This window comes from Arthrobacter sp. 8AJ (assembly GCF_902506025.1).
In the GTDB taxonomy this organism is placed as follows: Bacteria; Actinomycetota; Actinomycetes; order Actinomycetales; family Micrococcaceae; genus Arthrobacter.
The window spans coordinates 340,054-397,047 of sequence record NZ_LR733289.1 but is presented as its reverse complement, the minus strand read 5'-3'; the positions used below and the strand labels follow the sequence as shown (position 1 = coordinate 397,047).

Annotated in this window: 50 protein-coding genes and 1 rRNA gene (2 of these 51 cut by a window edge); 33 read left to right on the top strand and 18 right to left on the bottom strand. The window is 66.9% G+C overall.

Annotated features, from left to right (window positions below):
* Positions 1-718 carry the 5' portion of an FAD-dependent tricarballylate dehydrogenase TcuA gene (gene tcuA / locus BACI349Y_RS01855; protein WP_159629941.1) on the bottom strand. The gene continues 746 nt to the left of window position 1, outside the view, so only the first 718 of its 1,464 coding nucleotides appear in the window; it begins with the start codon at positions 716-718; the stop codon falls past the left edge of the window.
* 120 nt (positions 719-838) lie between these two features.
* Positions 839-1,507 (bottom strand): GntR family transcriptional regulator, encoded by a 669-nt coding sequence (locus BACI349Y_RS01850; RefSeq protein ID WP_236560687.1) that lies wholly within the window; start codon positions 1,505-1,507, stop codon positions 839-841.
* Positions 1,508-1,826: 319 nt separating this feature from the next.
* On the opposite strand from BACI349Y_RS01850, the gene BACI349Y_RS01845 reads away from it, so the two are divergent.
* The 5 genes from BACI349Y_RS01845 (at position 1,827) to BACI349Y_RS01825 (ending at position 8,029) form a co-directional block, all read left to right on the top strand.
* Positions 1,827-2,918, top strand: a complete 1,092-nt coding sequence (locus tag BACI349Y_RS01845; protein ID WP_159629939.1) for a PrpF domain-containing protein — start codon at positions 1,827-1,829, stop codon at positions 2,916-2,918.
* A 39-nt stretch (positions 2,919-2,957) separates the two neighbouring features.
* A complete protein-coding gene (locus BACI349Y_RS01840; RefSeq protein WP_109045441.1) occupies positions 2,958-4,055 on the top strand; it encodes an ABC transporter ATP-binding protein in 1,098 nt (365 codons plus the stop codon).
* Entirely contained in the window at positions 4,052-5,836 is a 1,785-nt protein-coding gene (locus BACI349Y_RS01835; protein WP_159629937.1) for an ABC transporter permease, read from the top strand. The genes BACI349Y_RS01840 and BACI349Y_RS01835 overlap by 4 nt, the downstream gene beginning before the upstream one ends.
* A gap of 32 nt (positions 5,837-5,868) precedes the next feature.
* On the top strand, positions 5,869-6,987 hold the full coding sequence (locus BACI349Y_RS01830; protein WP_159629935.1) for an ABC transporter substrate-binding protein: 1,119 nt from the start codon (positions 5,869-5,871) through the stop codon (positions 6,985-6,987).
* 79 nt (positions 6,988-7,066) lie between these two features.
* A complete protein-coding gene (locus BACI349Y_RS01825; RefSeq protein ID WP_159629933.1) occupies positions 7,067-8,029 on the top strand; it encodes a serine hydrolase domain-containing protein in 963 nt (320 codons plus the stop codon).
* Between the two features lie 41 nt (positions 8,030-8,070).
* Here the strand turns inward: BACI349Y_RS01825 and BACI349Y_RS01820 are convergent, their stop codons facing one another.
* Positions 8,071-8,976 (bottom strand): LysR family transcriptional regulator, encoded by a 906-nt coding sequence (locus BACI349Y_RS01820; protein ID WP_159629931.1) that lies wholly within the window; start codon positions 8,974-8,976, stop codon positions 8,071-8,073.
* A gap of 128 nt (positions 8,977-9,104) precedes the next feature.
* On the opposite strand from BACI349Y_RS01820, the gene BACI349Y_RS01815 reads away from it, so the two are divergent.
* Positions 9,105-10,247, top strand: a complete 1,143-nt coding sequence (locus tag BACI349Y_RS01815; protein ID WP_159629929.1) for a PrpF domain-containing protein — start codon at positions 9,105-9,107, stop codon at positions 10,245-10,247.
* 56 nt (positions 10,248-10,303) lie between these two features.
* Positions 10,304-11,614, top strand: a complete 1,311-nt coding sequence (gene dctA / locus BACI349Y_RS01810; protein WP_159629927.1) for a C4-dicarboxylate transporter DctA — start codon at positions 10,304-10,306, stop codon at positions 11,612-11,614.
* Between the two features lie 398 nt (positions 11,615-12,012).
* Here dctA and BACI349Y_RS01805 read toward each other — a convergent pair whose 3' ends face one another.
* Genes BACI349Y_RS01805 through BACI349Y_RS01780 form a run of 6 tightly spaced genes read right to left on the bottom strand, consistent with a single transcriptional unit; the run spans position 12,013 to position 18,208 of the window.
* A complete protein-coding gene (locus tag BACI349Y_RS01805; protein ID WP_159629925.1) occupies positions 12,013-13,386 on the bottom strand; it encodes an NtaA/DmoA family FMN-dependent monooxygenase in 1,374 nt (457 codons plus the stop codon).
* Positions 13,387-13,396: 10 nt separating this feature from the next.
* A complete protein-coding gene (locus BACI349Y_RS01800; protein ID WP_159629923.1) occupies positions 13,397-14,455 on the bottom strand; it encodes an LLM class flavin-dependent oxidoreductase in 1,059 nt (352 codons plus the stop codon).
* A complete protein-coding gene (locus tag BACI349Y_RS01795) occupies positions 14,452-15,288 on the bottom strand; it encodes a DUF1684 domain-containing protein (RefSeq protein WP_159629921.1) in 837 nt (278 codons plus the stop codon). Before BACI349Y_RS01795 ends, BACI349Y_RS01800 begins: the two co-directional genes overlap by 4 nt.
* The gene (locus tag BACI349Y_RS01790) at positions 15,285-16,346 is read right to left on the bottom strand and encodes a transporter substrate-binding domain-containing protein (RefSeq protein ID WP_159629919.1); all 1,062 of its coding nucleotides are present in this window, start codon (positions 16,344-16,346) and stop codon (positions 15,285-15,287) included. Before BACI349Y_RS01790 ends, BACI349Y_RS01795 begins: the two co-directional genes overlap by 4 nt.
* Before the next feature lie 9 nt (positions 16,347-16,355).
* Positions 16,356-17,180, bottom strand: a complete 825-nt coding sequence (locus tag BACI349Y_RS01785) for an amino acid ABC transporter ATP-binding protein (RefSeq protein ID WP_159629917.1) — start codon at positions 17,178-17,180, stop codon at positions 16,356-16,358.
* Positions 17,180-18,208: an amino acid ABC transporter permease gene (locus BACI349Y_RS01780; RefSeq protein WP_159629915.1), complete on the bottom strand. Its 1,029-nt coding sequence runs from the start codon at positions 18,206-18,208 to the stop codon at positions 17,180-17,182. Before BACI349Y_RS01780 ends, BACI349Y_RS01785 begins: the two co-directional genes overlap by 1 nt.
* Before the next feature lie 280 nt (positions 18,209-18,488).
* On the opposite strand from BACI349Y_RS01780, the gene BACI349Y_RS01775 reads away from it, so the two are divergent.
* The 4 genes from BACI349Y_RS01775 (at position 18,489) to BACI349Y_RS01760 (ending at position 23,997) form a co-directional block, all read left to right on the top strand.
* Positions 18,489-20,450 (top strand): FAD/NAD(P)-binding protein, encoded by a 1,962-nt coding sequence (locus BACI349Y_RS01775; RefSeq protein ID WP_159629913.1) that lies wholly within the window; start codon positions 18,489-18,491, stop codon positions 20,448-20,450.
* A 4-nt stretch (positions 20,451-20,454) separates the two neighbouring features.
* Positions 20,455-21,006, top strand: coding sequence for a GNAT family N-acetyltransferase (locus BACI349Y_RS01770; protein WP_159629911.1), 552 nt, complete (start codon positions 20,455-20,457; stop codon positions 21,004-21,006).
* 48 nt (positions 21,007-21,054) lie between these two features.
* Positions 21,055-22,851, top strand: coding sequence for a helicase HerA-like domain-containing protein (locus tag BACI349Y_RS01765; RefSeq protein WP_159629909.1), 1,797 nt, complete (start codon positions 21,055-21,057; stop codon positions 22,849-22,851).
* Between the two features lie 153 nt (positions 22,852-23,004).
* Positions 23,005-23,997 carry a hypothetical protein gene (locus tag BACI349Y_RS01760; RefSeq protein WP_201302372.1) on the top strand — a complete coding sequence of 331 codons (993 nt, stop codon included), beginning with the start codon at positions 23,005-23,007 and terminating at the stop codon, positions 23,995-23,997.
* Positions 23,998-24,128: 131 nt separating this feature from the next.
* Here the strand turns inward: BACI349Y_RS01760 and BACI349Y_RS01755 are convergent, their stop codons facing one another.
* From BACI349Y_RS01755 to rrf, 5 genes are all read right to left on the bottom strand, one after another.
* Entirely contained in the window at positions 24,129-24,947 is an 819-nt protein-coding gene (locus tag BACI349Y_RS01755) for an endonuclease domain-containing protein (RefSeq protein ID WP_159629907.1), read from the bottom strand.
* Positions 24,948-25,166: 219 nt separating this feature from the next.
* On the bottom strand, positions 25,167-27,254 hold the full coding sequence (locus BACI349Y_RS01750) for an NHL domain-containing thioredoxin family protein (protein WP_159629905.1): 2,088 nt from the start codon (positions 27,252-27,254) through the stop codon (positions 25,167-25,169).
* The gene (locus tag BACI349Y_RS01745) at positions 27,254-29,416 is read right to left on the bottom strand and encodes a cytochrome c oxidase assembly protein (RefSeq protein WP_159629903.1); all 2,163 of its coding nucleotides are present in this window, start codon (positions 29,414-29,416) and stop codon (positions 27,254-27,256) included. The genes BACI349Y_RS01750 and BACI349Y_RS01745 overlap by 1 nt, the downstream gene beginning before the upstream one ends.
* Before the next feature lie 115 nt (positions 29,417-29,531).
* Positions 29,532-29,816 carry an HU family DNA-binding protein gene (locus BACI349Y_RS01740; RefSeq protein WP_011693739.1) on the bottom strand — a complete coding sequence of 95 codons (285 nt, stop codon included), beginning with the start codon at positions 29,814-29,816 and terminating at the stop codon, positions 29,532-29,534.
* Positions 29,817-30,170: 354 nt separating this feature from the next.
* Positions 30,171-30,287 (bottom strand): 5S ribosomal RNA (gene rrf, locus BACI349Y_RS01735).
* A 709-nt stretch (positions 30,288-30,996) separates the two neighbouring features.
* Here rrf and BACI349Y_RS01730 point away from each other — a divergent pair.
* The 7 genes from BACI349Y_RS01730 to bcp all read left to right on the top strand — a co-directional run bounded on the left by BACI349Y_RS01730 (position 30,997) and on the right by bcp (position 38,417).
* Positions 30,997-31,797: a hydroxypyruvate isomerase family protein gene (locus BACI349Y_RS01730; RefSeq protein ID WP_159629901.1), complete on the top strand. Its 801-nt coding sequence runs from the start codon at positions 30,997-30,999 to the stop codon at positions 31,795-31,797.
* Between the two features lie 33 nt (positions 31,798-31,830).
* Entirely contained in the window at positions 31,831-32,709 is an 879-nt protein-coding gene (locus BACI349Y_RS01725; RefSeq protein ID WP_159629899.1) for a 2-hydroxy-3-oxopropionate reductase, read from the top strand.
* A gap of 131 nt (positions 32,710-32,840) precedes the next feature.
* Complete coding sequence (gene gcl, locus BACI349Y_RS01720; protein ID WP_159629897.1) at positions 32,841-34,631, top strand: glyoxylate carboligase; 1,791 nt, start codon at positions 32,841-32,843, stop codon at positions 34,629-34,631.
* A gap of 2 nt (positions 34,632-34,633) precedes the next feature.
* Positions 34,634-35,830 carry a glycerate kinase gene (locus BACI349Y_RS01715; protein ID WP_159629895.1) on the top strand — a complete coding sequence of 399 codons (1,197 nt, stop codon included), beginning with the start codon at positions 34,634-34,636 and terminating at the stop codon, positions 35,828-35,830.
* Positions 35,823-37,166: an allantoinase AllB gene (gene allB / locus BACI349Y_RS01710; protein WP_159629893.1), complete on the top strand. Its 1,344-nt coding sequence runs from the start codon at positions 35,823-35,825 to the stop codon at positions 37,164-37,166. Before BACI349Y_RS01715 ends, allB begins: the two co-directional genes overlap by 8 nt.
* Positions 37,167-37,175: 9 nt before the next feature.
* Positions 37,176-37,856 carry a winged helix-turn-helix domain-containing protein gene (locus tag BACI349Y_RS01705; protein ID WP_159629891.1) on the top strand — a complete coding sequence of 227 codons (681 nt, stop codon included), beginning with the start codon at positions 37,176-37,178 and terminating at the stop codon, positions 37,854-37,856.
* A gap of 81 nt (positions 37,857-37,937) precedes the next feature.
* Positions 37,938-38,417 (top strand): thioredoxin-dependent thiol peroxidase, encoded by a 480-nt coding sequence (gene bcp / locus BACI349Y_RS01700; RefSeq protein WP_159629889.1) that lies wholly within the window; start codon positions 37,938-37,940, stop codon positions 38,415-38,417.
* Between the two features lie 64 nt (positions 38,418-38,481).
* On the opposite strand, the gene BACI349Y_RS01695 is transcribed toward bcp, so the two are convergent.
* A complete protein-coding gene (locus tag BACI349Y_RS01695) occupies positions 38,482-39,870 on the bottom strand; it encodes an MFS transporter (protein ID WP_159629887.1) in 1,389 nt (462 codons plus the stop codon).
* A 95-nt stretch (positions 39,871-39,965) separates the two neighbouring features.
* Between BACI349Y_RS01695 and BACI349Y_RS01690 the strand changes: the two genes are divergently transcribed.
* A complete protein-coding gene (locus tag BACI349Y_RS01690) occupies positions 39,966-40,358 on the top strand; it encodes a hypothetical protein (RefSeq protein WP_159629885.1) in 393 nt (130 codons plus the stop codon).
* 9 nt (positions 40,359-40,367) lie between these two features.
* On the top strand, positions 40,368-40,940 hold the full coding sequence (locus BACI349Y_RS01685; protein WP_159629883.1) for a GNAT family N-acetyltransferase: 573 nt from the start codon (positions 40,368-40,370) through the stop codon (positions 40,938-40,940).
* A gap of 173 nt (positions 40,941-41,113) precedes the next feature.
* Here BACI349Y_RS01685 and BACI349Y_RS01680 read toward each other — a convergent pair whose 3' ends face one another.
* Positions 41,114-41,395, bottom strand: coding sequence for a hypothetical protein (locus BACI349Y_RS01680; protein ID WP_224023239.1), 282 nt, complete (start codon positions 41,393-41,395; stop codon positions 41,114-41,116).
* A gap of 247 nt (positions 41,396-41,642) precedes the next feature.
* Here BACI349Y_RS01680 and BACI349Y_RS01675 point away from each other — a divergent pair, with 247 nt between their 5' ends.
* The 8 genes from BACI349Y_RS01675 to BACI349Y_RS01640 all read left to right on the top strand — a co-directional run bounded on the left by BACI349Y_RS01675 (position 41,643) and on the right by BACI349Y_RS01640 (position 49,602).
* Positions 41,643-42,755, top strand: coding sequence for a PP2C family protein-serine/threonine phosphatase (locus BACI349Y_RS01675; protein WP_159629879.1), 1,113 nt, complete (start codon positions 41,643-41,645; stop codon positions 42,753-42,755).
* Positions 42,752-44,710, top strand: a complete 1,959-nt coding sequence (locus BACI349Y_RS01670; protein ID WP_159629877.1) for a glycosyltransferase family 2 protein — start codon at positions 42,752-42,754, stop codon at positions 44,708-44,710. Before BACI349Y_RS01675 ends, BACI349Y_RS01670 begins: the two co-directional genes overlap by 4 nt.
* Positions 44,710-45,042, top strand: coding sequence for an STAS domain-containing protein (locus BACI349Y_RS01665; protein WP_159629875.1), 333 nt, complete (start codon positions 44,710-44,712; stop codon positions 45,040-45,042). Before BACI349Y_RS01670 ends, BACI349Y_RS01665 begins: the two co-directional genes overlap by 1 nt.
* Positions 45,035-45,460, top strand: coding sequence for an ATP-binding protein (locus BACI349Y_RS01660; RefSeq protein WP_159629873.1), 426 nt, complete (start codon positions 45,035-45,037; stop codon positions 45,458-45,460). The genes BACI349Y_RS01665 and BACI349Y_RS01660 overlap by 8 nt, the downstream gene beginning before the upstream one ends.
* A gap of 167 nt (positions 45,461-45,627) precedes the next feature.
* Positions 45,628-46,125 carry a 2-oxo-4-hydroxy-4-carboxy-5-ureidoimidazoline decarboxylase gene (uraD, locus tag BACI349Y_RS01655; protein ID WP_159629872.1) on the top strand — a complete coding sequence of 166 codons (498 nt, stop codon included), beginning with the start codon at positions 45,628-45,630 and terminating at the stop codon, positions 46,123-46,125.
* Positions 46,122-46,460: a hydroxyisourate hydrolase gene (uraH, locus tag BACI349Y_RS01650; RefSeq protein WP_159629870.1), complete on the top strand. Its 339-nt coding sequence runs from the start codon at positions 46,122-46,124 to the stop codon at positions 46,458-46,460. The genes uraD and uraH overlap by 4 nt, the downstream gene beginning before the upstream one ends.
* Positions 46,461-46,541: 81 nt before the next feature.
* Entirely contained in the window at positions 46,542-47,351 is an 810-nt protein-coding gene (locus BACI349Y_RS01645; protein WP_159629868.1) for an IclR family transcriptional regulator, read from the top strand.
* A 316-nt stretch (positions 47,352-47,667) separates the two neighbouring features.
* Positions 47,668-49,602, top strand: a complete 1,935-nt coding sequence (locus BACI349Y_RS01640) for a BCCT family transporter (RefSeq protein WP_159629866.1) — start codon at positions 47,668-47,670, stop codon at positions 49,600-49,602.
* 95 nt (positions 49,603-49,697) lie between these two features.
* On the opposite strand, the gene BACI349Y_RS01635 is transcribed toward BACI349Y_RS01640, so the two are convergent.
* Together BACI349Y_RS01635 and BACI349Y_RS01630 are read right to left on the bottom strand one after the other, a co-directional pair.
* Positions 49,698-49,979, bottom strand: coding sequence for a hypothetical protein (locus BACI349Y_RS01635; RefSeq protein ID WP_159629864.1), 282 nt, complete (start codon positions 49,977-49,979; stop codon positions 49,698-49,700).
* 128 nt (positions 49,980-50,107) lie between these two features.
* Positions 50,108-50,788, bottom strand: coding sequence for a GntR family transcriptional regulator (locus BACI349Y_RS01630; protein WP_159629862.1), 681 nt, complete (start codon positions 50,786-50,788; stop codon positions 50,108-50,110).
* A 121-nt stretch (positions 50,789-50,909) separates the two neighbouring features.
* Here BACI349Y_RS01630 and purU point away from each other — a divergent pair, with 121 nt between their 5' ends.
* The 5 genes from purU to BACI349Y_RS01605 form a co-directional block, all read left to right on the top strand.
* The gene (gene purU / locus BACI349Y_RS01625) at positions 50,910-51,815 is read left to right on the top strand and encodes a formyltetrahydrofolate deformylase (protein WP_159629860.1); all 906 of its coding nucleotides are present in this window, start codon (positions 50,910-50,912) and stop codon (positions 51,813-51,815) included.
* Positions 51,816-51,864: 49 nt separating this feature from the next.
* Positions 51,865-54,357, top strand: coding sequence for a GcvT family protein (locus BACI349Y_RS01620; RefSeq protein WP_159629859.1), 2,493 nt, complete (start codon positions 51,865-51,867; stop codon positions 54,355-54,357).
* Between the two features lie 4 nt (positions 54,358-54,361).
* Positions 54,362-54,988, top strand: a complete 627-nt coding sequence (locus BACI349Y_RS01615) for a cyclodeaminase/cyclohydrolase family protein (protein ID WP_159629857.1) — start codon at positions 54,362-54,364, stop codon at positions 54,986-54,988.
* Positions 54,985-55,890, top strand: coding sequence for a bifunctional 5,10-methylenetetrahydrofolate dehydrogenase/5,10-methenyltetrahydrofolate cyclohydrolase (locus BACI349Y_RS01610; RefSeq protein WP_159629855.1), 906 nt, complete (start codon positions 54,985-54,987; stop codon positions 55,888-55,890). The genes BACI349Y_RS01615 and BACI349Y_RS01610 overlap by 4 nt, the downstream gene beginning before the upstream one ends.
* Before the next feature lie 156 nt (positions 55,891-56,046).
* A protein-coding gene (locus tag BACI349Y_RS01605; RefSeq protein ID WP_159629853.1) for a molybdopterin molybdotransferase MoeA crosses the window boundary here: on the top strand, positions 56,047-56,994 show its 5' portion. Its footprint extends 393 nt past the window's final position; only the first 948 of its 1,341 coding nucleotides appear in the window; its start codon is at positions 56,047-56,049; its stop codon lies beyond the right edge, outside the window.

The following is a 56,994-nucleotide window of genomic DNA, read 5'->3' as shown; positions in this document are numbered from 1 at the left end:
TGTTGCCCGGCGTGCCGCGCACCTTCGCGTTCTGCCAGCCCTCACCCAGGTGCTGGCGGCGCAGTTCCGGTGAGGCTTCAAAACCTCCCGAGGCGAGGATGACCGACTCGGCCCGGAGCTCACCTTCCCCGGATGGGGTGCGGTACCGGACGCCGCGCACGCGGCCGTCCTCCTGGATGAGGCCGGTGGCTGCGCAGTCATAGATGACCTCCACGCCCATGCGCTCCGCGGCGGCCCGGTGGTCGGCCATGAGCCCCTTGCCGCCACCCACGTTGCCCACGTGCAGGCCGCCCCAGAACAGATACCCGCCATCCTCGGTCCGGTACGCCTGGCGCTCGTACATCAGGCGGTATTTGAGTCCCATGCCCTGAAGCCAGCGCAGGGTCGGGTTGCTTTCGCTGACCAGGACCGCGGACAGATCGGGGTCGTTGCGCCCTTCAGAGACCTTGGACAGATCGGCGAGGTATTCGGCGGCGGTGTAGGCGGGGACTTCGCTGGCGGCGTGCCGCTCATCAGGTTCCACGAATTCGATCAGCTCCTGGAGCCCGTCATGGGAGATGCGCGTGGCACCGGCGGTGTAGAAGCTGTTGCCGCCCGATGCGGCTTCCCGTGCCTTTTCCAGCAGGACCACTTTGCGTCCACGCTCGGCGGCTGCAAGTGCTGCCGCGAATCCGGCGTTGCCGCCGCCCACTACCAAAACGTCGCTCTTGATCATCATCAATCTCCTCAGCTCCATCGCTGTACACGATTGTATACATAAGTATGCCGTCGCATGCAATAGCGTCTTGATGCAGGCTTTAGGGGTTCGGCGGGAGAGGTTTAATGCCGGAGCGTGCGGCTATCCCAGGCGCGGGCTGCTGATTTCCTGGGCGTCGATGTACATCTGGATGCGGATGTTCTTGGCCTCGTCCATGTGGGCGCTGGCGATGCGGCCGGCCTCCTCCGCGTTCCGCGCGCGGATGGCCACCAGCAGCTCCTCGTGCTCCTTCAGCACGCGGTCCCAGCGCTCCTTGGTGGAGAGCGTGGTGCCGGGGTAGCGGATGAAGTGGACCAGGATCCTGTCGAGCAGGTCAAGGAGGGCTGCACTGTGGCTGGCGGCCCAGATGCGCTCATGGAAGGTGCGGTTGGCGGCGGCCAGTTCAGCCGGGGTGGCGGCTTCAAAATCAAGGGTGACCATGGCCTGGTGCGCGCGGTCGATCAGCATCAGGTCCATGTCTGTATGCCGGAGGGCAGCAGTTTTTGCGGCCGCCTCCTCCAGGAAGGTCCGCACCTCATAGAGGTCCAGCATTTCCTCCGGGCGGTACTCCCGCACTTGCATGCGTGAACCGTAGCGCTCCACGAGCCCCTCGGTTTCGAGGCGCCGCAGCGCCTCCCTGATGGGCGTCCGGGAGACGTTGTACTTCTTGGCCAGGGCGCTTTCGACGAGCTGGGCACGGGGAGGCAGCTCCTGCGAGATGATGGCGTTCCTGATCATCAGGTAGGGGCTTGTCTCTGGTTGCGACGCCACGGGCGGCCTCCGGTCTTCACGCAAGCAAGCGGCAGGGCGCGCCGGCGCCATACCTTTAGCCGCAATTCTAACGCACTGCATACCGTTTCAGCGCGGTGTGAACACCATGCCGATTTTTCGCACACTCGCCGACGCTGGCAGGCGCCCAACCCGACGTGTCGGTATTCATATTTGCAGGACTGTTGCTTAAGTCATAGTAACGGTATACCGTTTGTGACCAACGCCATACAGCAGGCCAAATACCGGATTCCGGTTGGCCCAGCTTTGAACATTTACCCGGCGACTGCACACGGCAGCGCGGGGTATTCCAGGAGAACCAATGACGCTTCTATTCAGGGAAGAGCCGCAGGCCGGCACCCTCCCGGTCACCCCGGTACCGGCCACCCTCGTCCGTGGCGGCACCAGCAAGTGCTGGATATTCCGGGACGAGGACCTTCCGGCCGACGCCCTGGAGACGGACCGTCTCCTCATCCGCACCTTCGGCTCGCCCGACCTTCGCCAGATCGACGGAGTGGGCGGCGCCTCCTCCACCACCAGCAAGGCCATCACCGTGGCCGGCACCGACCGGGACGGAACGGTCCACTACCGGTTCGCGCAGGTGGCCATCGACAAGCCGGCCGTCGAGTGGGCCAGCAACTGCGGCAACTGCGCAACAGCGCTGGGCCTGTACGCGCTCCACGCCGGACTGGTCGCTCCCACCGGGGAAGTCACCCGGGTCCCCATCCTGAACACCGTGACCGGGCTGCGCCTGGTCTGCGAGATCCCCACCCCGGGGGCGCAAGTGCCGGCCTACGGCGGGCGGCGCCTCGACGGCCAGCACTACCCCGGCGTCCCCATCGACGTCATCTTCCAAAAAGCCTCATGGTCCAGCTACGGAGCACAGTTCCCCACGGGCAACGCCACGGACGAGGTTGAGGTCGACGGGAAGCGGTACCGGGCAACACTGATCGACGCCGGCGCCCCGGCTGCGCTCTTCGAGGCCCAGGACCTGGGGCTGGACGCAACCGGCAGCGAGGAAGCCTTGGAGGCCCTGGTCCGGCTTGCCCCGCAGCTGCGCGCAGCGGGTGCCCGCAGGATGGGCCTTCCGCAGGACCTCACATCCATTCCGAAGGTTGGCATCGTGGGGCCTCCGCCCACGGGCGCAACCGGCGTCTCGGCCCGGATGATCTCGATGACCGCACTGCACCCCGCCATCGGTCTCACCAGCGCGGTCGCCGTCGCTGCCGCCTCAGGCACACCAGGCAGCGTGGTGCAGCGCAGCGTAGTTCCGGCGGCGGAGGCCGGACTCTTTATCCACCTACTGAAAGGCAAGACGGCGCTGGCATTGGATGCAGCCGATCCCGCTGAAGTCTCCTTTCAACGCTCGGCCCGCGTCATCAGCGAAAGCACCATCCTGGTGCCCAGTGACTGAAGAAACCCCTACCGGAAAAACCCAGCCAAGGAATCAGCCATGAAAATCAGCATTCAAAACCTGCAGCTGAAGTACGGAAGCTTCACTGCCATCGAAAACCTCAACCTCGACATCGAAGACGGCGAGGCCCTCGTCCTCTTGGGCCAGTCCGGTTGCGGCAAGACCAGCACCATGCGCTGCATCGCCGGCCTGGAGGAACCCACCTCGGGGCGGATCATCATCGACGACGTCGTGGTCTTCGACTCCGAAAAAGGCATCAACCTGCCCCCGAACAAGCGCAACGTCGGCATGGTCTTCCAGTCCTACGCGGTATGGCCGCACATGACGGTGGCCCAGAACGTTGCCTACTCCCTCAAGCAGAAGAAGCTTTCCAAGAGCGAAATCGATGAGCGCGTCATGGAGGCCCTCACGCTGGTGGGCCTGGAGCCCTACGCCGACCGCGGCGCCAGCCTGCTCAGCGGCGGCCAGATGCAGCGCGTCGCCCTGGCGCGCAGCCTGGTCATGCGGCCCAGCGTGCTCATGCTCGACGAACCGCTCTCCAACCTTGACGCCCGCCTGCGTGACCGGCTCCGGGTTGAACTGCGTGAAATCCAGCTCCAGCTGGGGCTCACCTGTGTGTACGTCACCCACGACCAGCACGAAGCCTTCGCCCTGGCAGACCGCATCGCCCTGCTCCAGGGCGGCCGGATTGTGCAGATGGGCGCCCCGCAGCACATGTACGAGGCACCCGCCAGCGCCTCGATCGCCCACTTCCTGGGCGTTTCCAACATCATGGACTGCACCCCGGAGGGCACCGCCACCGGGTCCACCACCGCACGCATCACCAACAGCGAGCTCACCATCCAGTCGGCGCAGCAGGCCAGCGACGCCGGCACATCCCCCAAGGTGTGCATCCGGGCCGAGGACCTGCAGATCACCGCCATGCCCACCGAACACCCCAACTCGTGGCCGGGAACGGTCCGCGTGGCGGGCTTCCAGGGCAACGACATCCGGTACGCGATCCAGCTGGAATCCGGGCCCGAGCTGGACGCACTGGGCGGACTGCGCCGCGGCGAACAGCACAAAGTGGGGGACCGCGTATGGGTCACCGTCAACCCCCGCGAAGTCCAGATCCTGCCGGCTGAGGTCCTCGCATGAGCCTCAAGACCACCGAGGCGGCCACCCGCGCCGAGGCGCGCCTGGCGCCGAAGCCCGAACCCCGGGACTACCGGGCTGCCCGGACCCTCTCGGGCCTCCGGAAAAACACACCGGGCCTCATTGTCCTGGTCATCCTCGGCGTCCTCATCGTCCTTCCGCTTGCCCTGGTGCTGCTCGCCGCGTTCTCGGACAGTGTTCCCCGGCCGGGCAGCATCTCCCTGGGCGGCCTGACGCTGTCCAACCTGGCGCTGCTGGCCACCCCGGAAGCACTCGGAGCCCTGGTCAATTCGCTCATGGTCGGCGCCGGCTCGGCGCTCATCGCCCTGCTGATCGGCGCGTTCCTGGCCTTCGTGTGCGCCCGTTCCGATGCGCCATGGCGGAAGTTCATCTTCTTCATCGGCATGGCGCCGATGTTCATCCCGGCCCTGGTGGGCGCCCTGGCGTGGTCGCTGCTGTGCTCGCCGAGCGCCGGCTACATCAACATCTTCCTCCGCGACCTGGGCATTGATGCCGCCATCAACATCTACAGCCTGCCGGGCCTGGTGTTCGTGCTGGGAATCTTCTACGCCCCGTACGCCTTCCTGCTGCTGCACAGCTCGCTGTCGATGATGAACGCCGACCTCGAAGAGGCTGCCACCGTCCACGGGGCTCCGCTGCGCACCATGCTGCGGACCGTCACCCTGCCCCTGGCCCTGCCGGCCATCCTGGGCTCCGCCGTCCTGGTCTTCGCGCTGACGATGGAAAACTTCCCCGTTGCCCAGGTCATCGGCAACCCCGCCGGCGTGGACACACTGCCCACCTACATCTACCGCCTGATGAGCGCCACTCCGGCCAAGAGCAACCAGGCCGCCAGCGTCGCTGTCATCCTGACCGTTGCGCTGATGGCCGTGACCCTGATCCAGCAGCGCATCATCAACAAGCGCAAATTCACCACCATGACCGGAAAGGGCAACCGTCCCCGCCAGGTACCGCTGCGCAAGATGCGCTGGCCCTTCACCATCATCGCCCTGGCCTACTTCGCGGTGTCCGTCGTCCTGCCCATGCTCGCCCTGCTCGCCGCGTCCATGCAGGCCACCCCGTTCGTGTCCTCGATGTCGCAGCTGCTCGAGGCCAATTCCCTCAGCTTCGCCAAGCTGATCGAGGTCCTGGGCTCCAACGACTTCCAGCTCGCCCTCAAGAACAGTGTCCTGGTGGCCCTGATCGCAGCCTTCGCCGGCACCACGCTCAGCTTCATCGCCTCCTACATCCGGTACCGCACCAAGTCCAAGGTGGGGCGCCTGATCGAACTGGTCGCCATGACCCCCCTGGCCGTCCCCGCCATCGTCATGGGCATCGGACTGCTCTGGACCTGGCTGCTGCTGCCGCTGCCCATCTACGGCACCTTGGCGATCCTCGCCGTCGCCTGCGTTGCAGTGTTCATGCCCCAGGGCTACCGCGGCGTCTCCGCGTCCATGCTCCAAATGGACCAGGACCTCGAGGACAGCGCCGTGATGCTCGGCGCCGGGCGGACCCGGTCCGTCCTGGACGTCACCCTGCCCCTGATGCGCGTCGGCATCATGTCCTCGTTCCTGCTGTTCCTCATGCTCTCCATGCGTGAGCTCAGCGCCTCCATCTTCCTCTTCACCTCGAACACCCGGATCCTGTCCATCCTCGTATTCGACAACTTCGACAACGGCCAGAGCCAGGCAGCTGCAGCCGTCAGCGTCCTGTACTGCCTCGTCATCGGAATCCTCGCCGTCATCGCCCAAAAAGTCGGCGGCGAACGCAAGACCAAGAACTGACCTCACACCCACCTTTGAAAGGGACACCCACAATGAAGTTAGCGTCCAAACTCCCCGCCCTCACCGCCGCCGGAGTGCTCCTGGCCCTCAGCCTGACCGGCTGCGGAAGCGCCGCCCAGAGCGCCGGCGTCGTCACGGCCAGTGCGGCGGTGAAGACCGACGACGGGCTGGTCATCAACGGCGAGTCCATCGCGGACAAGGCCACCTATGAGAAGGCCAAGACCCAGACCCTGTCCCTGTACTCCGGCTACACCGACTCGTCCGAAAGCGCGCTGGTGGACGCCTTCACCAAGGACACCGGCATCAAGGTCAACGTCGTCCGCCTCACCCCGAACAAGCTCTCCGAACGCGTTCTCTCCGAACAGGGCGCCGGCAAGCTCAGCGCCGACGTCATCCGCACGTCCGACTACCGGATCGCCAAGTCCATGGAGGACGCCAAGGTCTGGAAGGCCTACGACGTCCCCGGCGCATCGGCCCTCAAGGACGTTTCCGTGGACGGCGGCCAGTTCACCCGCATGTTCAACTCCGTCTACACCCTGGGATACAACACCCAGCTGGTGAAGGAAGCCGATGCCCCCAAGTCCTGGGCGGATGCCGTCGGCGGCAAGTGGCAGGGCAAGCTGGGCATCGTCCAGGGCGGTTCGGGCGGCAGCACCGCAGCGCTGAACAGGTTCATGGAAACCAAGATGGGCGGCGACTACTTCGCCAAGTACGCTGCGCAGAAGCCCAAGATCTACGATTCCCTGGGTGCTGAAGCCACCGCACTGGCCCGCGGCGAGGTGGCCGTGGGAACGGTCACCATCAGCGGCACCAACATCTCGGCCGTCCAGGACAAGGCTCCGGTCAAGTTCATCGTCCCCGAGGAAGGCCTGGTCTCCTACGACTACTACCTGGGCATGACGGGCACCGCCACCAACGTGGAAGCCGCGAAGGTCTTCATGAACTACAACCTTTCCAAGCAGGGCCAGCAGGTCTTCGCGCAGATCGGTGAATACCCGGTCCGCACGGACGTGGCACCGCCCACCATCATGGGCGTGACCCTCCCCGCCGTCGATTCCGGCAAGGTGTACCGCATGCAGAACACCGACGCCGTGACCTTCGGCAAGGACGATCTTGCCAAGTGGAACCAGGTGTTCGGCTACACCAAGTAACCCCGAAATCCCGCGCCTGGGGACCCGGCATCCGCCGGGTCCCCAGGCTTTTGGGTTTCACCCACCACCAGGAGGCCCCGTGACCGCCGCCCCGGAACTTCCGCTGCCCCGGAACCCCTCATCCCTGCTGGTCCTCCAGGACGGCAGGACCGTCGTCGAACTCGGCGACACCACCCGCGCCAGCTACGTCGCCTCTGTGCGCAAAAGCCTGCTCTCGGTCCTGTTCGGAATCCAGGTGGACGCCGGCACCGTGAGCCTCGACGCCACCCTCGATGAGCTCGGTGTTGATGATGTGGGCGGCCTGCTGCCCCTTGAGAAGACGGCGCGGCTCCGTGACCTCCTGACCTCGCGGTCGGGGGTCTACCATCCGCCCTCCAGCCCGGGCAGTGACGAGGATGCCTTCCCTCCCCGCGGCACAAAAGCACCGGGTCAGTACTTCGTCTACAACAACTGGGATTTCAACGCCGCCGGCGCGATCTTTGAGAAGGCCAGCGGCCTGACGGTCTTTGACTCGTTCGAGAAGTATCTGGCCGGTCCGCTGGGATTCGACGACTACGACTCCACACGCCAGCGCATGCTCGGGGACGCCCGAAAGTCCGCTTTCCCGGCCTACCACCTCTTCCTCTCCGCCCGGGACCTGGCAAAGATCGGGCTGCTGCTGGCTGCCGGCGGGCAGTGGGAGGGCCGGCAGATTGTCCCCCGGGAGTGGGTCAGGGACAGCGTGGCCACCCATGTCAGGCGCGCCGACATGGCGCCGGCCACCGGTTTTGGCACCTGCGACTACGGCTACCTGTGGTGGCTGCCCCGGGAACCCGGCCCAAAGTGGGAGGGGGCGTTCCTGGCTGCGGGCAACTATGGCCAGTTCCTGCTGGTCCTGCCGGCAATCCGCGGCGTCATTGTGCACCGGCGGTTCGTCAGCGACAGTTTTGCCATTGCCCGGAACACCCGCAATGCGGCTTCGGCGGCGTCCCCGGCTCCGGTGACCCACGCCGAATTCATGGACCTTGCCCGTGCGCTGGTTGCCGGCCCACTGGCCCGGTAGGCGTCAGGAAGGACAGTGCACGACGGCGGCACCCTCCTGTGTCAGGACGCCGCGCCCTTGGCGATGGAACGGAACACCTTGGTTGCCTGCTGCGCCGCGGGGCTGAGCCTCCGGTTTTCCAGGTGGGCCAGGAGGATGCGGCGCTTCGGGGACCCGGCGAGGGGGACCGCCACGACGTCGGGGCGCAGGGCCGTCAGCGCCAGCCTGGGTGCCAGGGCGATCCCGATGCCGGCGGCCACCATGCCCTGTGTCTCCTGGTAATCGTTAGCGGCGAACGCGATCCGCGGCTCGAACCCGGCGTCACGGCATACCCGGCTGAGGACGTCGGCCACGGGGTGTTCGTCGCGCACCACCCATTCCTGGTCGCTCAAGGCGCCGATGCGGACCGAGCCTAGTTTCGCAATGGGGTGCTCCCTCGGTACCAGCAGCACGGTGGGATCGTTCGTCAGCCTGACCAGGGCAAGGTCGGGGTCCTCGATCTGCTGCCAGGGATAGTCCCACAGCAGCGTGAGCTCGATTTCCCGCCGCCGCAGCCGTTCCAGCAGGCCGTCCCGGCGGGCGCTGACCACCGTCACAGCCACCTCGGGGTGGCGGGCGCGAAACGCCAGAACCACGTCCGGCATCAGGGAGGCCCCGCCGGTGGGGAAAGTTCCAAGCCGGAGCTGGCCCCGCCGAAGGCCTGCGAACTCCCCCATTTCGGCGCGGGCAGCTTCCACGGTCCTGTCGATGTCGTCCGCGTAGTGCAGCAGGGCGTGCCCCGCCTCGGTCAGGACCACGCCCCGGGGATGGCGCTCGATGAGGACGACGCCCATCTCCTGCTCGAGTTTCGCGATCTGCTGCGAGACCGCCGAGGTGGTGAAGGAAAGGGCGGCCGCAGCGGACGTCAGGGAGCCGGAACGGCCCACCTCGCGGAGCACATGGAGCCGGTGGAGATCGAGGATTGCCATGTACTGAGTTTAGCAAAAGTAGATAGTCGTCCATTTATTTGCGATTGTGCTGAAGGCTCGCATACCGGATCGTAGAAGTACAAGGTGCTGTGAAGTAGAGCACCTGCAAGTTACGAGGGAGAAATACAGTGGGACTCAAAGGACATTGGTACCGGGGCGGCACCAGCAAGTGCTGGCTCTTCGATGCCAGGGACGTGGCCCTCCACGCCCCCACCCGCGAGGAAATCCCCGCACTGCTGTCAGCCGCCTTCGGCGCAGCGGATGCGCGGCAGCTGGACGGCGTCGGCGGTGGAACGTCCACCACATCCAAGGCTGCAGTCATCTGGGCAACCCCGGGCGCCGAGGCAGACCTCGACTACCTTTTCGCCCAGGTGGGAATCGGTGACCCCACCGTGGAGCTCGGTTCCAACTGCGGCAACTGCGCCACCGCCATTGCCCTGTTCGCAGTCCAGACGGGCATCGTTCCTGCCCGGGACGGCATGACCAAGGTCCGCATGCGCCACGTCACCTCCGGCGCGGTGCTCAGCGGAGCGGTTCCCACTCCCGGTGGCCACATTCCCAAGTCCGGCCTGGCCCGGGTTCCGGGCAGCAGCGCCGCCGGTGTTCCCGTCAGCCTCTCGTTCCACGGCCCCTGGGGCCAAAACACCGGCGCACTTCTGCCGACCGGCAACACGGTGGACCAGCTCCAGGTCAACGGCCGGACCGTGGCCGCAACGATGGTGGACGCCGGCGCCCCTGCCGTGCTCCTCGCAGCCGACCAGGCCGGCGTCGACCTTTCCTCAATGACGGACAACCTGACCGCCCAACTGCCGGACCTCATCGCGGCACGGGCATCGGCCGGCCTCATCATGGGGCTCCGGAAGCCTGAGGATCCGCCGCAGAACGCTGTACCGAAAGTCGGGGTTGTAGCGCCTGCCGGCGACTACATCGCCGCGGACGGAACGACCATTACTGCCGGCAGCCACGACGTGCGGGTGCGGATGCTGTCCATGCTCGCACCCCACCCGGCCATCGGCCTGACCTCGGCCGTGGCAGTTGCCCTGGAATCCTCGCTGCAGTCATCGGTCGTCGCCACCGCAGCAGGCCAATCGCCCTCCACCGGCGCCGGAACCCCGCGCTTGCTGCGGGTCGGGACGCCCGCGGGCGTGATCACCGCCGAAATCATCACCGATGACACCGGCGCCGTCAGCGAAGTGGCCCTCCACCGGGCAGCCCGCCACATCGCCACCGCAGACATCGACGTGGCCCCCGCCGCCGAGCTGTCCGCCTAAACCCCCCACCTCTTTGCCCCATTATTAAGGGGCCGCACCAAGCAGGAAGTTGTTCAATGAAGATCAAATCCATCCTCGGACACCTGTATGTCCAGGTACTCATCGGAGTCGCCCTCGGCGTCGTTGTCGGCGCACTGTGGCCGGACCTCGGTTCGTCCCTGAAGCCCATCGGCGACGGCTTCGTGAAACTCGTGAAGTTCATGATCGCCCCGATCGTCTTCTGCACCATTGTGGGAGGCATCACCTCCCTGCGGGACACCAAGAAGGTGGGCCCCACCCTGATCCGTTCACTGGGCCTCTTCTACGCACTGACCGCACTCGCCCTGGCCCTGGGCCTGGCCGCTGTGACGCTGTTCCAGCCCGGTGCCGGCATGCACATCGACCCCACGCACCTGGACTCCTCGGTGGCGCAGAAGTACACCACGCAGCTGCCCAGCAGCAACCCCGTGGACTTCATCCTGAGCATCATCCCCACCACCTTCGTTGGTGCCTTCGCCGACGGTGAAGTCCTGCCCGTGCTGGTCATTGCCCTGCTGTGCGGCTTCGCCTTCAGCAAGCTCGGCGCACCGGGCAAGCTGGCACTGGACGTGGTCAACAGCTTCAACAAGCTGCTCTTCATCATGTTCGGCTACATCATGAAGGTAGCCCCCCTCGGAGCCTTCGGGGCCATGGCCTTCACCGTGGGCAAGTACGGCGCCCACTCCATCGGCAACCTCGGCATGCTGATCCTTGCCTTCTACGCCGCCTGCATCGTGTTCGTGGTGGTTGGCCTGGGCGTCCTGGCCAAGGTGACCGGCTTCAGCCTGTGGCAGATCCTGCGCTACTTCAAGGACGAATTCCTGATCGTCCTGGCCACGTCCTCCAGCGAACCGGTCCTGCCGCGCCTGCTGTCCAAGCTCGAGCGGATCGGCTGCGACCGCAGCGTCGTGGGCCTCGTGGTCCCCACCGGCTACTCCTTCAACCTGACCGGCACGGCCATCTACCTGACCCTGGCCTCCATGTTCATCGCCCAGGCCTGCGACATCCACCTCAGCTGGGGACAGATCCTGCTGATGCTCGGCATGATGCTGCTGACCTCCAAGGGCGCGGCGGGCGTCACCGGCAGTGGTTTCGTGGCCCTCGTGGCGACCCTGACGGTCATGCCCACCTTGCCGGTGGCCGGCGTGGCCCTCATCGTTGGCATCGACCGCTTCATGAGCGAGGCCCGCGCCCTGACCAGCACGGTCTGCAACATCGTCTCCTGCGTGGCAATCGCCAAGTGGCAGGGTGAGCTGGACATGGGCAAGCTCCGCTCCGAGCTCCAGGCGGGCTTCGTGCCCACCGAGGCGGAAAAGATCCAGCTGGCCGAACCGGCCCTGGCCCACTAACCGGCCTGCAGGCCAGCACCCCCCCGTGTTTGCCCGGGATCCCAGCAGGGGTCCCGGGCAAACCCTTGCAAGGGGTACTACTTCACAATCCCCACGGAAAGGACCCGGAATGAGTGAGCGCCAAACGGAACAGGAAACAGCGGAAGACTGCGACGCCGGCACGTGCTTCTACTGCCAAAGCCCGGAAACCGACTAGGGCCGAGCCGTCGGGCCGGGGCTGCGAGGCAACGGGCCCTACACCCACTGCTCCCACACCGTCAGCTGCAGGTTGACGGTCCCGGACGAGCCAGCCACAACAGCACCAGCCCCCGCGGAAGGGTCGACGGCGGCACCCGCCGTGCCGCCGTCGTCGTCCCTCCCATCAAAACCAGCATTCCCGGCAAAACCAGCCCGGCGCATCAGGCGCGGACCGCCGCAACAGCCCCGTCAGCGGAACGCACCGGCGTCTCCAGCCCCAGGTGCCCGCGGAGCGTGGTGCCCCGGTACTCCGTGGGGTATACACCGCGTTCCTGGAGCTCCGGCACCAGGTGGTTCACGATGTCATCCAGCCCGCTGGGGACCAGCCACGGCGAAATGTTGAACCCGTCCACCGCACCCACCCGCGCGTACTCGGCCAGCTGGTCCGCCACCGCGGTGTAGGAGCCGGTGAAGGTGGAATCGATCCGCGCGGTCTTCGACGTGACGAACTGCCGGATGGACAGCCCCTTGTCCTTGGCCTCGGCCCGCCACTGGTCCGCAAGCTGCCGGGCCTTGGCACCGTGGAAACCGCTGCCGCGGGTCTCGGACGTTTCTTCCACCGCCGGATCGATCTCGGGCAGCGGCCCGTCGGGATCGTAGGCCGAGAGTTCGCGGCCCCAGAACTGCTCCAGGTAGGCGATGGCCTGCTGCGGGCCGATCTGCAGGCTCCGCACCCACTCCTTCTTTTCCGCCGCCTCGGCAGCGGTCGGCGCCAGGATGAACTCACTGGCCGGCATGATCTGGACGGCATTCGCCCCGCGCCCGGCGGCCAGGGACCGCTCCACCAGGTCCTTGCGGAACTCCACGGCGTCATCGAACTTGGGGTGGGCGGAGAAAATCACGTCCGCCTGCCGGGCGGCGAAGTTCCGGCCTTCGGGCGAGTCCCCGGCCTGGAACAGCACCGGCCGGTACTGCGCGCTGCGCGGCAGCCGCGGCGTCACGTCGACCGTGTAGTGCCGGCCCTCGTGGAGCACCCGGCGGGCGGGGCCGTCCGGCGTTTCCCACGAATCCCAGATCCGCTTGGCCGCCTCCACGAACGCCTCTGCATGCTTGTACCGGTCCGCGTGGTCCAGGTAGCCGCCGCGGCGGAAATTCGCCCCGGTCCAAGCGTTGTCCGTGGTCACGATGTTCCACGCCGCGCGGCCGCCGGAAATCAGGTCCAGCGATGTCAGCCTGTGGGCCAGGTCCGCAGGATCGTTGTACGTGGTGTTCTGGGTAGCCACCAGGCCGATGTTCTTCGTGACGGACGCCAGGGCGGCCAGCATGGTCTGCGCGTCCGGGCGGCCCACCACGTCCAGCGCGTGCGGGCGTCCCAGGTGTTCCCGCAGGCGAAGGCCTTCGCCAAGGAAGAACGCGGCGAAGAGTCCGCGCTCGGCGGTCTGGGCGATGCGGCGGAAGGATTCGAAGTCCGTCTGCGAGCCTGATTCGGGGGCCTTCCAGATGGTGCCGGAGTTGACGCCCTGGAAGAAGACGCCGAACTGGATCTGGCCGCTCGGAGCGAACACCTCGGATTTAGCACGGGTGTGCTGTGTCATGATTTTCCCCTTACTTTCCGACACCGGCAGGCGCAGCGGCGGCGGTTGCGTAGCGGCTGGCCGGGCGGTCCAGGCCCAGCAGGTCGCGGAAGGTGCCGTCCTGCACTGCCGGGCGGAGTGCCCCACGGCGGCGCAGTTCCGGCAATACCAGGCGGCCAAGTTCCTCCAGGTCAACAAAGAGCGACGCCGGGTGCAGCCGCACGCCGTCGGCCTCCTTTAAGAGGTCGGCCAGGAAGTCGGTGAGACCGGGCGCGGAACCTGCGAAAGCTGCCCGGCCGCCGTCGAATGATGCACCGCGTGCAGCCGCGGCCTGCCCGCGGGCGTCCAGCACGACGTCGAGCTCGGCAACCACCGCGACGCCGGCACCCACGCGGGCGCGCACGTCACGGACCTCGGCAGCCAGCAGTTCCGGCGTCGGGGCGGACACCAGCACGGCGTCCACGGCCTCCACCGGAATGCCGCCAATCAGGGAAGCCGGGGCCAGCACGGGCAGTTGCCCCTGGAGCGGCCGCGGAATGATGGATGGCCCCTTGACGGAGTAGCCGGCGCCGGGAAAGCCGGCAGGCGTTTGGAAGTCCGCATAGTGCAGCTTGTCCACGTCGATGTACCGGCCGGTGGCAACGTCCCGGATCACGGCGTCGTCCTCCCAGGAATCCCAGAGGCGCCGGGATACCTCGATGGACGCCGCGGCCTCCTGGCCCAGCGCGGCACCGGTGACGGAAGAACGGCCGACGGCGGCGGCAGCCTCCGGCGATTCCGCCGCCGTCACGATCCACCCGGCCCGTCCCCCGGAGACGTAGTCCAGGCTGGCCAGCTGCGTGGAAACGTGGAACGGCTCCGTATATACAGTGTCAATTTCGGGGACCAGGGCGATGGTCCCCGAAATGGGCCCTGCGAACGCGGCCCGCTGCAGGGCATTGGCACGCCCCGGTGCGGGCGCGTCGGTGAAGGTGGCGGCGTGGAAGCCCGCGGACTCGGCTGCCAGCACGGCCCGGGTGAGGTCCGCACCGTCCCAGCCGGCGCCGTCGAGCTCAATGGCCAGGAAGCCCGGGTTTTCAAAGGTACTCACTGCTGGTCCTGACGTTCGTAGGGAATCTTTTCGCCGGCCTCGATGGCCACGGGCAGCCGGTTTTCCGCCGGGGGCAGTGGGCAGGTGGCCAGGTCGGTGTAGGCGCACGGCAGGTTCACGGAGCGGTTGAAGTCCAGCAGCACGGACCCGTCCGCTGCCGGCACCACGGAGAGCGAGCGGTTGGCCGCGTACGTGGTCTTGCCCGAGGTCTGGTCCGTGAACAGCACCGACAGCGAGCCCGGGGCACGGCCGTTGAACGCGGTCAGCGCCAGTTCCTGCCCGGCCAGTTTGAAGCGGATCTCGCCCGGGGCCTGGTACACGTGCTGGATGCCTTCGACGGCGGCGCCCACCGTGGTGGGCCGCGGCGCCTCGAACGGAACGAACGTCCCCCGCACCGCGTAGGCCGCATCGGGCGAGTAGGCGGGCGTGCCCTGGTAGTCCCGCAGCAGCGGATGGGAAGGGTTCCGCGGCCGGACGATGTACTCGCCGCCACGCTTGGCCAGCTCAATCACCGTCTCGCCGGACGCCAGGTTGATCCCGCTGCGCTCCTCGATGGGGCCAAACTCCAGCGAGGTTCCGGCGGCGGTATTCAACTCCCTGCCGTCCTGCTGCAGGCTGTCACCCGGTTCCAAAACCACGCGGACGACGTCGGCTTCCACGCTCCAGGTGCCCGGGGCGCCGTCCAGCCGCGCGGGTTCGCTGCCCAGCCAGTGCAGGTGCGTCACCGCCAGGAACCCGTGGGGATGGGCCCGCTGCCGCTCGTGGTCCGCGCGCCATTCCTGCCATTCGGCGTCGAAGGCCTCAAGGGCGGTGTCAGTGTGTACTGCGTTCATGATGCCTTTCCTGCCTGTGAGGGAGCGGCCGTGGCGGTTGCCGGCGTGGCCGCGAAGTTCCCGTCGGTGATGGTTTTGGATTCCGGCAGGGCTTCCTCGGACAGGCCCCAGCGATCCAGCACCTTCCCGTAGGAGCCGTCCTGGATGACCTCGTTCAGCGCCTCGGAGATCACCGGTGCCAGCCCGTTGCCGCGCAGCGTGGTGGCGGCCACCAGGGTCTCGGACGGCCAGCCGGCGTTGACCTTGCCCACCACCTTCAGGTCGTCACGGGTGTTCTCCCGGTACACGGTGGACGGGTACGGAGCGATATTCAGGTCCGTGCGGCCGGAGGACAGCGCCAGGATGGTGTCGGCGTCGGACGAGTAGTACTGCAGCGTGGCCGGCGCCTTGCCCTTGGCTTCCAGCTCCTTGTTCCAGGCCAGCAGTATCTTCTCCTGGTTGGTGCCGGACCCCACGGAAATCTTCAGGCCGGAAATGTCGTCCGCGCCCTTGATGTCGTAGGCGGCGGACTTCTTCGCTTCGAACCCCATGTAGGCGGCCCGGTAGCTGGCGAAGTCGAACAGCTTCACCCGGTCCTTGTTCACGCCCACGTTGGAGAACACGGCCTCGAAGTCGCCGGACTGGGTCTTCAGCGGCCAGTTCTCCCAGGACGTGACCTGCACATCCAGCTCCAGGCCCAGCTTGTCCGCCACCAGCTGGGCAATGTCCAGCTCGGAGCCAATCGGCGTCTTGTCGTCCGTGGCGTGGAAGGACAGCGGGATGGACCCGGCGGTGGTGGCGACGGTGAGCTTGCCGTCCCTGCCGATCAGTTCCGGGACTTTGGCGGCGAGCGCCGCGTCCTTCTCCGCCCGGATCCGCTGCTGGTCCGGCGAGGTGTTGTACACGACGCCGTTGCGGGCCGCCGTCGTCTGCGCCCCTCCGCTGGGGTTGCCGGCGGCGGACGCGCCGGGGTCCGCGCAGCCGGCGAGCGCGGCTGAGCCAAGGAGCGCGGTGCCAAGGAGGACGACGGCGGGACGCACCGCGGGTGCGCGGCGGCGGCCGCTGGTGGGGAAAGCCATGGGAGTTCCTTAGATGTTGAAGGCCGGTTCGAGCACCTTGGAGAAGAAGCTCCGGGTGCGCGGTTCCTGGGGGTTGCTGAAGATGTCCTGCGGGGTGCCCTGTTCCACGATCTGGCCCTGGTCCATGAACACCACGGTGTCCGCCACGTCGCGGGCGAAGCCCATCTCGTGGGTGACGATGATCAGCGTGGTGCCGGACGTGGCGAGCTCGCGGATGACGTCCAGGACCTCGTTGACCAGTTCCGGGTCGAGGGCGGAGGTGGGCTCGTCGAACAGCAGGATCTTGGGGTCCAGGGCCAGGGCGCGGGCAATCGCCACGCGCTGCTGCTGGCCGCCGGAGAGCTGGCGCGGGTAGGCATCGGCCCGGTCCTTGAGGCCCACCCGGTCCAGCAGTTCCAGGCCGCGGCGGCGGGCTTCGGCTTTGGAGCGGCGCGCCTTGCCGGGTTGGTGCGCCACCACCGGCGCTTCCGCCACGTTCTCCAGCGCGGTGAGGTGCGGGAACAGGTTGAAGTTCTGGAACACCATGCCGATTTCGGTGCGCTGTTTCAGGATGTCCTTCTCGCGCAGTTCGTGCAGCCGGTCGCCGCGGACCTCGTAGCCCACCAGATGCCCATCGATGGTGATGTGGCCGCCGTCCACCTTTTCCAGGTGGTTGATGGTGCGGAGCAGGGTGGACTTGCCGGATCCGGAGGGGCCCACGATCACGGCCACTCCCCCGGGTTCCACCGTGAGGCTGACGCCTTTGAGGACTTCGGTGGCGCCGAAGGATTTGCGGACGCCGGTGATCTCCACCAGGCCGCGGGTGGCGGCGGGGGCGGTAAGGGTGTCAGTCATCAGAAGTTCCTCCGGGTGGGGACTGCCGCGTGGGTGGCGAAGAATTTGCGGGCCTTCTGCAGGGGCGTCAGCGGCAGGTTCCGCACCGCGCCCTTGGAGTAGTGCCGTTCGATGTAGTACTGGAAGACGCTCAGCACGGAGGTGATCACGATGTACCAGAGGGTGGCCACCAGCAGCAGCGGCAGGACCTGCTGCGTGCGGTTGTAGATGACCTGCACCGTGTAGAACAGTTCGGAGTAGGCCAGGACGTAGACGATCGAGGTGCCCTTGACCAGGCCGATGATCTCGTTGAACGCGGTGGGCAGGATGGCGCGCATGGCCTGCGGCAGGACGATCCGGGTGGAGCGGCGCCAGGCCGGGATGCCCAGGGCGGCCGCGGCTTCCAGCTGCCCCTGGTCCACGGAGAGGATGCCGCCGCGGATGATCTCCGCCGAGTACGCCGCCTGGTTCAGGGTCAGCCCCAGCACTGCTGCCGCGAACTGGCTGATCAGTGTGGTGGTCTGGACCTCGAAGAAGCGGACATCGGTGAACGGGATTCCCAGGCTGATCTTCTCGTACAGGTAGCCCAGGTTGTACCAGAGGAGCATCTGGACCAGCAGCGGCGTGGACCGGAAGATCCAGGAGAACGTCCAGGACACCGAGACCAACAGCGGCGACGCGGAGAGCCGCATCAGGGCCAGGATGAATCCGAGCACGAACCCCAGGACGCCGGAGATGGCGGTCAGCTTGAGCGTTTCCACCAGGCCGTTGACCACGGACTGGGCGGTGAACCACTGCGCCACCACACCCCACTCCCAGCGCGGGTTAGTGGCCAGGGACCAGGCCACCGCCAGGACGCCGAGCGCGACGACGGCGGTCCCCACCCAGCGCCACGGATGCTTTGCTGCCACTACCCGGTAGGACGAGTAGTCCGGGGCCGGCCGGGCGGCCGCCCCGTCGTCGGGGCGTCCGGTTTTCGGTGGCGTTTCCGCCGGCGGTGCCGGCTGCGGCTGTCGTGACTGCGCCACCGTCGTTGCTGCTGAACTCATGTGCCACCTCGCTTCTCGTCGTAGGATCCGGTTGGGCTGTTGCCCCGGGTGGGACCGTGCGGCCCCTTGCTGGCTGCAAATCTAGGACCGGCCGGAACTGGCCAGCAAGGCGCCAGGTTGCAATAGTTCACGGGGCTTCGTACGGCGTCATGAGTCGGTTTTTTGCGTCCCGTAACGCGCTGTGACGCGGAGTTAACGGCCGTGACCAGACGCTCGACCGGCGTCGTCACGGCTGCCTAGCATGGGCACTCAATCCAGCCCCCGCCGTCAGGAGCCCCCCATGCCAGCCACCATCCCGGCCATCGTCTTCCTTGGCGGCGGACCGCGCACGGCCGGTGTGCTGGAACGGATCGCGGCCAACCGGCCGGACGTCTTCGCGGGCCCGCTGCAGATCCATGTGGTGGAACCGCACGTCCCAGGCTCGGGCCGCATTTGGCGGTACGACCAGGACCCCGGCCTCCTGCTGAACTCCATGGCGGCGGACATCACCATGTTCACGGACGCGTCCGTGGACTGCGCCGGCCCGGCGGCACCGGGGCCGGGCCTGGCCGAATGGACCGCCGGCGTCCTGGATGCCACCATCATCGATGTTCCGGACTTCCCGCAGCAGCTGTGGGACCAGCTCCGCGCGCTGACCGGCACCACCTTCCCCACGCGCCAACTGCAGAGCCAGTACCTGGAGTGGTTCTTCCGCCGGACCGCCACATCGCTGGGCCGCAGCGTGACGGTCCACCGGACCACCGCCCTCGGCATTGCCACCGTGGATGGCGGCCACGAGGTGGAGCTGGCCAATGGCCGGACGCTGCACGCGGACATCGTCGTCACCGCCCTGGGGCACACGGACTCCCGCCCTGACGCCGCCTCCGCCGGGTACTCGGACTTCGCCGGCCGGCACGGCGGCTACCACGCTGCACCCAGCTACACCACCGACGTCGACTACTCCCCCATCGCCCCCGGGCAGGACGTGATCGTCGCCGGGATGGGCCTGGCGTTCGTTGACCTGCTGGTCCTCCTCATGGAGGGGCGCGGCGGCAGGTTCCAGGAAACGCACGACGGCGGGCTGCGCTACCTTCCGTCAGGACGGGAACCACGGCTGTGGGCAGGGTCCCGCCGCGGGGTGCCGTACCACTCCAAGATTTCCGCCTCCCTGCGCGGCCAGGCTCCGGGGCCGCTGCGGTTCTTCACCGCGGATGTCGTCCAGGAGTTGCTGCAGCAGCACGGCGAGCTGGACTTCCGGCAGCACCTCTGGCCGCTCATCGCCAAGGAAGCCGGGTATTACTACTACCGCGAACTCCTCACCGGCAGCCCGGAGCGTGCGGCCATGGAATGGGAAGTGTTTGCCGCCCGTTATGCGGAGGTGGACTGGTACAGCGGCGAACGCGCGGACCTCGTGGCGGCCGCCGTGCCGGACCCGGGCCTGCACCTGGACCTGGAAGGGCTGGACCGGCCTTTCGATGGTGTCCACTTTGCCGGCCACCAGGAACTGCAGGACGCGGTGGCCCGGTATATCGACGACGACCTGGCCCTGCGGGACAGCCCGGACCATCCGGAAACCCTGGCCCTGTTCCTGGCGCTGCTGCACGTGTATATGGAGGTGGGGCGCGTGGTACCGGTGGATCGCCTCAACGCGAAGTCCCAGCAGGCCATCCACGGCTGGTGGCATGGCTTCTTCAGCTTCGTGGACTCCGGTCCGCCGCCGCACCGCCTCCGCCAGATGCTGGCGCTGCACAGGGCCGGGCTGCTGCAGTTCCTCGGCCCGGGCCTGGAGGTATCCACCGACGACGCCAGCGGCACCTTCCGCGCCACCTCCCCGCAGTCCGGTGTTTCGGTTTCCGCCACCGCGCTGATTGAGGCGAGGCTGCCGTCCACGTCGGTGGCCCGCTCCCTCAACCCAGTGCTTTCTTCGCTGTATGACGGCGGACTGGGCTGCGAGCAGCAACTGCTGACCTCGGACGGCATCCACTCCACCGGGAAGCTGCTGGTCTCTTCCGGGCACCACCTGGTGGACTTGGAAGGCCGGCCCCAGGCCACCCTCTTCGGCGTTGGCCCCGGAACCTCCGGCTGGGGTGCCGGCGCCTTTGCCAGGCCCAACACCAACGCGGCGCCCTTCCGGGAAAACGACGCCCTGGCCCGTACCGTCCTCGGCGTTGCCCGGGACATCGCCGCCCAGGGCCCGGCGGCCCATGCGGCCACCGCGCAGGACAAAATAACTCCAGAACCAGCCGCCATCGGAAAGGGCTAGCACCATGACAGCAGAACCCGGGCTCAAGCCCCGCCCCCTCGATCCCGCCAGGCTTTCGGTCCTCAGCCTGCCCATGCACGATCCGCGGGTCCGGCCGCTCCTGGACGAGCTCGCCGTCGAATATGACACCCGCTATGGGGACCTGTTTGGGCGCACCGCTGCCGCGGACGAGCTGAACCGCTACCCCGCGGCGGAATTCGAGGAGCCGCATGGCGCGCTGCTGGTGGTGCAGGAGGACGGCGAGTCGATCGCCGGCGGCGCGTTCCGCCGCTATGACGACGCCACCGCGGAACTGAAGCGGATCTGGACACACTCAGCCCACCGTCGTCGTGGTTTAGCCCGGCTGGTCCTGGCCGAGCTCGAAGCCCTCGCCGCTGCCCGCGGCTACACCCGGCTGTACCTGACCACCGGGCCGCGTCAGCCGGAGGCCAAGCACCTATACCTCACCACGGGATACCACGCACAGTTCGACCTGGAAGCAGACCCGGAAACCATCGGATCCCTGGCGTTCACCAAGGAGCTGCCCACCGTCCCACGGGACGCATGGGCGAACTGACCGGCCGGATGCCACCCCATCACGGGCACCCGCCGCTAAGCTAGCGCCATGGCCACCAAAACCACAGCAGAGAAGCTTGCCACCATCCAGCAGGGCTACACGCTGGAAGGCGCCACCATCGAACTGGGAGCCGCCATCATCGACGGCGAACTCCACAAGGACGCGCCGGTGCGGCTGCCGCTGGCCATGATGAACCGGCACGGGCTGGTGGCCGGGGCTACCGGTACCGGCAAGACCGTCACGCTGCACATGATGGCCGAGCAGCTGTCCACGGCAGGCGTGCCCGTGTTCCTGGCCGACATCAAAGGTGACCTTTCCGGCCTGGCGACGGCCGCCGTCGGCAGCGACAAACTCAGGGCCCGCACGGACAGCATCGGCCAGGCATGGTCAGGCAAGACGTTCCCCGTGGAGTTCCTTGCCTTGGGCGGCGACGGCAACGGCGTCCCGGTCCGCGCCACCGTGACCTCGTTCGGGCCCATCCTGCTCTCCCGGATCATGGAACTGAATGACACCCAGGAGTCCAGCCTTCAGCTGGTGTTCTACTTTGCGGATAAGAACGGCCTGGAGCTGATCGACCTCAAGGACCTCCGCGCCGTCATCCAGTTCCTCACCTCGGACGAGGGCAAGGACAAGCTCGAGGAACTCGGCGGCCTGTCCAAGGCCACCGCCGGCGTGATCCTGCGCGAGATCGTGAACCTGGAAGCCCAGGGGCTGGAAAAGTTCTTCGGCGAACCGGAGTTCGACACCGCCGAACTCCTGCGAACCGCCCCCGACGGCCGCGGCGTGGTCACCTGCCTGGAACTGCCCACCCTGCAGACCAAACCCATGCTGTTTTCCACCTTCCTGATGTGGCTGCTGGCCGACCTGTTCGAGGACCTCCCCGAGGCCGGCGACCTGGACAAGCCCAAGCTGGTGTTCTTCCTCGACGAAGCCCACCTGCTGTTCAACGGCGCCAGCAAAGCCTTCCTGGACGCCATCACCACCACGGTCCGGCTGATCCGGTCCAAGGGCGTGGGCATCTTCTTCGTCACCCAGACACCCAAGGATGTCCCCGCCGATGTGCTGGGGCAACTCGCCAACCGGGTTCAGCACGCCCTGCGCGCCTTCACCCCCGAGGACGCCAAAGCCCTCAAGGCCACGGTGTCCACTTTCCCCCTCAGCGACTACGACCTCGAAGAGACGCTGACCTCGGCGGGCATCGGGGAGGCCGTCATCACCGTCATGAACGAGAAGGGTGCACCCACCCCGGTGGCCCTCACCCGGCTTCGCGCCCCGGAGTCCGTCATGGGCCCCAGCGAGGACGCCCTGGTGCGCAGCACGGTGGCGGGTTCGGCGCTGCTGGGCAAATACGGAACCGCGGTGGACAACCCGTCCGCCTACGAGAAACTCAACGGCAAGGCGGCTGCCCCCACAGGACCGGCGGCATCTGCACCTCCTGCCGGCGCGCCTGACACCGGGGCAGCTTCCGCCGGTACTTCGGGTGCTCCCGGCGCGTACGACGTTGACGCCGAGGCCCGCCGGATCGAGGAGGAGATCCTGGGCAGGCCCAGCAGCAGGCCCGCGCAGGCACCCGAACCCCAATACACTGAGCCCCAATACGACGAACCGCGGGCCTCCGAGTCCAAGCCGCGGGCCAAGGCGCCCAGGACGCGCCAGTCCCAGCCCCGCCAGCCGGAGCCGCAGCCGCAGCCGCAGCCGGGCGGCATGATGGGTGACCTTGGCGGAGTCCTCGGTGGCGCACTGGGCGGCGGGCTGAAGAGCATGGCGCGGTCCATGGGGACGCAGTTGGGCCGCGAACTGCTCCGCGGAGTGTTCGGAACCTCGTCCCGGCGCCGCCGCCGCTGAGCCCGCCACTGGTGTCCCGGGCCTCAGCCAAGGCTCCTGTCGGCCCGGATCCTGGGCGCCGCCGTCGGGCATTACGTAGGTGGTGTCCGCCGGATTAGGGGGACACCAACTTTAGAGTGCGTCCGCACTGACGTTACTGTGTAGAACGTGCAGATGAGTCAAGCGTTGGTGAGGATCGCGGCCGGATGGCTGCTGGGCCTCATGCTTGCCGTCGCCGCAGCCATTGTGGCCATCAACGTGGTGAACAATACTGTTGCCAGTCCGCAGCAGCCGGTCAGGGAATACCTGGACGCGCTCAAGAGCGGGGACGGCGGGCGTGCGTTGGGGATCCTGCGGGCCGCAGTTCCGCCCAGCAACGCCGCCATGCTGGACGGCAGCGGGTTGCAGACCGCGGCCTCCCGCGTCACCAATGTGTCCATCGGGGACCCGCAGGAACGCCCGGGGAACCAGGTGATGGTGCCCATGGAATACACCATCGACGGCAGCCGGCTGCACACTGAATTCCTGCTGCAGAAGACCGGTACCGAGTGGCTGTTCTTCAACACGTGGGCATTCGTCCCGTCGCGGCTGCCCACCGTTGATATCACCGTGGTCAACGGCAACGAGGCCGTGGTGAACGGTGTTCCGGTGAACATGCCCAACGGCCGCAATTCCTTCGCCGTGTTTTACCCCGGCGAGTATGAGGCCTCCCTGGATGGGCAGTACTTCTCGGCTCCCGCCACGCGTGCCACGGTCACCGCAAAGGACGCCCCGGTGGCGCCGCTGAACCTGCTGACCCAGGCCACGGACAAGCTGAAGAACGATGTTGCGGCCAAGGTCAGGGAATTCCTGGACGGCTGCGCGGCCGAGGCCGTGAAGGAACAGAAGCTCCAGCCGGACTGCCCCTTCTATTACGCCAGCAACAACCGGGTCCAGGACGGCACTATCCGCTGGACCGTCACCGAGTACCCGGGGGTATCGGTGGAGCCGTTCGACGGCCGGTGGGTAGTGTCGCCGCTGGACGGCAAAGCCAAGGTTGAGGCACTCCAGCAGAACGCCTTCACCGGGGCCTGGTACCCGCTGGACGCGGAGGTGGACTTCAGCTTCACCACCCGCCTGGACGTCTCCGGTGACACGGTCAAGGTCACCCCGCAGCTGAGCTTCTAGCCTGCGGCCTGTGCGGTGCGCGTCACGCAGGGCACGCTTTCAGCAAAGTCTGGTGCCACAACCCTTGATTTCGCGGGTCCCGGCCGCTTCCGGCTGTCCGAAAGCGTGCTTCGCGTGACGCCACCCTTGGACTACCGTCGCCGTCTGAGAACGGCAAGCACCTGCTGGACCATCTCGTGGGGCCGGTGCACCACGTCCGCATAGTAATACCGCAGGGCCGTGTACCCCTGGATGGCCGATTCATTGTTCCGGCGGTGATCCTTCTGGACCTGCTTCCACTCGGCATGATGCCGTCCATCCAGTTCCACCACCAGCCATCCGTCCAGCAGTAGGTCAACGTATCCAACCCTTTCCAGGTACACCTGCGCCTCCACGGAGATTCCGGCCTGCCGGAAATATGTCCGGGCCAGCGTCTCCAGGAGGGAGTCCGCCCCGGTATCCACCCAGTCGAGGACAGCCCTGGCTCTCCCGTTCCGCTTTCCAGGCAGCCGCTGGCGCAGGAAATCAACTGTCATCTCCCCGCGCGAAACCGCGGATTCCACCATGACCAAGGACTCCGCGAAGGACAGGCACCGCAGGGCATGGATCAGGACATCTGCGAGGGCGGCCACCGGCTGGAATCGGGAGGGCGGAAGCAGGAGCCCGGCGTGGTGGACCGAGCCACTAAGCACTGCCTCCTGCCGGCGGTGATGGACGTGGCGGCGTCCGTCGGAGGAAAGGGACCACAGATCGTAGGCAGCCGCAGCGCTTGAACAGGTCAGCAACTCGCGGTTTCGCAGCACGGCAACCAGGTCCGGAGGCGCCGTCGGAAGCGCGTAAAGCCCCCGGTCGGGCTGCAGCACTCCTGCCCGCATTGCCCGACGGAGGGCGGCGTCATCCACACCCAGCCGGGCAAGGGCAGGCCTCCGCGCCGCTCCGCCGCAAACTTCCAGGGCTTTGAGGACATCCATGCGGCAATGCTGGCCGCTACGGTGCCCGTGCTGACAGCGTGCTCCGGCGGCATGTGGATATCGGCGGTATTGGGGGCGTCACGCAGAGCACGCTTTCGGGGACGCCACGGGATCCGACGCCCGGTTTTCCGGGGTTGCCGGTAGCCAGCAGAGGCAAAAGGCTGCTTCCCGTGACGCGAGGCCATGGGAAGCAGCCAGTTAGGCAGGACCTTCGCCGGGTCAGTCCATCCCGCGCAGGTCCAGGACCAGTTCGGTGTCGCCGTCGGCCTGCAGGACCACGGGGATGCCCCAGTCCTGCTGGTACAGGTGGCACGCGGCGTGGTCCGGGATCTCGCCGTCCTCTGTTTCGGGGCCGTCGCAGGCCGCGGCGCGCGCGGTAATGTGCAGCACGCCCTCGGGAACGTCCGGGGACAGCTCCAGGGTGCGGAGGAGGCCCACGGAGGTCCCGCCACCGGACACCAGCAGCTCCGGCGGCGTGGAGGAGATCTTCAGCTGCGTGGGATCGCCCCAACGGTCGTCGAGCTTCTGCCCGGTGGGAGCCGTGAAGCGGACGGTCAGGTCCAGCGTACCGGGCGCAACGGGACTCTTGGGCCGGTGGGTCTGGGACGCACCCTCATCCACCTGCTGCGCTTCCTTGGGGATGGGCACGTACACCAGCTGGTGCTTGTTGGCCTCGACCACCACCAGGAGGGGCTCGGAGCCGGCGGACTGGGTGTGGTCCACAATCACGTCGGACGGCTCGGCAAGCCCGCGGGCCAGCGTGGACACGGTGCCGGTCGCGGGGTCGTAGCGGCGTACGGCTCCGTTGTAGGTGTCCGCGATCGCCACCGAGCCGTCGGGCAGGACGGTCACACCGAGCGGGTGCTGCAGGCGGGCTTCAGCGGCGGGGCCGTCGCGGAAGCCGAAGTCGAACAGGCCCTTGCCCACGGCGGACTCCACGGTGATGGACGCATCGTCGGCAATGACCAGCTTGCGGAGCGCCGAGGTTTCGGAATCCGCCACCCAGATGTTGCCGTCCGCATCGTCGGCAATGACCAGCTTGCGGAGCGCCGAGGTTTCGGAATCCGCCACCCAGATGTTGCCGTCCGCATCCTCGGCCAGGCCGGAGGACTGGGCGAACCAGGACTCGTGGGCGGGACCGTCGAGGAGCCCTTCCAGGCCGTTGCCGGCGATGATCGAGACGGCGCCGGTGACGGGGTCGAAGCTGAAGATCTGGTGCGTGCCGGCCATGGCCACCACCACCGCATTGAGCTTGCGCGACCACACAACATCCCACGGCGAGCTCAGCGCCACATCCAGCGGGTCAGTGCCCAGGGAGCCGCTAAAGCCTGCGCCGTCCTCGTCCACACGCGCCGGGCCGGTTTCCAGCAGTCGCTGGATACCGTTGCCGGCCAGGGTGGAGGCCTTGCCGTCCGTGAGGGACAGTCCACGCAGGCGGTGGTTGACCGAGTCGGCAATCACGACGTCGTAGCCCGCCTTGGCTGCCACGTCTTCCGGGAGAAGGACCAAGCCCTGGGGCTCGTTGAACTGTGCGCTGGCGGTGTCCCCGGCGGCGGGTCCGTCAGCGTAGCCCTTGGTGCCCGAGCCGAAGGTGGCCAGGACTGTTTCGAAGTCCGTGCCGAGTTCCACCAGGCGGTGGTGGCCGGTGTCGGTGACCAGCCAGGAACCCTTCTCCGCAGCAACGGAAGCCGCTGCACCTGCGGGCGTGCCGCCGTCGGCCGTTCCAGCCGTGGACCCGCGTCCCGGAGGGAGGAAGAGTGCCTTGCCGGGGAAGCGCAGGGTGCCGGACGTTGCCTCGGGTGCCACGTACGGGCCGGAGCCGCGGTGCAGGGTGCCCTTGGCCTCGTGCTCGGCGATCAGTTCGGGGATCAGCACCGCGAGTCCGTCCGCGTGGCCTTCGCCGGAAAGGTGCGCCACGATGTAGCCCTCAGGGTCGATGACCACCAGGGTGGGCCAGGCACGGGCGGTGTAGGCCTTCCAGGTGTCCAGCTCGGGGTCGTCCAGGACCGGGTGGTGGATCTCGTAGCGCTCCACGGCTGCCGCCAGCGCCACCGGGTCCGCCTCGTGCTCGAACTTGGGCGAGTGGACTCCCACGGTGACCAGCACGTCCGAGTACTGCTGCTCGAGTGGCCGCAGCTCATCAAGGACGTGCAGGCAGTTGATGCAGCAGAAGGTCCAGAAGTCGAGCAGCACGATCTTGCCGCGCAGGGCTTCGAGGTCCAGGGACTTGCCACCGGTGTTCAACCAGTTGCGGCCCACCAGTTCGGAGGCCCGGACCCGGGCATGGGTGCGTACGGTTTCGCTCATCAGCGTCCTTCCAGCTTGTTGCGTTCAGCCAGCTTGGCGTCGCGTTCGGCCAATTTGGCAAACATATCGTTGTAAGCGGTCAGATCGGCGTCGTTATTCCTGTCCGCCGCGCGGTCCACCCGTTTGGTCTCCCGCTGGTCCGACCTGGACCACATGACGGCGACGCCGATCGCCACCAGCAGCGTGGGCACCTCGCCGATGCCCCAGGCAACCGCGCCGCCGGCCTGCTGGTCCAACAGGGCCGACGGCCCCCAGGTACGGCCCAGGTTGCCGAAGTAGTCCGCTGCCATCAGGCCGGTGCCGCCCATGATGGACACACCGAAGAAGGCGTGGAAGCCCATGGTGGCCAGGAGGAGCAGCAGCCGCATGGGGTACGGGGCCCGGCGCGGCAGCGGGTCCGTACCGATCATGCTCAGCACGAAGATGTATCCGGTGAGCAGGAAGTGCAGGTTCATCAGTTCGTGGCCGACGTGCTCGCGCATGGCGAAGCCGAAAAGGTCCGAGTAGTAGAACAGGATGATGGAGCCGGCAAAGTTGGCAGCCGCGAACAGCGGGTGGGTGACCAGCTGCGAGAACTTCGAGTGGACGAAGACCAGCAGCCACTCGCGGGAGCCGCGGGAGCCGTCGCCGCGGGCGGGCAGGGCACGCAGGGCCAGGGTCACCGGCGCGCCCAGCACCAGGAAGATCGGGGCCACCATGGTCAGCGCCATATGGTCCACCATGTGCGCGGAGAACAGGATGCGGCCATAGACCGACGGCGGCCCGGACGTGATGTATGTCAGCACCACCAGGCCGATGACCCAGTTCACGGACCGGAACCACTGCCAGGAGTCTCCGCGCCGGCGGACCTTGGCAACGCCCAGGAAGTAGGTGACCAGGCCGAAGAGGGCCACGCCCACCCAGATCCAGTCCAGGCGCCACTCAGTGAGCCAGCGTTCCGGCGTGAGCTCAGGCGGCAGCTCGTAGCCGCTGAGGATGAAGGCCGGTGAGGCGTTGGGCGCCAGTTCCGTTGGCTGTGGCGGGGCTGAACGGCCCAGGGCCACGGCGATGCCGGACGTGGCGCCCATGATCAGCAGCTCCGCGAGGACCAGTTGCCACAGCACCCGTCGTGAGGACATGGTGGCTCCCTTGCGGCCCAGCTGCGGGATGACCCACTGCCGGTGCATGAAGCCGATGCCGCCGAGGACCACTGCCGCTGCCGTCTTGGCCAGGATCAGCTGCCCGTAGGCGGAGCCGAAGAGATCCGGCCAGCTGGTCACGCGGATGCTGGCGTTGATGATTCCGGAAGCGAAGACCAGGGCGAAAGCGAAGCCGGCCAGGGTGGAGAAACGGCGCAGCGTGGGCTCGGTGATGTCTGCTGCTGCCCCGGGTTTGCTGCCTGTCAGAATGCCGGACAGCAGGGCGAGGATGATGATGCCGCCCACCCAGGTGCTGACCCCCACCAGGTGCAGGCCGAGGGAGTTGATGGCGCCCTCATGGTCCGACGAGCTGGAGGAGTGGCCGATCAGGGCCGTAGGCACCAGGCCGATGAGCGCCAGGATGAGGGTCAGGGCCAGGCCGCCGAGGGACCGCACGCCGAACAGGGCGGTTGTCACCACTGCGGCAATGATGGTGACGGCGAGCCAGGCCCGGCCCGTATCGATGTCCGTCATGAAATAGACTAGGGCCTGCGTGAAGGCGGGGTCGCCGGACAGCCCCTGACCGGCCACGTCGGCGTAGGTGAGCACCAGGACCGCGATGGCGGACAAGGTCCACACTGCGCCCGCAGCGGCAGCCACAGCCAGCGCGCGGGTGAACGCGGGATGTTCGGGCGCCCCGCTGCCGGCGGGAGTCTCCCGGTCCCGGCCACGTGCGTTTAGGTTCTTCGGGAGGATGCCGACGGCGAAGATCAGGCCGCCAATAACAGTCGCCAGGGACACGTTGTGGATGGCCTTGCTGATGGGCAGCCCCCAGCGGACCAGGGCTCCCGGGTCGGCGACGCTGCGGGCCGCTGCTGCACCGGAGAAGATCAGTGCTGCTGCGAGGCCCAGGAAGAGAGCCGCCAGGCCTGCCAGCTGCCAGGGCACCGGGATCCCCCGGTTTCCGGCGTCCCGGACCGCAGCTCCCTTGCCAGGATTGGTCTGGGGCGGGGTGGAACGTGGTTTTGCGGCGGAAGACACCATTCCATTGTCCGCTACGCCTGGCCGGGCGGCGAATCCGGGTTAAACGCCAAGGAGCGGCAACCCGTGGGGTTGCCGCTCCTGTTCCAGCCGGCTGCATGCCGGCCGGGAATAAGCTCTACTTCTTGGAGACTGCAGCCTTCAGCTTGGAGCCGGCGGTCAGCTTGACGCTGTGGCCTGCTGCAATCTGGATTGTTTCGCCGGTCTGCGGGTTGCGGCCGGTGCGGGCTGCACGGTCGGTACGCTCGACGGCGAGCCAGCCCGGGATGGTGATCTTCTCGCCGGCGGCGACAGAAGTCTCGAAAACCTCGAACAGTGCGTCGAGGACGGAGTTGACGGCAGCCTGGCTGGTGCCGGCCTTGCCAGCTACCTCTGCAACAAGTTCACTACGGTTCTTAGCCATTGATGTCCTCCTGGACGGTTCTGATTCTGGAGCCTGCACACGGCATGCGCGCAGGCCACTGTTCGAAAACTTACCAGCTTGGGCGGTTCCGGGCGGCAAATTCCGCGTGTTTCCGCCATTTTTTGAGGTTAATCACCGATTCTTCGGGCCTTTTCACCCTCCTCAACCCATCACGGGCATGCCGCAGCACCGCGGGCCACGCTTGGCTGACAGGTACGTACGACGGCGGCCGGCACGTCCCAGCCACCGCCCGCCAGGATGCATGGCCAGAAGGCCCGCGGCGTGCGGTGTTTTGTTTGTTAAATGTGGGAGGCCCCAACCGTGTGTGGTTGGGGCCTCGACCATTAATAGTTGTTCCGGCGGTGACCTACTCTCCCACACCCTCCCGGGTGCAGTACCATCGGCGCTGTGGGTCTTAGCTTCCGGGTTCGGAATGGGACCGGGCGTTTCCCCCACGCTATGACCGCCGTAACCCTTGTACCCGAACCCCTTGGGGGGTGGGAAATCTGTGGTTACAACATGTGGTGTTGTATGTAGTTGTGTTGGTTCCTACCAGTACCGCCCGTGTTGCAGGGTTGTTGGTTGGGAACCACATAGTGGACGCAAGCAGAATGTGTATGTTTCTGTGTGGTGTAAGTTATTGGCCTATTAGTACCGGTCAGCTTCACGAGTCGTTAGTCCTCGCTTCCACATCCGGCCTATCAACCCAGTGGTCTGGCTGGGGGCCTCTCACACAATAATGTGTATGGGCGGGAGCCGGAGTGGCCGCCGGGATTGGCGCCTGCGGCGGAGCGAGGGCGACGTCGGCCGCATCCGGCGCAGAGCTTGCCGAACCGGCCGCGGTGGCGGGGACCGTCGCGGTCGCCCCGGGTGAAGGGGCCGCGGATCCAGACACGGCCTGCCCAGACCCCACCCCGGGCGTGCAGCCGGCAAGAAAGGCCATCACGGCAATCAGCCAGGCCAGAAGCCGGAGGCGGGCAGCGGTCATGATCGCTCCAGTCCATTCATGTTGAGCGGGCGTACCTGCTACCAGTCTCCTGCCCGCGCCTCCCCTTGACTACCCCACCCCACCTTCCCTACACTTTTCATAAAGCAGAATCTAAATTCCACAAAGCGGAAACGGTGAAGATGCCGGCAGCAAGGGAAGATAGATCAAAGCCCCTCCTCGGAAGGACCTACGATGACGTACACAGTGAACTGCTCCATCCTCCTCACGGAGCTTCCCCTGCTCGAGCGCCCCGCCGCGGCCAAAGCAGCAGGCTTCGACGCCGTTGAGTTCTGGTGGCCCTTCGAAACCTCGGTCCCGGCGGACAGCGAGATCACCAGGTTCGAGAACGCCATCACGGACGCCGGGGTGCAGCTCACGGGGCTGAACTTCAACGCCGGCAACATGCCCGGTGGTGACCGCGGCCTGGTGTCCTGGAAGGGACGCTGCTCCGAGTTCAAGGACAACATCGACGTCGTGGCAGGTATCGGCGGGCGCCTGGGCTGCAAGGCCTTTAACGCCCTCTACGGCAACCGGCAGGACGACTTCACGCCCGAAGAGCAGGATGAACTCGCCGTCAAGAACCTGGCGGCAGCAGCCGATGGCGTCGCCCGCATCGGCGGCACCGTCCTCCTCGAACCCGTCAGCGGTGCACCCAAGTACCCGCTCCTCACCGCCGACGACGCACTCAAGGTCATCGCCCGCGTCAAGGAGGAAGCCGGCGTCGGGAACATCAAGCTCCTCGCCGACTTCTACCACTTGGCAGTCAACGGCGACGACGTCCAGGCAGTCATCGAAAACCATGCCAGGGACTTCGGCCACATCCAGATCGCCGACAACCCCGGCCGCGGCGCCCCCGGCACCGGCACCCTTCCGCTCGGCGAATGGATCGCCCGCAGCCGCGAACTCGGTTACGAGGGCTACATCGGCCTCGAGTACAAGGAACCGCAGGAAACGGCCTTCAGCTGGGCCATCCGCGAGCACGCCAGCAACTAGTACCCACACAGACTTTCCAGAAAGAGAACCATCATGAGCAACGTTGCAGTCATCGGACTCGGAATCATGGGCTTGCCCATGGCCATCAACCTGGTCAAGGCCGGCCACACTGTCACCGGATTCAACCGCAGCCAGGACAAGATCGACAAGCTGGTCTCCGAGGGCGGCAAGGGCGCCTCGAGCATCGCGGACGCCGTCAAGGACGCCGACGTCGTCATCACCATGGTGCCGGACTCCCCCGACGTTGAGGGCGTGGTCAGCGGCAAGGACGGCGTCTTCGCCAACGCGAAGCAGGGCGCGCTGTGGATCGACGCCTCCAGCATCCGCCCGGACGTGGCCAAGCGCCTGTCCGACGAAGCCCGCGAAGCAGGCATCCGCCCCCTCGACGCCCCTGTCTCCGGCGGCGAACAGGGCGCCATCGACGCCGTCCTGTCCATCATGGTGGGCGGCGACAAGGCAGACTTCGACGACGCCCAGGACGTCCTGAACGCGGTCGGCAAAACCATCGTCCACGTCGGCCCCTCCGGCTCCGGCCAGACCGTCAAAGCGGCCAACCAGCTGATCGTGGCCGTCAACATTGAAGTCCTCGGCGAGGCCATCGCCTTCCTTGAGGCTTACGGCGTGGACACCGACGCCGCCCTCAAGGTCCTCGGCGGCGGCCTGGCCGGCTCCAAGGTCCTGGACCAGAAGGGCCAGAAGATGCTGGACCGCAACTTCGACCCCGGCTTCCGGCTCGCCCTGCACCACAAGGACCTGGGCATCGTCACCGCGGCCGCCCGCGAAGCGAACGTCGCCATCCCCCTCGGCGCAGTCGCCGCCCAGCTCGTCGCCGCCACCGTCAACCAGGGTGACGGCGCACTGGACCACTCCGGACTCTTCAAGCAGGTCCTGCAGCTCAGCGGCAGGAAGTAGCCACTCCCGGCGCAGCCGGGACAAAAGCGCGGAACAAGCACCTCAGCAGGGAACCCGCCGTCGTACACGAAGCGACGGCGGTCCCTCCAGCACACCCAAAAACAGACTTTCAAGCTTTCAAGGAGCACCCCATGAGCAAGATGCGTACCGTTGATGCAGCGGTGGCCATCCTGGAAAAGGAAGGCGCCATCGAGGCGTTCGGCCTGCCAGGCGCCGCCATCAACCCCTTCTACTCCGCAATGCGCGCCCACGGCGGCATCCGCCACACCCTGGCCCGCCACGTTGAAGGTGCCAGCCACATGGCCGATGGCTTCAGCCGCGCCAAGGACGGCAACATCGGCATCTGCATCGGCACCTCCGGCCCCGCCGGCACCGACATGATCACCGGCCTGTACGCCGCCTGGGCAGACTCCATCCCCATGCTCTGCATCACCGGCCAGGCCCCCGTGGCCAAGCTGCACAAGGAGGACTTCCAGGCCGTGGACATCGAGTCCATTGCCAAGCCCGTCACCAAGATGGCCATGACCATCCTGGAACCGGGCCAGGTTCCCGGCGCCTTCCAGAAGGCCTTCCAGCTGATGCGCTCCGGCCGCCCCGGCCCGGTGCTGCTGGACCTGCCCATCGACGTGCAGATGGCAGAAATCGAATTCGACATCGACACCTACGAGCCACTCCCCGTTGAGAAGCCCAAGGCCTCCCGCAAGCAGCTGGAAAAGGCCCTGGACATGCTGCTCGCCGCCAAGCACCCGCTGATCGTGGCCGGCGGCGGCATCATCAACGCCGGCGCCTCCGCGGAGCTGGTGGAGCTGGCCGAAACCCTGAACGTTCCGATCATCCCCACCCTGATGGGCTGGGGCACCATCCCGGATGACCACCAGCTCATGGCCGGCATGGTGGGCCTGCAGACCAGCCACCGCTACGGCAACGAGAACTACCTGCGGAGCGACTTCGTGATCGGCATCGGCAACCGCTGGGCCAACCGCCACACCGGCGGCCTGGAAACCTACACGGCAGGCCGGAAGTTCGTGCACATCGACATCGAGCCCACGCAGATCGGCCGCGTGTTCTCGCCGGACCTGGGCATCGCGTCCGACGCCGGCGCGGCGCTGGCAGGGCTGGTTGAGCTCGCCAAGGAGCGGGCTGCGGCCGGGTCCCTGCCGGACTACAGCGCCTGGGTTGCCGAGTGCCTGGACCGGAAGGCCTCCCTGCACCGCAAGACGCACTTCGAGAACATCCCCATCAAGCCGCAGCGCGTGTACGAGGAGATGAACAAGTCCTTCGGCCGCGACACCACCTACGTTTCCACCATCGGCCTGTCCCAGATCGCCGGCGCGCAGATGCTGCACGTCTTCGGCCCGCGCAAGTGGATCAACGCCGGCCAGGCAGGCCCCCTGGGCTGGACCGCCCCGGCTGCCCTCGGCGTCGCCCGCTCCAACCCGGACCAGACCGTGGTGGCCCTCTCCGGCGACTACGACTTCCAGTTCATGATCGAGGAACTGGCCGTGGGCGCGCAGTTCAACCTGCCGTACATCCACGTGGTGGTGAACAATTCCTACCTGGGCCTGATCCGGCAGTCGCAGCGCGGCTTCAACATGGAACAGAACGTGTCCCTGGCGTTCGAGAACATCAACAGCTCCCACCTGTCCGAGGACACCCGCGGCTACGGCGTGGACCACCTGAAGGTGGCCGAGGGCCTGGGCTGCAAGGCCGTCCGCGTGGAGGACCCCAGCGACCTCGCTGCCGCGTTCGACAAGGCCAAGGCCCTGATGGGTGAGTTCCGGGTTCCCGTGGTGGTGGAGGTGATCCTGGAGAAGGTCACCAACATCTCCATGGGCGTGGAAATCAACGCCGTGAACGAGTTCGAGGAACTGGCGGAATCCGCCGCCGACGCTCCCACCGCCATCCTGGCACTGCAGGCTTAACCATGCGCATCGTGATCGCCCCGGACAAGTTCAAGGGATCCCTGTCCGCCCCGGAGGTGTGCAGCTTCCTGGAAAGGGGCCTGCAACGCGGGACTGGCGGCAACCTTGACATCGTCCAGATTCCGGTGGCCGACGGCGGCGAGGGCACCCTCGACGCCGCCGTCGGCTCCGGCTTCACCCGGCGCACGGCTACGGTGGCCGGACCCACCGGGCAGCCGGTGGAAGCCGAGTTCGCCGTCCGGGGCCACGAAGCCGTCATCGAAATGGCCACAGCCTCCGGGCTGGCGCTGGTCCCCCGGGTAAAGGACGGCGGCCGCCCCAGCCCGGCGCATGCCACCACGGCCACCAGCCTGGGCACGGGGCAGCTCATCCGTGCCGCGCTGGACGCGGGTTGCCGCCGCATCGTGCTGGGCGTTGGGGGCAGCGCGAATACCGACGGCGGTGCGGGGCTCCTGCAGGGCCTCGGTGCCAGGTTCCTGGACAGCCGCAACAACGAACTTCCCCCGGGCGGTGCTGCGCTGGCCAACCTGCACAGCATCGACTTCACCCACTTTGAGCCCCGCCTGGTGGACACCCGCTTCGTGCTGGCATCCGACGTCGACAACCCCCTGCTCGGCGCCCAGGGCGCCGCGGCGGTTTTCGGCCCGCAAAAGGGTGCCACACCACAAGACGTCGGCATGCTCGACGCCGCCCTGGCCAGGTTTGTCGAAGTCCTGGCCAGGGAAATCGGATTCCGCGCCGTCAAGGCCGCCGAGGCTCCCGGGGCCGGGGCGGCCGGCGGCGTGGGCTACGCCGCCATCGCAGCCCTGGCCGCAACGCGGCGGCCGGGAATCGACGTCGTCCTCGAATTCACCGAACTGGCCGAAAGGCTGGCCGGCGCCGACCTGGTGATTACCGGCGAAGGCAGCCTGGACGAACAAAGCCTGCTCGGCAAGACCCCCATGGGTGTTGCCAGGGCCGCAGCAGCGCAGGGCATTCCCGTCATCGCGGTGTGCGGGCGGACCACCCTGGAGCACAGCCAGGCCGCCGCTGCAGGATTCGAAGGCGTTTACGCTTTGACCGAGCTCGAAACCGATGTAAACAGGTGCATATCAGAGGCCGGCGAGCTTCTGGAGCAGCTGGGCACCCAGATCAGCAAGCGGCTGGCGGCCGGACGGCCTGCCGGCGCTGCAAGTACCAAGGAGGACCTCCGTGTCTGAAGAACGTTTTGACCTGGTCATCCGGGGCCAGCGCATCCTCACCACCGCCGGCATCGCCCCGCGCGAAGTGGGCGTCCGCGGCGGCAAGATCGTCGCCATCGAGCCGCTGGGCAACGGCCTGGCCGGCACCGAGATCGTCGAACTGGCCGACGACGAAACCCTGCTCCCGGGCCTGGTGGACACCCACGTCCACGTCAACGAGCCCGGCCGCACCGAGTGGGAGGGCTTCGCTTCCGCCACCCGCGCAGCTGCGGCCGGCGGCGTCACCACCATCATCGACATGCCGCTGAACTCCGTCCCGCCCACCACCACGGTGGAGAACCTCAAGCTCAAGCGCGAGGTGGCCGAGGACCAGGCCTTCATCGACGTCGGCTTCTGGGGCGGCGCGATCCCCGGCAACAAGGCAGACCTCCGTCCCCTGCACGACGAAGGCGTGTTCGGCTTCAAGTGCTTCCTCCTGCACTCCGGCGTGGACGAGTTCCCGCACCTGGACGCGGATGAGATGGAAGAGGACATGGCCGAGCTGAAGTCCTTCGACTCGCTCATGATCGTCCACGCCGAGGACTCGCACGCCATCGACCGCGCACCCCACCCCGGCGGCGACCACTACGAGACCTTCCTCGCCTCCCGCCCCCGCGGTGCCGAGAACAAGGCCATCGCCGAGGTCATCGAACGAGCCCGCTGGACCGGTGCGCGTGCGCACATCCTGCACCTGTCGTCGTCGGACGCCCTGCCCATGATTGCCAGCGCCAAGCGCGACGGCGTCAAGCTCACCGTGGAGACGTGCCCGCACTACCTGACGCTGATGGCGGAGGAAATCCCGGACGGTGCCACCGCCTACAAGTGCTGCCCGCCCATCCGGGAAGCCTCCAACCGGGAACTGCTGTGGCAGGGCCTGCAGGACGGCACCATCGACTGCATCGTCTCGGACCACTCCCCGTCCACCCTGGACCTCAAAGACCTGGAGAACGGCGACTTCGCCGTGGCCTGGGGCGGCGTCTCATCCCTGCAGCTGGGACTGTCCCTGATCTGGAGCGAGGCCCGGCACCGCGGCATCCCGCTGGAACAGGTGGTGTCCTGGATGGCGGAGAAGCCTGCCAGCCTGGCCCGGCTCACCAACAAGGGCCAGCTGGCTTTGGGCTACGACGCCGACTTCGCCGTGTTTGCCCCTGATGAGGCGTTCGTGGTGGACGTGTCCAAGCTCAAGCACAAGAACCCCATCACGCCTTATGACGGCAAGACCCTCGCCGGCGTGGTCCGCAAGACCTTCCTGCGCGGCGCCGTGGTGGACGGCCAGACCCCCACGGGCAAGCTGATCCGCCGCGGCGGCGTATAAGGGCCCGCCATGGCAGTGGAAGCCCACCATCCGCGGACGGCGGTCCCGCATCCGGTTCCGCACGGCGTTCCGCACCGGGTTCCGCCCAGGCGCGCCACCGCCCACGGGCTGGCCGTCTGGGTGGTCCCGGCCGAAGGGACCAGCCCGGATATCCTGCGCCACGCCGCCCAAATGGTCCTTGCCAGGGCCCTCGAAACTGCTCCGGAGGCGGAAGTCCATTGGCCTGCCGCCGGAGCCCCCACGTCCGGGGTCTCCGCCAATGCGGAAGGAGCCGCAGCCGACTCCTCTCGCGTTCCTTCCATGGCGGAGAACCCCGGCGCAACCGCGGCCGACGGCGGCACCCGCCTGCCGCCGTCGGCCGGCCCCGTCAGCAGGGTCGCCGTGGACCTCGCCGCCGACTCCGTCCTACTGGACGGCAGGCCGGTGGCGCTGACCGGCGTCGAATACAAGGTGCTGCGCTACCTGGTGACGCACCTGTCCCGCACGGTAGGCCGCGAAGAGCTGCAGGAGTTCCTGGAATCGTTGGATTTTCCCGGAGCCACCGCACGTTCCATCGACGTCTACGTGGGCAGGATCCGCAAGAAACTGGGCAATGCCCGCCATGCCGTGGCCACTGTCCGCGGCGGCGGCTACCAGTTTATGCCGGGCCCGCACGCAGCCGTTCGGGGTCCGGCGGAATACTGCATATGACGCGCTGGTTTGTATCAGTAAGCGGTGACCCGCTTCACTTGATGTTTGGCCATCACTGACCGAGTCTTACAAAGGAACGCCATGAGCCCCACCCTGACCACCAAGCTTCAGCCCGGCACCCCGGCTCCTGATTTCACCCTCCGGGACGCCCAGGGCCGCGAGACCTCTCTGGCCGATTACCGTGGCAAGAACGTCATTGTCTACTTCTACCCGAAGGCCGCGACCCCCGGCTGCACCACCGAGGCCTGCGACTTCCGCGACAGCCTGGCCTCCCTGCAGGGCAAGGGCTACGAGGTAGTGGGCATCTCCCCCGACGCGCAGGAAGCCCTGGCCGGCTTCAGCGGCGACTTCTCCCTCACCTTCCCCCTCCTCTCCGACCCCGACCACGCGGTTGCCCTGGCCTACGGCGCCTGGGGCGAAAAGCTGGTCCAGGGCGAAATCCACGAAGGCATCGTCCGCTCCACGGTTGTGGTGGACCCTGAAGGAAACGTCACCCTGGCCCAGTACCAGGTACAGGCCGACGGCCACGTCGGCCGCCTCAAGGAAGCCCTGGGACTCTAGCGCCCATCACTTCCTGCAGCATTTCCACGGACGCCCCGGCACCTGGTGCCGGGGCGTCCGGTGTTTAATGCGCAGTTTCTGCCGCCACCTGCGCATACGACGCGGAAACCCGCCGGTAGACCGGGGCAAGGAAGGCCAGCAGTGCGGCCGCGATCATGATGATTCCGGCCACCAGGAACACCAGGGCGATGCCGCGGGAGGTGCCCTCACCCAGCAACGGCGCCAGGAGCGCGGCGCCCTCCGCGGACCGCGCATACGGGATGATCCAAAACTGGGCGATGGGCGCGACGAGGAACGCCGTGACGGGGGCCGCGGCGGACTCAAACGCCATGGCGAACCCGAAGACACGCCCCTGCCGTTCCAGCGGCACCACCCGCTGGATGACGGTTTGTTCTGCCGCCTCCACGAACGGGACCAGCACCAGGTACAGCCAGATCCCCAGGATGTAGAGCCACGCCCACTCCCGCAGCGTAAAGACCGCGCCGAGTACGCCCATGGCCGCCACGGCGACCAGGAGGGTGCGCAAGGGGTTGGCGCCGAGCCCGAACTTGCCGATCAGGGCACCGCCAAGGATGAATCCCGTGGATCCAACCGCGAAGACCGCACCCCAAATCTCCACCGAGAACATTTCCAGCCCGTACGGGTCCATCAATGCCATGTAGACGCCGCCGATGAAGTTGTTGAACGTTGAAAACAGGATCAGCGCGAAGAGCCCCGATATGGCCAGCACTGCCGTGAACGAGCCCCGGAGGTCGAATCCGCCGTGGGCGTCCGATGCCGCCGCACGCATCTCCTCGGGCATCCGGAGGGTCAGCAGGTGTGCCGCAGCCAGCGCCGTAAGCACCAGCGCGACGGCGATGGTCCAGCCCATGCCCAGCAACCCGATGGACAGCCCGGACAGCAGGGAAGTGACGATGAACATCAGGCCCTGCACCATCCCCACCAACCCGTTGGCATTCGCCCGCCGCTCCGGCTCGATGAGGATGGTCACCGTGGTGGACAGGGCGATGTTCCGCATGTTCTCCACCACGGCGCCCACCAGGATGATCAGGGTGAAAATCCAGAACCACGGCTGACCCAGGTCCAGCAGGGACGGGGCAGGCGTGAGCAGGAACATCACCCCGGACAGTAGGAACATCACCAGGGTGAAGGCGGCGGCGAACCGCATCACGGCCAGCTTCCGGCAGCGGTCCACGAACGTACCGAAGCTGATACTGGACAGGGCAATCAGCAGCATGTACGCGCCGCCCACCACCCCGGTGGCTATGACGTTGCGCGTCTCCAGGTACAGCCAGAACGTCAGGGCGAACCACAGGTAGCTGGTGGTGATGTTGGCCAGTGCCGTGTTGACCAGGATTCCGGCGAAGGTGCGGGAGCGCTCAGCCGGCGTTCGTAGGGAGGCGGCAACGGTATCCGGATCCGCGGCAGCACTGCCCGGTTCCTGCTGGGTCATGCGTCCCAGTGTAGTGAGGGGCACCAGGAGCCAACAGGGTGGAAACTGGGCTGATGGGGAGACAATCAGTTCCGCGGGATGGGGAAGGGATGGTCATGGACAGCGAAACGGACAAGGAAACACCTGCAGCCGGAGCGGATCCCCGCCTGGCGCTGCTGCTGGCCTCGATCTTTCAGGCAGGCGACGACGCAACAGTGGAGCTCACCGTGGTGGTTGATGGTGCCGTGATCTCCGGATCGGCTGTATCGGAGCACGCCTGGACGCAGCGGCAAAATGACCAGGTCCGGATCGGCAGCTGGGCCATCGCCGGAGTTCTCGACGCCTATGGTTCCCCAGCGGGCGAGGCCGGCACGGAAGCCCAGCCACGGTACCTCCACTTCCTGGCGCCGGTGCTGCTCTCAGGGGGAACCAGGGTTCCGCTGCAGGCCACCCGGGTTGACGTGCGCAGGGTCGCCGCCTGGAGCATCGGCCGGATTCCCGGCGACTAGGATCGCACCATGGCCATTGAGGTGCGCCCGGCAACCAGCTTCGAGGACGTCAAAATACTCGTGGGGCCCAAACGGCCCGACGCCACCGTCTGCTGGTGCCTGAGCTACCGGATTCCCTCGAAGCAGAACGTGTCATTGCGGGGCGAAGAGCGCGGGGAGCTGGTCAGGCAGCTGGTGGCGCAGGATCCACCGCCAGGCGTGGTGGCGTACGACGGCGGCGAACCGGTCGGGTGGGCAGCGGTGCACCCGCGCGCGGACACCAGTTTCGCCCGGAACCGCAGAATCCCGCATGTGGATGACAGGGACGCCTGGTCTGTCTGGTGCTTGCGCGTCCGTCCCGGCCAGCGGGGCAAGGGAATCTCGCACCACCTGCTGGCCGGCGCAGTGGCTCTGGCGCGCGCTTATGGGGCTCCCGTGGTGGAGGGCTATCCGGTGGACAACGGCGGCCACAAGGTGGACCTCACCATGGCTTATGTGGGAACCCGCAGGCTGTTCGAGGATGCCGGCTTCACCAAGGCGGCAGACACAACCTCGGTGCTCAACGGCTTTCCCCGGGTGCTGATGCGCCTGGAGCTGGCATGACGGCGCTACTTCCGGCGCCAGTACTTCCCCCAGTCGACCTCCATGGCCCACAACGCAAGCAGCAGCGCGTCCATGGTCATGAGTCCTGCCATCAGGTACGACCAGCCCAGCAACAAACTCACAGCAATCTCCTGACTATCCCCCAGCCAATCGATTGCTGCTAAGTGTGGCACCTACAGGGCCGCGACGGAATGCCCTCCGCCCGCAGTCTTTAAAAGGGCCTCAAGCCTGTGGTGTGCCTCGGTCTCCAGCTTGAGCCGGTGCGTGAGCCTTTCCACCTGGCGGGACATGTCCTCCCCCACCTGCAGCCGGTCCCCCGGCCAACTGGATACTTCCCGCGATTCGGCGAGCGCATGCTCAAGTTCCCGGGCGGCGGCCCGCACTTTCCGGGAGTGGAAGAGGACGCGCAGCAGCGCCCTGGCTTTGTCCATCCCGCTCTTTTTGACGTATTCCATTGGCTTCCCCGCCTTCCGCAAGCCGAACAGCCCCCGCGCGGATCGTCGTCGTACCCTGTTGTCTGGAAAGCTGTTGCCGTTCTTCGAGTGTGACCGGCGTTCCTCAACGTCCCGGCAAGCAGGTGCCAAGATTTCCGCAAGATCTGCTGGGTGCGGAATTAATGCATCGGGACCTGTCAGCCACGTCACGGGAAACTGTGAAGCCTAAGACATGCCCTGTGCGCCTTAATACTGTAGAAGTAGAGCTATGGTCTCTCCCTCCGAATCCCGCCGTGCGGTTGTCATCGAAGATGACCCGGACATCCGCGGACTGCTGGTCCGTGTCCTGGTCAAGCAGGGCTTCGACGTCACCCAGGCGGGAGCCGGCCTGCCGGGCGTGGAGGAGGTCCGCCGCCGCAAGCCCGACCTGGTGACGCTGGACCTCAACCTGCCGGACCTCGACGGACTCGAGGTCTGCAAGCTGTTAAGGGAGTTCTCGGACGCCTTCATCGTGATGCTCACCGCGCGGGCAGACGAACTGGACAAGCTGACCGGCCTGGACAACGGCGCCGACGAATACATCAGCAAGCCGTTCAGCCCCCGCGAGCTGCAGTCCCGGATCAACGCGCTGTTCCGCCGCCGGCCCTCCGCCGCCGCTGAATCCGCAGCCCGCGGCGAGCTGGAACGCGCCACCGAGGTGCAGCAAAGCCTCCTCCCAAAGGAGGACATCCGGGTGGACGGCTACGATGTGGCGGGCCTCTTCCGGCCCTCCCGCAATGTGGGCGGCGACTTCTATGACTGGTACCAGACCCCGGGCGGGCTCCACCTGACGTTCGCCGACGCCATGGGCAAAGGCATGGGCGCGGCACTGATCGCAGCCACCGTCCGCGCCGTCATGCGCTCCACCGGCCTGCGCCAGGATCTCGACGCTGGGTTCGCCTCAGCCAGCAAGGCGATCGCTGCGGACCTGGACTCCTCCAACTCCTTCGTCACCCTGTTCCACGCCCGGCTGGACGCAGCGTCCGGCAACGTCAGCTACGTCGACGCCGGCCACGGCCTTGCGCTGCACGTCCAGCCCGCAGGCCCGGCGGACCGCCTCCCCTCCGCAGGACCGCCAGTGGGTGCCTGGCCCGGGACCCAGTGGCCCCAGGCAGAACTGGAACTGGCCCCGGGGGATTCCCTGGTGGTGGTCAGCGATGGCGTCCTGGACGTCTTTGAATCAGTGGAGGACTTCACCGACGCCGTGCAGGAGGCCACGCAGGCGGCTGCTTCGGCGCAGGAAGCGACCAACTCCATCCTGGCCCTCGCCCCCGCAGAGACCGCCGAGGACGACGTCACGGTGGTCGTGGTCCGCCGGCTCCCCCGGGAGGTGGCCGCGTGACCCGCTTCTGGACCCGCGTGGTGGTGGTGCTCACCGTCCTGACCGGCCTGAACTACATCGCCTGGCGCTGGGCGGCATCCCTCAACTGGGATGCCTGGTGGATCGCCCTCCCCCTGGTGGTGGCTGAAACTTACAGCCTCATCGACGTCATGCTCTTCGGCATGACGGTGTGGAAGCTGAAGATCCGCAAGGGGGCGCCGCAGCCACCGCACGATGCCACCGTGGACGTCTTCATCACCACCTACAACGAGGACCTGGACATGGTCCTCACCACGGCGCTGGCGGCCCAGAAAATCCGGCACCCGCACAGCACCTGGATCCTGGACGACGGCGCACGGCCGGAACTCAAGGCGCTGTGCGAACAGCACGGCCTGGGCTACGTCACCCGGAGCGAAGACTGGACCAAAGACCTCCCCCGGCATGCCAAGGCGGGCAACCTCAACAACGCCCTCATGGTCACCCACGGCGAGTTCCTGCTGATCCTGGACGCGGACCAGATCCCCGAGCCGGACATCCTGGAAAAGACCCTGGGCTACTTCAACAACCGCCGGGTGGCCCTGGTCCAGACACCCCAGTACTTCAGCAACGTTCCTGACAGCGACCCGCTGGGCAGCCAGGCACCGCTGTTCTACGGCCCCATCCAGCAGGGCAAGGACGGCTGGAACGCCGCCTTCTTCTGCGGCTCCAACGCCATCCTGCGCCGCGAGGCCCTGATGCAGCTGGGCCTGGTGGGCTACGTCAAGGAGACCGAAAAGAGCATCCGCCGCGCTTTGGCCGCCTCCCGGGCAGCCATCAAGCAGGCCCGGAAGTCGGCGGACGTGGAGTCACCCCTGGTGACGGAGGTCCTGGACGAGGTGGAGGCTGCCACCCGCGAAGCCCAGGAGGAAGTGGACGCCGGCCGGCCCCTCAGCGAGGTCACCTACCGGGTCCGCCGCCGCGTGGACGCCGCAGTGCAGACCCTGGTCCAGGCCGACGTCGCAGCCCTGCAGGCGGACCTTGAGGAAATCGCCGCCATGAAACTGGCCCACGTGGGCGAGTCCGGCGTCCCGGTGGTTGCGGACGACGCAGTCCAGCGCATGTCCGCCCGTGACTGGTCGCCCCTGGGCGCCCTGGAATCCGTCCAGGCCGTGCTGGATGCGCTGACCGTGGAACGCAGCAACGAAGCCCAGCCCGTCATGCCCCTGGCCACCATTTCCGTCACCGAGGACATGGCCACCGCCATGCGCATGCACGCCATGGGCTGGGAGAGCGTCTACCACCACGAGATCCTGGCGTACGGCCTGGCGCCCGAGGACATCGCCACCATGCTGACGCAGCGCCTCCGCTGGGCCCAGGGCACCATCCAGGTGTTGCTGCGGGAGAACCCCCTGGTGCAGAAGGGCCTCAAAATCGGCCAGCGCCTGATGTACTTCGCCACCATGTGGACGTACCTCAGCGGGTTCGCCGCCGTCATCTATTTCGCGGCCCCCATCATCTACCTGCTGCTGGGCATCCTGCCGGTCAGCAGCCTCAGCTGGGACTTCTTCATCCGGTTCATCCCGTTCATGGTGGTCAACCAGCTGCTGTTCGCCGTGGCCGGCCGCGGCATCCCCACCTGGCGCGGTCAGCAGTACAGCCTTGCCCTGTTCCCCACCTGGATCAAGGCGTGCACGACGGCGGCCCGCAACGTCTGGTTCGGCCGTCCCCTGGGGTTTGCGGTCACCCCCAAGGCCCGCCAAAGCGGCGGACCCAGCTGGAGCCTCATCCGGCCCCAGATCGTGGTGTCCGTCCTGCTCGCCCTGGCCGCCGTCGTCGGAATTGTCCGCCTGGCCACCGGGCTGGCGGAACCGCTGGGCACCCTGGTTAACGTCGTCTGGGTGGTCTTTGACCTGGTGGTCATGAGCATCCTGGTCCGCGCCGTCCTCTACAAGGGGTACGAGCCGGCCGCAGAACCTGCAAACAGAGAGGAATCCTGATGGAGTTCAGTTATGAGGTCAAAGACTCGTACGCGGAGGTCAAGGCGGACGGGCGGCTGAACATGGTCTCCGCGCCCAAGCTGCGCGAGTTCGTGACGGACGTGATCGCGGGCGGGTCCAACCGGATCGTGGTCAACCTGGAAAACACCGCGTTCATGGACTCCTCGGGCCTCGGCGCGCTGATCGGCTGCCTGAAGGCCGCCCGCCAGGCCGGCGGGGACCTGCGGATCGCTGCCGTGCAGCCGCAGGTGAACATGGTGCTGAAGCTGACCAGCATGGACAAGGTCCTCACCGCCTACTCCACGGCCGAGGAGGCGTTCAGCAATGACTGAGGTCCTGGCTTCGCGCAGCTTCCGGGGACCCGCCGCCGAGGACGCCATCGAGGCAGTCCACAACGACCTCGACAGCCTGTGGCTCGACGTTCCGTTCGTCAACGACATGGACCAGATGACGTTCACCACCGCGGTCATCGAGTCCGCGTCCAACATCGTCCAGCACGCCCAGCCCGCCGGGGACCGGGACGTGGAACTGGGTGTGGAGACCACCGTGCAGCCGGCCATGCTGCAGGCACGGGTCAGCGCCTACCACGCGAAGCCGCCGTTCGGCCCCATGGAGCCGGCCGTCCCCGGCGAGGACGCAGAGTCGGGGCGCGGGCTGGCCCTGATCGAGGCGCTGGTGACCACGGTGACCTTCGAACGCCAGGACGGCACCAACACCTGGGTCCTGTCGCGCACGTCATCACAGGACTAGGGTTCCCGAACGGCTTGACAGTGCACCGCACCTGCTCTTGAATATTACGTATGCTGAAATAACAGTTCCATGATGCGGAAGCCTTGCAGTGCGCAGGCGCCGGGTTGTCCGGCATCCGCATAGCCGTCACCATGGATGCCAGCATGACCCCAAGGATTGCGACCAGCATGAAGCTTGCCGAATTCAACAGGGCGGATCCCGCCGCCGCCCAAGCCATCCTCCGGCCCTGCATCGACGTCAGCCGCTGGGTGGAGGCGGTGGCCGGAGCCCGTCCCTACGCAGACCGCGACGGGCTCCTGGCGTTTGCCGCCAAGGCTGCCAGCCCATTCACACCGGCCGAGGTGGAAGCCGCCATGGCCCACCACCCCAGGATCGGGGAACGCCCGACGGCGGCCGGCACCGAGGCGTCCATGTCGCGTTCCGAGCAGGCCGGCGTGGACCCGGCGGACACTGCCGTCGCGGACGCCCTGGCGCGCGGGAACCGGGAGTACGAGGACAAGTTCGGCCGCGTCTTCCTGATCCGGGCAGCCGGACGCAGCGCGCAGGACATCCTGGCGGCGCTGGACCAGCGGCTCACCAACTCCGCCGAAGAAGAAGACAGGATCGTGGCCCAGCAGCTGCGCGAAATCGCCGTACTGCGGCTCGAAGGAGTGATCAGCGAATGAGCGTCTCCCATGTGACCACCCACATCCTCGATACCGGCGCCGGGCGCCCGGCGGCAGGTGTCGCCGTCGTCCTTTCGAAGAACGACGCCGGCACCTGGCGTGAGCTGGCCGTCTCCAGCACCGACGCCGACGGCCGGGCCAAAAACCTGGGGCCGGAGCAGCTGGATCCCGGCCACTACAAACTGAACTTCGCCACGGGCGCCTACTACGCGGGTTTGCAGACGCGGACGTTCTTCCCGGAAGTGGACCTGGTCTTCGAGGTCACCGGCCCCGAGCACTACCACGTGCCCCTGCTCCTGAGCCCGTTCGCGTACTCCACCTACCGCGGCAGCTAGCGGGTCCCCGGGGCTTCCGCAGCCCGGCCGGCCTGCCGCAATGTCACGGCCGTCACACTAACCGGCATAGGATCAGGAAGTATGGCTTCGAATAAGGAAACTGAATCCGATACCGATGCGGAAGGCGGACAGTCCGGCGGCGTGCAGTCCGTGGAGCGGGCCCTGACCGTCCTGGAGATCCTGGCACGGGAGGGACATGCGGGCGTGAGCGAGATAGCCGAGGAAATGGGGATCCACAAGTCCACCGTGTCCCGGCTAATGGGCTCCCTGGTCACCCGTGAGATGGTCCATCAAAACAGTGAACGGGGCAAGTACCAGCTCGGTTTCGGGATCCTTCGCCTGGCCAGCTCCATTCCCGGCCGCCTGAGCCTGGTGCGCGAGGCAAGGCCCGTCCTGGAGAGCCTGGCGGAAGAGTTCAAGGAAACCGTCAACCTGGCCGTCCTGCGCTCCAACTACGCCGTGAACGTGGACCAGGCCATGGGCCCCTCCACCCTGGCCACTTACGACTGGGTGGGAAGCCTGACCCCGCTGCACGCCACCTCCAGCGGCAAGGTCCTCCTGGCGGCACTGGAGGCGGACGACCGGGACCGGATCCTGAAGGAGACGGGCCTGACTGCCCGCACCGCCCGCACCATCACCTCCCGCAAGGAGCTGGACGCACAGCTGCTCGAGGTAGTGGCCAAAGGGTACGCGGTGGTGCGGGAGGAGTTCGAGATCGGCCTGAATGCCGTGGCAGTGCCCGTCTACAATCACCAAGGCGTCGTCATCGGTGCCCTCAGCATTTCCGGGCCGGCATTCCGGTTCGACCCGGAGAAGATCCCGGGCCTGCTGGACACCCTCAAGGACGCGGGACTCAAAGTCAGCGCCAACATGGGTTACACGCGGCACTGACAGCCGCCAGAGTCAACACGGCAATGACCCCGGGTTCGTTGGAACCCGGGGTCATTGCCCTCTTAAGGGCAGTTTGCCCGTTTCCGGCCGCCTGCAGGATGCCCTTTCGCTGCACGGCGCCCTTGACTTTGAAAGTGACGTACAGCACTCTTGTTGCTTAGCGCGAACTCTGTTGATCTTTGCGGAACACCTCCCCCATGGGGCTTAGGGCCCTGACATCGCTGGCGAACGGCCAGGCGGCAACCCCTCCGCGGATTGCGCTGCCCCCAGCCAGCACTAAACGCAAGCCCATGGACTAGCCAAAGGACCCGCTTTCATGGCCATTAACAGTGACCTGAGCTCCGCCAAACCCAAAGCGCCGCCTTCAGGGGACGTTCCCCCCGAGCCGCTGGACACCTATCAAGAGGAAGAGACAACGACCCTTCCCGCCGTCAACGAACACGAGCAGATCCTGGAGGAACTGAGGCAGAGCAACAGGGAGCAGGCCGTCTCCCAGCGCCGCAACCGGAAGCTGACCCTGGACAAGGCGACGTTCGGCATCACCGGCGCCATCGCGCTGGCGTTCGTGGCGTGGGGGTTCCTCGACAAGGACGGCCTGGCCACCACTTCGAAGGACGCCCTCGACTGGGTCATGGAATACACCGGCTGGCTCTTCATGGTCCTCGCGTCCCTGTTCGTCGTCTTCGTCCTGTGGTTGGCCCTGGGCAAGTTCGGCAACATTCCACTCGGCAAGGACGGTGAGAAACCCGAGTTCCGCACGGTGTCATGGATCGCCATGATGTTCGCTGCCGGAATGGGCATCGGCCTGATGTTCTATGGGGTGGCGGAGCCGCTGTACCACTTCGTCTCTCCCCCGCCCGGAACCGTTGACGGCCGGACCCCCGCAGCCATCCAGACGGCCATGGCCACCTCGATCTTCCACTGGACCCTGCACCCTTGGGCCATGTACGCGGTGGTGGGCATCGCCATGGCCTACGGCACCTACCGGCTGGGCCGCAGGCAACTGATCTCCGCTGCCTTCACCTCGCTGTTCGGCATCAGGACCGTAGAGGGGCCGGTGGGCAAGGTCATCAACATCCTGGCCATCTTCGCCACCCTCTTCGGCACCGCCGCGTCACTGGGCCTGGGCGCCCTGCAGATCGGCAGCGGCTTCACGTCCAACGGCTGGACAGGCGAGATCGGAACACCCGTGCTCGTGGGCATCGTGGCGATCCTGACAGCCTGCTTCATCGCGTCCGCCGTGTCCGGCATCAGCCGCGGCATACAGTGGCTGTCCAACGTCAACATGGTCCTTGCGGTGGTCCTCGCCCTCATCGTGTTCGTGGCGGGCCCCACTCTTTTCATCCTCAACCTCATCCCCTCGGCGGTCGGCGACTACTTGCGCGATCTGGCCGAAATGTCCTCCCGCACTGAGGCCGTAGGCGACGAGGCGCTCCGGACCTGGATGTCCGGCTGGACCATCTTCTACTGGGCCTGGTGGATTTCCTGGACGCCCTTCGTGGGCATGTTCATCGCCCGGATCAGCCGGGGCCGCACCATCCGCCAGTTCGTCACCGGCGTACTGCTGGTCCCCAGCATTGTCAGCGTCATCTGGTTCGGCATCTTCGGCGGCACTGCCTTCCATATCCAGCAGGAAGCGGACAAAGCCGGCACGCCTGGCCTGATGACCGTCACCGACGGCAAAGCAACCATCGATTTTGACGGCGCCCTGTTCAACCTTGTGAAGAACCTCCCCCTGCCCCCGTGGATGATTGCGGCCGTGATCGTCCTGGCCATGGTCCTGGTGGCAATCTTCTTCATCACCGGCGCCGACTCCGCTTCCCTGATCATGGCGTCGCTGAGCTCCAACGGCAGCTCCGACCCCAAGCGTGCACTGGTCATTTTCTGGGGCGCCCTCACCGGCGCCGTGGCCGCCGTCATGCTTCTGGCCGGCGGCGACCAGCCCTCCGAAGCGTTGTCAGGCCTGCAACGGATCACCATCGTCGCGGCCCTGCCGTTCGTGGTCGTCATGCTGTTGCTCTGTTTCGCCATCACCAAGGACCTGCGCAGGGACCCCCTCTCCCTGCGCCGCCGACTGGCGGACTCTGTCGTGGAACGGGCCATCCGTACCGGCGTTGAGCAGCACCGCGGTGTCCAGTTTGAGCTGGTGACAAAGCATGAATGCGCCGAAGGATGCGCCCAAGGCGCAAACTGCACGGGCACGGGTCCGGACGTGGAAGAGCCGGAGCCGGAAAAGGCAGCCATACGGTAGCAGTGTGGAACACATGAAGCCCCGGCGCGGGACGCGCCGGTGCTCATGGTTATAGCCTGCATTGGAAGCGGCAGCTCCCTGGGCGCCAGGGAGGGCTAAACCCAGATTTGGTAGCCGGAGGACTTGTCGAAAATGCGCCGGGTGCTGATGCCCTCGGCGGCGATCCAGAGCACCGAGCCGTCCTCCGCAGCCTGGTCCACCACCCCGCTGGCCACGTACTCCCCCCGCAGCCACACCTCGACGCTGCGGCCGGGCAGGCGGGCCCAGTCGGCCCGGAGGCCGAGAGCCGTTTTCGACGTGCCGCCGCCCTGGCCATCCTGTTCGAGGTCAGGGTCGGTGGCATCACGTGGGGCTTCAAGGGTTGCCTGGGAATTCACTGGTCACTCCGATCGCCGGCGCCGTCGCCGCTCGAATCCATCACTGATATTTGATTGATATATCAATCCGGATCCAGTGTATGGCCCAGGTCACACTCCGTGTCAACAGATGCCCGGGGCGAAAGGCGCTAGGCCTTGAAAAGCGCCTCCCGGACCGCGCTCTCGAATCCACTTACGTGGACGCGGGCAAGCTCCGCAGCCCGCTCCTCATCACCGTCGATGACGGCGCGGAGCAGATCGAGGTGTTCACGAACATGGTGGGACAGGTCCGGCAGCCGGTCAATGACCATGCACCAGATGCGCGTTGCCAGGTTGTCGTAGCGGATCAGGATGTCTTCCAGGTGCGGGTTGGCGGCGGCGGCGTAGATGCCCTGGTGCACCTGGGCATCCAGCTGCAGCGTCTCGGTCACGCTCGCCGAGGACACATCGAACGCCTCAACCTTTTCGAGGGTGGCACGCAGCTCGTCCCGGACGGCGGGGGAAGCCACCCGTGCGGCACGGGCGGCCGCGAGGGGCTCGAGCTGGGCGCGGATCTCCGAAATAAAGGAAAGGTCGGTCACGTCCACCCGGGTAGCGAAAGTGCCACGCCGCGGGTAGGTCTTCACCAGCCGGTCCAGCTCCAGCCGCTTCAGGGCTTCGCGTACCGGAGTCCGGCCCACACCCAGATTCTTGGCCAGGAGCTCGTCGTTCAGCAGCTCTCCGGGCTTGATTTCAAGGGTCAGCAACCAGTCGCGGATGCTCTCGTAGGCGACGTCAGCAAGGGACTTCTTCCCCATGGCGTCCGCCACCGCTAAAGCTTCGAATGCCATGCTGAGCCCCTTCTTCCCAACCAGAAAAAAACTATTGACCTCGCCTGTGGACCAGTATACGCTGGCACCCAATCTAATATATCAGTCCGTTGCTTTTGAATATATCTAGAAGGAGCAGGGTATGACCCTCATCGAAACAGCCCCAGCAACCACCACCCTGCCGGCACTCAAGGAAGAGCAGCCGCAGAAGTTCGTACTGACCCTGTCCTGCAAGGAGCAGGCAGGAATTGTGCAGGCCGTCACCACGTTCCTGTTCGAGCGCGGCTTCAATATCGACGAGCACCAGCAGTTCGACGACAGCCTGCGCGAGACACTCCACCTGCGCACCGCGTTCTCCGGCTCCCCCAACTACACGCCCGCCATGCTCGAGGAAGAGTTCGCGGGCATCGCCAGCCGGTTCGACATGAAGTTCAGCTTCCACGACCAGACCGCCAAGCGCGTCCTGGTCATGGTGTCCAAGTTCGGCCACTGCCTCAACGACCTCATCTTCCGCTGGCGGGGCGGCAGCCTTGGCGGCGAACTGGTTGCGGTCGTTTCCAACCACGAGACCCACCGTGCCATGGCGGAAGCCGCAGGGCTCCCCTTCATCTACGTCCCCGTCACCCCTGACACCAAGGCGGACGCAGAGCGCCGGCTGCTGGAACTGGTGGATGAGTACGAGGCCGACCTCGTGGTCCTGGCCCGTTACATGCAGGTTCTCTCCGACGATCTCTGCCGGGCGCTGGAGGGCCGTGCCATTAACATCCACCACTCCTTCCTCCCGGGCTTCAAGGGCGCACGCCCCTACCACCAGGCCTACGACCGCGGCGTCAAGCTGGTGGGCGCCACCGCCCACTACGTCACCGCCGACCTGGACGAGGGTCCGATCATCGAGCAGGAAGTCATCCGGGTGGACCACACCTACGGCCCGGCCCAGCTGTCCACCGTGGGCCAGGACGCCGAGGCACTGGCTCTCTCCCGCGCCGTCCGCTGGCACTGCCAGCACCGCGTGCTGCTGGACCAGACCAGCACCGTGGTGTTCCGGTAAGCACCCCTCGTTCGCAGACATGACCCGTAAAGCAGCAGGAGAGACCCCCTTGGAATCGTCACCACGCATTGTCATTATCGGAGCCGGCATCGTCGGCACCAACCTCGCGGATGAACTCGTCACCCGGGGCTGGAACAACATCACTGTCCTGGACCAGGGCCCCCTCAACATGCCCGGCGGCTCCACCTCGCACGCCCCGGGACTGGTCTTCCAGACCAACCCCTCCAAGTCCATGGCCCTGTTCGCCAAGTACACCGTGGAGAAGCTGCTGTCCCTGACCGAGGACGGGACCAGCTGCTTCAACCAGGTGGGCGGCCTTGAAGTTGCCACCACCGAAACCCGCCTCGCCGACCTGAAGCGCAAGCTCGGCTACGCGCAGGCGTGGGGCATCGAGGGCTCCATCCTCTCCGCGGCCGAGTGCAAGGAGCTCTACCCGCTCATCAATGACGAGGACATCCTCGGCGGCCTCCACGTTCCCAGCGACGGCCTCGCATTGGCCGCCCGCGCCGTACAGCTCCTGATCAAGCGCACAGAGGCCGCGGGCGTGAAGTACATCGGCAACACCGAGGTGACCGGCATCGAGCAGTCCGGCCGCCGGGTCACCGGCGTCCAGACCCCCGACGGCGTGATCCCGGCAGACATCGTCGTCTCCTGCGCCGGCTTCTGGGGTGCAAAGGTGGGCGAGCTGATCGGCATGTCCGTGCCGCTGCTGCCTCTGGCCCACCAGTACGTCAAGACCACCCCGGTTCCGGCACAGCAGGGCAAGAACGAACTGCCCAACGGCGCCCGGCTGCCCATCCTCCGGCACCAGGACCAGGACCTCTACTACCGCGAACACGGCGACCGCTACGGCATCGGCTCCTACGCCCACAAACCCATGCCCGTGGACCTGGACGAGCTCGGCAGCTTCAAGCCGAATGAGATCAGCGAGCACAACATGCCGTCCCGGCTGGACTTCACCCTCGAGGACTTCCTCCCCGCCTGGGAGGCCACCAAGCAGATCCTGCCGGCCCTGCGCGAAAGCGAGATCGAGGACGGCTTCAACGGCATCTTCTCCTTCACTCCGGACGGCGGCTCGCTGGTGGGCGAGTCCAAGGAACTGGACGGCTTCTTCGTGGCCGAAGCCGTCTGGGTCACCCACTCGGCGGGCATCGCCCGCGCCGTGGCCGAGCTCCTGGTGGACGGCAAGTCCTCCATCGACCTGGGCGACTGCGACATCCACCGCTTCGAGGACGTCCAGCTGACCCCCGAGTACGTCAGCGAAACCTCGCAGCAGAACTTCGTGGAGATCTACGACGTCCTGCACCCGCTGCAGCCCAAGCTCTCCCCGCGCAACCTGCGCGTCAGCCCCTTCCACGCCCGTCACAAACAGCTGGGCGGCTACTTCCTGGAAGGCGCCGGCTGGGAACGCCCCTACTGGTTCGAGGCCAACGCAGAGCTCCTCAAGGAGATGCCCGCAGACTGGCAGCCGCCGGCCCGCGACTCCTGGTCCGGCATGTTCAGCTCGCCGATTGCCGCGGCCGAGGCATGGAAGACGCGCACCGCCGTCGCCATGTACGACATGACCCCGCTCAAGCGCCTCGAAATCTCCGGACCCGGCGCCCTGAAGCTGCTGCAGGAACTGACCACTGCGGAAATGAACAAGAAGCCCGGAGCCGTCACCTACACGCTCCTGCTGGACGAGCAGGGCGGCGTCCGAAGCGACATCACCGTGGCCCGCCTCGACGAGCAGACCTTCCAGCTCGGCGCCAACGGCAACATCGACACCGCCTACTTTGATCGGGCAGCCCGGCACCAGACCGAAAGCGGCAGCGCCGAAGACTGGGTCCAGGTCCGCGACACCACCGGCGGCACCTGCTGCATCGGTCTCTGGGGTCCGCTGGCCCGTGAAGTGGTCGGCGCGGTCAGCAGCGACGACTTCACCAACGACGGCCTGAAGTACTTCCGGTCCAAGAATGTCGTAATCGGTGGCGTGCCCGTCACGGCCATGCGCCTGTCCTACGTCGGCGAGCTGGGCTGGGAGCTCTACACCAGCGCCGACAACGGCCAGCGCCTCTGGGACGCGCTGTGGAAGGCCGGCCAGCCGTTCGGCATCATCGCCGCGGGCCGCGCCGCCTTCAGTTCCCTCCGCCTGGAAAAGGGCTACCGCTCCTGGGGCACCGACATGACCACCGAGCACGACCCCTTCGAGGCCGGCCTGGGCTTCGCCGTGAAGATGGCCAAGGACAACTTCGTCGGAAAGGCAGCCCTGGAGGGACGCACCGAAGAAAACTCCGCGCGGCGCCTGCGCTGCCTGACGGTCGACGACGGCCGCAGCCTGGTGTTGGGCAAGGAGCCGGTGTTCTACAAGGACCAGGCGGTGGGCTACGTCACCAGCGCCGCCTACGGCTACACCGTTCGCAAGCCCATTGCCTACTCCTACCTGCCTGCGGAAGTCTCGATCGGCGACTCCGTGGAAATCGAGTACTTCGGACGCCGGATCGTCGCTACGGTCACCCAGGACCCGCTGTACGACCCCACCATGACCCGGCTCCGCGGCTAGCACCATGATCAGTTCAGAAACAGTCAGCAGCTACCTCGCCCGGTTGGCCGCAAAGCAGCCGACGCCGGGCGGGGGCGCCGCCGCGGCCCTGCACGCGGCCCAGGGCGCCGCCCTGGTGGCCATGGTGGCGCGTTACACCACCGGCGCCAAATACGAAGAGCATGCACCACTGGTAGGGCGCATCACCCAGGCCGCCGACGACCTTGTCACCGAGGCACTGCGCCTGGCTGAAGCGGATGAACAGGCCTTCCAGGCAGTCATCGACTCCTACAAGCTCCCGTCCGGCACTGATGACCTCAAGGCCGCCCGGGCGGCCGGGATCCAGGCCGCGCTCGTCCAGGCAGCACAGACCCCTGCCCGGCTCATCAAGCTGTCGGGGGCCATCGTGGACCTCGCCACCGAACTGTTCGGCATCGCCAACGCCAACGTCATCAGCGACGTTGCGGCGGCCGCTGACGCCGCCCGTGCAGCTGCCACCACGGCGCGCGTCAATATCGACATCAACGTCGTTGCGGTCAAGGATCCGGAGGCACGCGCGCTGCTTGCCCAACAGACGGACGGCATTGAAGAGAAAGTGGTCCTGGCGGCAGATGCCCTCTCGGCCCGCGTTCGCGAAAGGATCCTGGGTTGAGCACAGCAGTACTATCCGGAAAGCCTTTGGCCGGTTTGTTCCAGCAGGAGGTCCAGGACCAGGTCCGGTCGCTTGAACGGGACGGCGTCCGACCGGTTGTTGCGGTGGTCATGGCGACCGCCGATGAGTCGACGCGCTGGTACGTCCGTTCCATCGAGCGGGCAGCGGATCGCGCCGGAATCGGCTGCCGGATCATCGACCTTGGCCATGATGCAACGGAACCGGCGCTGGCCAGGGTCCTGCGGGACCTGAGCGCCGAACCGTCCGTGAACGGCATCATCCTGCAAACCCCGCTGCCGGAGGGTGTCCGGACCGACAACCTGGTGGGCCTCATCAGCCCGGAAAAAGACATTGACGGCGCCAATCCGCTGAGCCTGGGACGGCTGGCCGTCGGCCAGCCGGCCTTTGCTCCTGCTACCGCGCGCTCCGTCGTCGAAATCCTTGACCACTACGAGGTTCCCGTGGCGGGCAAGGATGTGGTGGTGGTGGGCCGGTCCGCCGTTGTGGGCAAGCCGCTGTCCCTCCTCCTGCTGGCACGCGATGCCGCCGTGACGGTCTGCCATTCCAGGTCGGGTCCGCTGGAGCGCTACACCAAGGATGCCGATGTCGTGGTGGTCGCGGCCGGCCGCGCCGGGCTGCTGACTGGCAGCCACGTCTCCTCCCGGACGGTCGTGGTCGACGTCGGCACGAACGTCCTTGCCGACGGCTCGCTGGTGGGTGATGTGGACGAAGCCAGCGTCACCGGGACCGCAGCGGGGCTCACCCCCGTTCCTGGCGGCGTCGGCTCCGTGACCACGGCACTGCTGCTCCTGCACACCGTGGAGGCCGCGCGCCGGCAATCGTCCTCCACGCCGCTGGAGTCCGAAGCCGTGGAGGCCCAGGTCCTGGAAGCGGCGGGCTAGGAAGGGCACAGCGTCAGCAACGGGTGTCCCGTTTTTCGTAAAAGGTGCTTCGGTGGGCCTAAGACCTGGGGAGGTATTCCTCATCGAAGCACCGTTTTCGGAAAACGGGGCCCCGCAGCCGGCATTTGCCGGTGAAACAGCAAGGAGGAGGCCCGTATGCCTGCCAATGGACCCACAGCCACCGTTTCCAGGAGTACAGCCGTGCCGGGTCCCGCGCCGGGCCCCATCCCGGAACGGGGCTGCATACCGTGGTCCGAAGCGCGCCATGTCGCCTTCGGCTCGGCCAGTCCGCTCCCGCCCGTGGCCGTCCCGCTCGCTGACGCCATTGGGCGGACCTTGAGCCGGGACGTCACCGCACTCCAGGACCTGCCGCACTATGCCTCGTCCGCGATGGATGGCTGGGCCGTGAACGGACCGGGCCCCTGGCTGTTGGCCGGATCCGGCCAGCAAGGATCCCTGCCCCGTGAAGGCAACAGATTTTTACCCGCAAACAGTGCCGCCGTGATTTCCACCGGCGGCCTGGTACCGCATGGTGCCGATGCCGTCCTGCGGAAGGAAAGCGGCCTGGCCGCACGGGACACCAACGGCAACCAGGTCCTGACACTCCGCCCGGAGGCGAAGGCCGGCGAGGCGCGCAGCGGCCAGCACATCCGTCCCGCCGGGCAGGAAGCCCGGTCAGGGGAGGTACTCCTACCTGCCGGCACTGTCCTCAATCCCGCGCAGGTGGCCCTGGCTGCGGCGGCAGGGCACGACACCGTGCAGGTCCGCGCCCGGCCCGCTGTCGCCGTCGTACTCACCGGGGCTGAAGTGGTGACGCAGGGTGTCCCGGCCCCCGGGCAGGTCCGTGACACCTTCGGCCCGCAACTGGGAAACGTGGTGTCCCTCCTCGGCGGTGTTGCCGGGAGCCCGCAAAGAATCGGTGATTCCTTTGGCAGCTGGCTGGATGCCCTGGACAGCCTCGTCCTGCCCGCCGGCGGCGCAGATGTCATCATCACCACCGGTGGCACCGGTAAGTCAGGGACGGACCATTTCCGTGCCGCCATCGATGCCCTGGGCGGCCAGCTGCTGGTGGACGGCATCGCGATGCGTCCCGGCCATCCGGCC

Bases quoted from the DNA above. Each gene is read 5' to 3' on its own strand.
- BACI349Y_RS01760 (WP_201302372.1), top strand. From the start codon at position 23,005: ATGAGTCAAGCGTTGGTGAGGATCGCGGCCGGATGGCTGCTGGGCCTC.
- gcl (WP_159629897.1), top strand. From the start codon at position 32,841: ATGAGCAAGATGCGTACCGTTGATGCAGCGGTGGCCATCCTGGAAAAG.
- BACI349Y_RS01830 (WP_159629935.1), top strand. From the start codon at position 5,869: ATGAAGTTAGCGTCCAAACTCCCCGCCCTCACCGCCGCCGGAGTGCTC.
- BACI349Y_RS01705 (WP_159629891.1), top strand. From the start codon at position 37,176: ATGGCAGTGGAAGCCCACCATCCGCGGACGGCGGTCCCGCATCCGGTT.
- BACI349Y_RS01840 (WP_109045441.1), top strand. From the start codon at position 2,958: ATGAAAATCAGCATTCAAAACCTGCAGCTGAAGTACGGAAGCTTCACT.
- uraD (WP_159629872.1), top strand. From the start codon at position 45,628: ATGAAGCTTGCCGAATTCAACAGGGCGGATCCCGCCGCCGCCCAAGCC.
- BACI349Y_RS01775 (WP_159629913.1), top strand. From the start codon at position 18,489: ATGCCAGCCACCATCCCGGCCATCGTCTTCCTTGGCGGCGGACCGCGC.
- bcp (WP_159629889.1), top strand. From the start codon at position 37,938: ATGAGCCCCACCCTGACCACCAAGCTTCAGCCCGGCACCCCGGCTCCT.
- BACI349Y_RS01820 (WP_159629931.1), bottom strand. From the start codon at position 8,976: ATGGCAATCCTCGATCTCCACCGGCTCCATGTGCTCCGCGAGGTGGGC.
- BACI349Y_RS01780 (WP_159629915.1), bottom strand. From the start codon at position 18,208: ATGAGTTCAGCAGCAACGACGGTGGCGCAGTCACGACAGCCGCAGCCG.
- BACI349Y_RS01730 (WP_159629901.1), top strand. From the start codon at position 30,997: ATGACGTACACAGTGAACTGCTCCATCCTCCTCACGGAGCTTCCCCTG.
- uraH (WP_159629870.1), top strand. From the start codon at position 46,122: ATGAGCGTCTCCCATGTGACCACCCACATCCTCGATACCGGCGCCGGG.
- BACI349Y_RS01630 (WP_159629862.1), bottom strand. From the start codon at position 50,788: ATGGCATTCGAAGCTTTAGCGGTGGCGGACGCCATGGGGAAGAAGTCC.
- BACI349Y_RS01750 (WP_159629905.1), bottom strand. From the start codon at position 27,254: ATGAGCGAAACCGTACGCACCCATGCCCGGGTCCGGGCCTCCGAACTG.
- BACI349Y_RS01745 (WP_159629903.1), bottom strand. From the start codon at position 29,416: ATGGTGTCTTCCGCCGCAAAACCACGTTCCACCCCGCCCCAGACCAAT.
- BACI349Y_RS01680 (WP_224023239.1), bottom strand. From the start codon at position 41,395: ATGGAATACGTCAAAAAGAGCGGGATGGACAAAGCCAGGGCGCTGCTG.
- purU (WP_159629860.1), top strand. From the start codon at position 50,910: ATGACCCTCATCGAAACAGCCCCAGCAACCACCACCCTGCCGGCACTC.
- BACI349Y_RS01645 (WP_159629868.1), top strand. From the start codon at position 46,542: ATGGCTTCGAATAAGGAAACTGAATCCGATACCGATGCGGAAGGCGGA.
- BACI349Y_RS01725 (WP_159629899.1), top strand. From the start codon at position 31,831: ATGAGCAACGTTGCAGTCATCGGACTCGGAATCATGGGCTTGCCCATG.
- dctA (WP_159629927.1), top strand. From the start codon at position 10,304: ATGAAGATCAAATCCATCCTCGGACACCTGTATGTCCAGGTACTCATC.
- BACI349Y_RS01785 (WP_159629917.1), bottom strand. From the start codon at position 17,180: ATGACTGACACCCTTACCGCCCCCGCCGCCACCCGCGGCCTGGTGGAG.
- BACI349Y_RS01615 (WP_159629857.1), top strand. From the start codon at position 54,362: ATGATCAGTTCAGAAACAGTCAGCAGCTACCTCGCCCGGTTGGCCGCA.
- BACI349Y_RS01695 (WP_159629887.1), bottom strand. From the start codon at position 39,870: ATGACCCAGCAGGAACCGGGCAGTGCTGCCGCGGATCCGGATACCGTT.
- BACI349Y_RS01740 (WP_011693739.1), bottom strand. From the start codon at position 29,816: ATGGCTAAGAACCGTAGTGAACTTGTTGCAGAGGTAGCTGGCAAGGCC.
- BACI349Y_RS01765 (WP_159629909.1), top strand. From the start codon at position 21,055: ATGGCCACCAAAACCACAGCAGAGAAGCTTGCCACCATCCAGCAGGGC.
- BACI349Y_RS01770 (WP_159629911.1), top strand. From the start codon at position 20,455: ATGACAGCAGAACCCGGGCTCAAGCCCCGCCCCCTCGATCCCGCCAGG.
- BACI349Y_RS01665 (WP_159629875.1), top strand. From the start codon at position 44,710: ATGGAGTTCAGTTATGAGGTCAAAGACTCGTACGCGGAGGTCAAGGCG.
- BACI349Y_RS01675 (WP_159629879.1), top strand. From the start codon at position 41,643: ATGGTCTCTCCCTCCGAATCCCGCCGTGCGGTTGTCATCGAAGATGAC.
- BACI349Y_RS01805 (WP_159629925.1), bottom strand. From the start codon at position 13,386: ATGACACAGCACACCCGTGCTAAATCCGAGGTGTTCGCTCCGAGCGGC.
- BACI349Y_RS01685 (WP_159629883.1), top strand. From the start codon at position 40,368: ATGGCCATTGAGGTGCGCCCGGCAACCAGCTTCGAGGACGTCAAAATA.
- BACI349Y_RS01715 (WP_159629895.1), top strand. From the start codon at position 34,634: ATGCGCATCGTGATCGCCCCGGACAAGTTCAAGGGATCCCTGTCCGCC.
- BACI349Y_RS01790 (WP_159629919.1), bottom strand. From the start codon at position 16,346: ATGGCTTTCCCCACCAGCGGCCGCCGCCGCGCACCCGCGGTGCGTCCC.
- BACI349Y_RS01755 (WP_159629907.1), bottom strand. From the start codon at position 24,947: ATGGATGTCCTCAAAGCCCTGGAAGTTTGCGGCGGAGCGGCGCGGAGG.
- BACI349Y_RS01690 (WP_159629885.1), top strand. From the start codon at position 39,966: ATGGACAGCGAAACGGACAAGGAAACACCTGCAGCCGGAGCGGATCCC.
- BACI349Y_RS01640 (WP_159629866.1), top strand. From the start codon at position 47,668: ATGGCCATTAACAGTGACCTGAGCTCCGCCAAACCCAAAGCGCCGCCT.
- BACI349Y_RS01845 (WP_159629939.1), top strand. From the start codon at position 1,827: ATGACGCTTCTATTCAGGGAAGAGCCGCAGGCCGGCACCCTCCCGGTC.
- BACI349Y_RS01795 (WP_159629921.1), bottom strand. From the start codon at position 15,288: ATGAACGCAGTACACACTGACACCGCCCTTGAGGCCTTCGACGCCGAA.
- BACI349Y_RS01835 (WP_159629937.1), top strand. From the start codon at position 4,052: ATGAGCCTCAAGACCACCGAGGCGGCCACCCGCGCCGAGGCGCGCCTG.
- BACI349Y_RS01660 (WP_159629873.1), top strand. From the start codon at position 45,035: ATGACTGAGGTCCTGGCTTCGCGCAGCTTCCGGGGACCCGCCGCCGAG.